This window comes from Marinobacter aromaticivorans (assembly GCF_002806975.1).
In the GTDB taxonomy this organism is placed as follows: Bacteria; Pseudomonadota; Gammaproteobacteria; order Pseudomonadales; family Oleiphilaceae; genus Marinobacter; species Marinobacter aromaticivorans.
Window position 1 is genome coordinate 56901 of sequence record NZ_NIHD01000007.1, and the last position, 57671, is coordinate 114571.

At 55.5% G+C, this 57671-nt stretch carries 54 protein-coding genes (1 of these 54 only partly in view); 32 read left to right on the plus strand and 22 right to left on the minus strand.

Going from position 1 to position 57671, the window contains the following annotated elements; translation table 11 throughout:
* The 5 genes from CDH48_RS11515 to CDH48_RS11535 form a co-directional block, all read right to left on the minus strand.
* Nucleotides 1–207, minus strand: the start of a protein-coding gene (locus tag CDH48_RS11515; RefSeq protein WP_100688893.1) for a helicase-related protein. The gene continues 3144 nt to the left of window position 1, outside the view; the window shows 207 of its 3351 coding nt (coding positions 1–207); its start codon is at nucleotides 205–207; its stop codon lies beyond the left edge, outside the window.
* Nucleotides 135–1730: a nuclease-related domain-containing DEAD/DEAH box helicase gene (locus CDH48_RS11520; protein ID WP_100688894.1), complete on the minus strand. Its 1596-nt coding sequence runs from the start codon at nucleotides 1728–1730 to the stop codon at nucleotides 135–137. The genes CDH48_RS11515 and CDH48_RS11520 overlap by 73 nt, the downstream gene beginning before the upstream one ends.
* Nucleotides 1731–2139: 409 nt before the next feature.
* Complete coding sequence (locus CDH48_RS11525; RefSeq protein WP_157807823.1) at nucleotides 2140–2691, minus strand: hypothetical protein; 552 nt, start codon at nucleotides 2689–2691, stop codon at nucleotides 2140–2142.
* A gap of 48 nt (nucleotides 2692–2739) precedes the next feature.
* Nucleotides 2740–3057, minus strand: coding sequence for a hypothetical protein (locus CDH48_RS11530; protein WP_100688896.1), 318 nt, complete (start codon nucleotides 3055–3057; stop codon nucleotides 2740–2742).
* Nucleotides 3058–3067: 10 nt separating this feature from the next.
* The gene (locus CDH48_RS11535) at nucleotides 3068–3832 is read right to left on the minus strand and encodes a TIGR04255 family protein (protein ID WP_100688897.1); all 765 of its coding nucleotides are present in this window, start codon (nucleotides 3830–3832) and stop codon (nucleotides 3068–3070) included.
* Nucleotides 3833–4169: 337 nt separating this feature from the next.
* Here CDH48_RS11535 and CDH48_RS11540 point away from each other — a divergent pair, with 337 nt between their 5' ends.
* On the plus strand, nucleotides 4170–4826 hold the full coding sequence (locus CDH48_RS11540) for a 5-formyltetrahydrofolate cyclo-ligase (RefSeq protein ID WP_227521060.1): 657 nt from the start codon (nucleotides 4170–4172) through the stop codon (nucleotides 4824–4826).
* On the opposite strand, the gene CDH48_RS19215 is transcribed toward CDH48_RS11540, so the two are convergent.
* On the minus strand, nucleotides 4823–4984 hold the full coding sequence (locus CDH48_RS19215; protein WP_188437584.1) for a hypothetical protein: 162 nt from the start codon (nucleotides 4982–4984) through the stop codon (nucleotides 4823–4825). The genes CDH48_RS11540 and CDH48_RS19215 overlap by 4 nt on opposite strands.
* 178 nt (nucleotides 4985–5162) lie before the next feature.
* Nucleotides 5163–6698 (minus strand): threonine ammonia-lyase, biosynthetic, encoded by a 1536-nt coding sequence (gene ilvA / locus CDH48_RS11545; RefSeq protein ID WP_100688899.1) that lies wholly within the window; start codon nucleotides 6696–6698, stop codon nucleotides 5163–5165.
* Between the two features lie 135 nt (nucleotides 6699–6833).
* Between ilvA and rpiA the strand changes: the two genes are divergently transcribed.
* The 3 genes from rpiA to ppa all read left to right on the plus strand — a co-directional run bounded on the left by rpiA (nucleotide 6834) and on the right by ppa (nucleotide 9472).
* Nucleotides 6834–7514 (plus strand): ribose-5-phosphate isomerase RpiA, encoded by a 681-nt coding sequence (rpiA, locus tag CDH48_RS11550; RefSeq protein ID WP_100688900.1) that lies wholly within the window; start codon nucleotides 6834–6836, stop codon nucleotides 7512–7514.
* Nucleotides 7515–7653: 139 nt separating this feature from the next.
* Complete coding sequence (locus CDH48_RS11555; protein ID WP_100688901.1) at nucleotides 7654–8793, plus strand: acyl-CoA dehydrogenase family protein; 1140 nt, start codon at nucleotides 7654–7656, stop codon at nucleotides 8791–8793.
* A gap of 151 nt (nucleotides 8794–8944) precedes the next feature.
* The gene (gene ppa, locus CDH48_RS11560; protein WP_100688902.1) at nucleotides 8945–9472 is read left to right on the plus strand and encodes an inorganic diphosphatase; all 528 of its coding nucleotides are present in this window, start codon (nucleotides 8945–8947) and stop codon (nucleotides 9470–9472) included.
* A 69-nt stretch (nucleotides 9473–9541) separates the two neighbouring features.
* Here ppa and CDH48_RS11565 read toward each other — a convergent pair whose 3' ends face one another.
* The gene (locus CDH48_RS11565; protein WP_100688903.1) at nucleotides 9542–10594 is read right to left on the minus strand and encodes a DUF2333 family protein; all 1053 of its coding nucleotides are present in this window, start codon (nucleotides 10592–10594) and stop codon (nucleotides 9542–9544) included.
* Between the two features lie 223 nt (nucleotides 10595–10817).
* On the opposite strand from CDH48_RS11565, the gene CDH48_RS11570 reads away from it, so the two are divergent.
* The 12 genes from CDH48_RS11570 (at nucleotide 10818) to CDH48_RS11625 (ending at nucleotide 24489) form a co-directional block, all read left to right on the plus strand.
* On the plus strand, nucleotides 10818–12431 hold the full coding sequence (locus CDH48_RS11570; RefSeq protein ID WP_100688904.1) for a diguanylate cyclase: 1614 nt from the start codon (nucleotides 10818–10820) through the stop codon (nucleotides 12429–12431).
* 263 nt (nucleotides 12432–12694) lie between these two features.
* Nucleotides 12695–13132, plus strand: coding sequence for a type II 3-dehydroquinate dehydratase (gene aroQ / locus CDH48_RS11575; protein ID WP_100688905.1), 438 nt, complete (start codon nucleotides 12695–12697; stop codon nucleotides 13130–13132).
* Nucleotides 13133–13162: 30 nt separating this feature from the next.
* Nucleotides 13163–13624: an acetyl-CoA carboxylase biotin carboxyl carrier protein gene (gene accB, locus CDH48_RS11580; protein WP_100688906.1), complete on the plus strand. Its 462-nt coding sequence runs from the start codon at nucleotides 13163–13165 to the stop codon at nucleotides 13622–13624.
* An 18-nt stretch (nucleotides 13625–13642) separates the two neighbouring features.
* Nucleotides 13643–14989, plus strand: a complete 1347-nt coding sequence (gene accC, locus CDH48_RS11585; RefSeq protein WP_100688907.1) for an acetyl-CoA carboxylase biotin carboxylase subunit — start codon at nucleotides 13643–13645, stop codon at nucleotides 14987–14989.
* Between the two features lie 28 nt (nucleotides 14990–15017).
* Nucleotides 15018–15914, plus strand: coding sequence for a 50S ribosomal protein L11 methyltransferase (gene prmA / locus CDH48_RS11590; RefSeq protein WP_100688908.1), 897 nt, complete (start codon nucleotides 15018–15020; stop codon nucleotides 15912–15914).
* Nucleotides 15915–15977: 63 nt separating this feature from the next.
* A complete protein-coding gene (locus CDH48_RS11595) occupies nucleotides 15978–17231 on the plus strand; it encodes a DUF3426 domain-containing protein (protein WP_100688909.1) in 1254 nt (417 codons plus the stop codon).
* 227 nt (nucleotides 17232–17458) lie between these two features.
* The gene (dusB, locus tag CDH48_RS11600; RefSeq protein ID WP_227521073.1) at nucleotides 17459–18454 is read left to right on the plus strand and encodes a tRNA dihydrouridine synthase DusB; all 996 of its coding nucleotides are present in this window, start codon (nucleotides 17459–17461) and stop codon (nucleotides 18452–18454) included.
* Complete coding sequence (gene fis / locus CDH48_RS11605) at nucleotides 18451–18768, plus strand: DNA-binding transcriptional regulator Fis (RefSeq protein ID WP_100688911.1); 318 nt, start codon at nucleotides 18451–18453, stop codon at nucleotides 18766–18768. Before dusB ends, fis begins: the two co-directional genes overlap by 4 nt.
* 85 nt (nucleotides 18769–18853) lie before the next feature.
* Nucleotides 18854–20434 carry a bifunctional phosphoribosylaminoimidazolecarboxamide formyltransferase/IMP cyclohydrolase gene (gene purH, locus CDH48_RS11610; protein ID WP_100688912.1) on the plus strand — a complete coding sequence of 527 codons (1581 nt, stop codon included), beginning with the start codon at nucleotides 18854–18856 and terminating at the stop codon, nucleotides 20432–20434.
* A gap of 34 nt (nucleotides 20435–20468) precedes the next feature.
* Nucleotides 20469–21755: a phosphoribosylamine--glycine ligase gene (gene purD, locus CDH48_RS11615; RefSeq protein ID WP_100688913.1), complete on the plus strand. Its 1287-nt coding sequence runs from the start codon at nucleotides 20469–20471 to the stop codon at nucleotides 21753–21755.
* 104 nt (nucleotides 21756–21859) lie between these two features.
* A complete protein-coding gene (locus CDH48_RS11620) occupies nucleotides 21860–22807 on the plus strand; it encodes an alpha/beta fold hydrolase (protein ID WP_100688914.1) in 948 nt (315 codons plus the stop codon).
* Between the two features lie 101 nt (nucleotides 22808–22908).
* A complete protein-coding gene (locus tag CDH48_RS11625) occupies nucleotides 22909–24489 on the plus strand; it encodes a cation:proton antiporter family protein (protein WP_100688915.1) in 1581 nt (526 codons plus the stop codon).
* A gap of 2 nt (nucleotides 24490–24491) precedes the next feature.
* Here the strand turns inward: CDH48_RS11625 and senA are convergent, their stop codons facing one another.
* Together senA and CDH48_RS11635 are read right to left on the minus strand one after the other, a co-directional pair.
* Nucleotides 24492–25847 carry a selenoneine synthase SenA gene (senA, locus tag CDH48_RS11630; protein ID WP_100689057.1) on the minus strand — a complete coding sequence of 452 codons (1356 nt, stop codon included), beginning with the start codon at nucleotides 25845–25847 and terminating at the stop codon, nucleotides 24492–24494.
* 49 nt (nucleotides 25848–25896) lie between these two features.
* On the minus strand, nucleotides 25897–27756 hold the full coding sequence (locus CDH48_RS11635) for an SLC13 family permease (RefSeq protein WP_100688916.1): 1860 nt from the start codon (nucleotides 27754–27756) through the stop codon (nucleotides 25897–25899).
* Between the two features lie 404 nt (nucleotides 27757–28160).
* Here CDH48_RS11635 and CDH48_RS11640 point away from each other — a divergent pair, with 404 nt between their 5' ends.
* Both CDH48_RS11640 and CDH48_RS11645 read left to right on the plus strand, forming a co-directional pair.
* Nucleotides 28161–29492 (plus strand): sigma-54-dependent transcriptional regulator, encoded by a 1332-nt coding sequence (locus tag CDH48_RS11640; RefSeq protein WP_198515499.1) that lies wholly within the window; start codon nucleotides 28161–28163, stop codon nucleotides 29490–29492.
* A 2-nt stretch (nucleotides 29493–29494) separates the two neighbouring features.
* Nucleotides 29495–30556, plus strand: a complete 1062-nt coding sequence (locus CDH48_RS11645; RefSeq protein ID WP_157807824.1) for a transporter — start codon at nucleotides 29495–29497, stop codon at nucleotides 30554–30556.
* On the opposite strand, the gene CDH48_RS11650 is transcribed toward CDH48_RS11645, so the two are convergent.
* The 5 genes from CDH48_RS11650 to CDH48_RS11670 form a co-directional block, all read right to left on the minus strand.
* Nucleotides 30553–30975: a hypothetical protein gene (locus tag CDH48_RS11650; RefSeq protein WP_157807825.1), complete on the minus strand. Its 423-nt coding sequence runs from the start codon at nucleotides 30973–30975 to the stop codon at nucleotides 30553–30555. The genes CDH48_RS11645 and CDH48_RS11650 overlap by 4 nt on opposite strands.
* Nucleotides 30976–31048: 73 nt before the next feature.
* Nucleotides 31049–31741 (minus strand): C39 family peptidase, encoded by a 693-nt coding sequence (locus tag CDH48_RS11655; protein WP_227521061.1) that lies wholly within the window; start codon nucleotides 31739–31741, stop codon nucleotides 31049–31051.
* A 13-nt stretch (nucleotides 31742–31754) separates the two neighbouring features.
* Complete coding sequence (locus CDH48_RS11660; RefSeq protein ID WP_100688919.1) at nucleotides 31755–32105, minus strand: hypothetical protein; 351 nt, start codon at nucleotides 32103–32105, stop codon at nucleotides 31755–31757.
* Nucleotides 32106–32158: 53 nt separating this feature from the next.
* Nucleotides 32159–33175 carry a hypothetical protein gene (locus CDH48_RS11665; RefSeq protein WP_100688920.1) on the minus strand — a complete coding sequence of 339 codons (1017 nt, stop codon included), beginning with the start codon at nucleotides 33173–33175 and terminating at the stop codon, nucleotides 32159–32161.
* A 379-nt stretch (nucleotides 33176–33554) separates the two neighbouring features.
* Nucleotides 33555–35147: an isocitrate lyase gene (locus CDH48_RS11670; RefSeq protein WP_100688921.1), complete on the minus strand. Its 1593-nt coding sequence runs from the start codon at nucleotides 35145–35147 to the stop codon at nucleotides 33555–33557.
* A gap of 281 nt (nucleotides 35148–35428) precedes the next feature.
* Here CDH48_RS11670 and CDH48_RS11675 point away from each other — a divergent pair, with 281 nt between their 5' ends.
* The 3 genes from CDH48_RS11675 to CDH48_RS11685 are packed head-to-tail and all read left to right on the plus strand — an operon-like array spanning nucleotide 35429 to nucleotide 37665.
* Nucleotides 35429–36916: a DUF1538 domain-containing protein gene (locus tag CDH48_RS11675; RefSeq protein WP_100688922.1), complete on the plus strand. Its 1488-nt coding sequence runs from the start codon at nucleotides 35429–35431 to the stop codon at nucleotides 36914–36916.
* Complete coding sequence (locus tag CDH48_RS11680; RefSeq protein ID WP_100688923.1) at nucleotides 36913–37263, plus strand: transcriptional regulator; 351 nt, start codon at nucleotides 36913–36915, stop codon at nucleotides 37261–37263. The genes CDH48_RS11675 and CDH48_RS11680 overlap by 4 nt, the downstream gene beginning before the upstream one ends.
* Nucleotides 37264–37275: 12 nt before the next feature.
* Nucleotides 37276–37665, plus strand: coding sequence for a CBS domain-containing protein (locus tag CDH48_RS11685; protein ID WP_100688924.1), 390 nt, complete (start codon nucleotides 37276–37278; stop codon nucleotides 37663–37665).
* Nucleotides 37666–37756: 91 nt separating this feature from the next.
* On the opposite strand, the gene CDH48_RS11690 is transcribed toward CDH48_RS11685, so the two are convergent.
* Nucleotides 37757–39703: a CASTOR/POLLUX-related putative ion channel gene (locus tag CDH48_RS11690; RefSeq protein WP_100689059.1), complete on the minus strand. Its 1947-nt coding sequence runs from the start codon at nucleotides 39701–39703 to the stop codon at nucleotides 37757–37759.
* A 14-nt stretch (nucleotides 39704–39717) separates the two neighbouring features.
* Nucleotides 39718–41487, minus strand: a complete 1770-nt coding sequence (dauA, locus tag CDH48_RS11695; protein WP_100688925.1) for a C4-dicarboxylic acid transporter DauA — start codon at nucleotides 41485–41487, stop codon at nucleotides 39718–39720.
* A 125-nt stretch (nucleotides 41488–41612) separates the two neighbouring features.
* Here dauA and CDH48_RS11700 point away from each other — a divergent pair, with 125 nt between their 5' ends.
* Both CDH48_RS11700 and CDH48_RS11705 read left to right on the plus strand, forming a co-directional pair.
* A complete protein-coding gene (locus tag CDH48_RS11700) occupies nucleotides 41613–42569 on the plus strand; it encodes a ChaN family lipoprotein (RefSeq protein WP_100689060.1) in 957 nt (318 codons plus the stop codon).
* Nucleotides 42566–43276 (plus strand): SIMPL domain-containing protein, encoded by a 711-nt coding sequence (locus tag CDH48_RS11705; protein ID WP_100688926.1) that lies wholly within the window; start codon nucleotides 42566–42568, stop codon nucleotides 43274–43276. The genes CDH48_RS11700 and CDH48_RS11705 overlap by 4 nt, the downstream gene beginning before the upstream one ends.
* Before the next feature lie 45 nt (nucleotides 43277–43321).
* Here CDH48_RS11705 and CDH48_RS11710 read toward each other — a convergent pair whose 3' ends face one another.
* A complete protein-coding gene (locus CDH48_RS11710) occupies nucleotides 43322–44389 on the minus strand; it encodes a beta-N-acetylglucosaminidase domain-containing protein (RefSeq protein WP_100688927.1) in 1068 nt (355 codons plus the stop codon).
* 118 nt (nucleotides 44390–44507) lie between these two features.
* On the opposite strand from CDH48_RS11710, the gene CDH48_RS11715 reads away from it, so the two are divergent.
* The 7 genes from CDH48_RS11715 (at nucleotide 44508) to CDH48_RS11745 (ending at nucleotide 51942) form a co-directional block, all read left to right on the plus strand.
* Entirely contained in the window at nucleotides 44508–45587 is a 1080-nt protein-coding gene (locus CDH48_RS11715) for an acyltransferase family protein (RefSeq protein ID WP_227521063.1), read from the plus strand.
* Nucleotides 45588–45639: 52 nt separating this feature from the next.
* Nucleotides 45640–46098, plus strand: a complete 459-nt coding sequence (locus tag CDH48_RS11720; protein ID WP_100688928.1) for an ATPase — start codon at nucleotides 45640–45642, stop codon at nucleotides 46096–46098.
* A gap of 141 nt (nucleotides 46099–46239) precedes the next feature.
* On the plus strand, nucleotides 46240–47316 hold the full coding sequence (locus tag CDH48_RS11725) for a TRAP transporter substrate-binding protein (RefSeq protein ID WP_100688929.1): 1077 nt from the start codon (nucleotides 46240–46242) through the stop codon (nucleotides 47314–47316).
* A 100-nt stretch (nucleotides 47317–47416) separates the two neighbouring features.
* A complete protein-coding gene (locus CDH48_RS11730; protein WP_100688930.1) occupies nucleotides 47417–47962 on the plus strand; it encodes a TRAP transporter small permease subunit in 546 nt (181 codons plus the stop codon).
* Nucleotides 47959–49254: a TRAP transporter large permease gene (locus CDH48_RS11735; protein ID WP_100688931.1), complete on the plus strand. Its 1296-nt coding sequence runs from the start codon at nucleotides 47959–47961 to the stop codon at nucleotides 49252–49254. The genes CDH48_RS11730 and CDH48_RS11735 overlap by 4 nt, the downstream gene beginning before the upstream one ends.
* A 214-nt stretch (nucleotides 49255–49468) precedes the next feature.
* Nucleotides 49469–50806, plus strand: a complete 1338-nt coding sequence (locus CDH48_RS11740; RefSeq protein ID WP_100688932.1) for an SAM-dependent methyltransferase — start codon at nucleotides 49469–49471, stop codon at nucleotides 50804–50806.
* Between the two features lie 11 nt (nucleotides 50807–50817).
* On the plus strand, nucleotides 50818–51942 hold the full coding sequence (locus CDH48_RS11745; protein ID WP_100688933.1) for an NAD(P)/FAD-dependent oxidoreductase: 1125 nt from the start codon (nucleotides 50818–50820) through the stop codon (nucleotides 51940–51942).
* Nucleotides 51943–52039: 97 nt separating this feature from the next.
* Here CDH48_RS11745 and CDH48_RS11750 read toward each other — a convergent pair whose 3' ends face one another.
* Complete coding sequence (locus CDH48_RS11750; RefSeq protein WP_100688934.1) at nucleotides 52040–52513, minus strand: Dps family protein; 474 nt, start codon at nucleotides 52511–52513, stop codon at nucleotides 52040–52042.
* 120 nt (nucleotides 52514–52633) lie between these two features.
* Nucleotides 52634–54076, minus strand: coding sequence for a dihydrolipoyl dehydrogenase (locus CDH48_RS11755; RefSeq protein ID WP_100688935.1), 1443 nt, complete (start codon nucleotides 54074–54076; stop codon nucleotides 52634–52636).
* 235 nt (nucleotides 54077–54311) lie between these two features.
* Here CDH48_RS11755 and CDH48_RS11760 point away from each other — a divergent pair, with 235 nt between their 5' ends.
* Nucleotides 54312–54983 carry a LysE family translocator gene (locus CDH48_RS11760; protein ID WP_100688936.1) on the plus strand — a complete coding sequence of 224 codons (672 nt, stop codon included), beginning with the start codon at nucleotides 54312–54314 and terminating at the stop codon, nucleotides 54981–54983.
* On the opposite strand, the gene CDH48_RS11765 is transcribed toward CDH48_RS11760, so the two are convergent.
* Complete coding sequence (locus CDH48_RS11765) at nucleotides 54928–55980, minus strand: 3-deoxy-7-phosphoheptulonate synthase (protein ID WP_100688937.1); 1053 nt, start codon at nucleotides 55978–55980, stop codon at nucleotides 54928–54930. The genes CDH48_RS11760 and CDH48_RS11765 overlap by 56 nt on opposite strands.
* A gap of 364 nt (nucleotides 55981–56344) precedes the next feature.
* Here CDH48_RS11765 and CDH48_RS11775 point away from each other — a divergent pair, with 364 nt between their 5' ends.
* A complete protein-coding gene (locus CDH48_RS11775) occupies nucleotides 56345–57133 on the plus strand; it encodes a secretin N-terminal domain-containing protein (protein ID WP_100688939.1) in 789 nt (262 codons plus the stop codon).
* 3 nt (nucleotides 57134–57136) lie between these two features.
* On the opposite strand, the gene CDH48_RS11780 is transcribed toward CDH48_RS11775, so the two are convergent.
* Nucleotides 57137–57637 carry a J domain-containing protein gene (locus tag CDH48_RS11780; RefSeq protein ID WP_100688940.1) on the minus strand — a complete coding sequence of 167 codons (501 nt, stop codon included), beginning with the start codon at nucleotides 57635–57637 and terminating at the stop codon, nucleotides 57137–57139.
* Between the last annotated feature and the right edge of the window lie 34 nt (nucleotides 57638–57671).

A 57671-nucleotide genomic window follows, 5' to 3' on the forward strand; every position in this document is an offset into this window, starting at 1 on the left:
GCCGACCGGATAAAGAATTCCAGCCAGATAACGGAGGGAGAGACGACCAGATACCTTTTCATCGGGACCATCATAAGGTCCAATCAGCAGGCTCTTGATCTCTTCAGAGACACGATCTCGTATATCAGCTCGGTTCATTGATTCGATTCCTGCAACCGCATGGCTTGCTTCATTAATGAATCTTTGTTTTTGGTCATGACGAAACATATTGCTCGTGCTCGTGACACGCTTTTGTAGAGATAGTCTTTTAGATCAGAGTCTTCTATCTGCTGAGGAACCCAGGCATACACAACTTCTGACTCAAGCCCTTTAAAACTCTCCGAATCGCTTACCAGAAGGTTTGCATTCAGGGCTTCCTTACCGAAAGTGCTTGAATTGAACTCGCCAGCAAAACCTTCTGGGTAGATAATTACCGTAGACTCTGTCGGTGAATCACCAAGAACTGGGTTCGAAGCTACTTGCTCAAGCAAGCTAGAGAACCTGTGCTCGTTTTCGATGAGGACCTCAGGCCCGGCTCCGGCCATTACGGTCTCACCCATTCGGGCGTGACAGATGGCTTCCAGCCACCGAACGACATTCGGGGTATTCCTGACATTGCGCTTCAGCGGAAAGATCGAATTGTTTCCCGTCAGGCCCTTGATGAACTCGAAGACCTCTTCAGACATGTGAAGCTTCGCGCCGAGTTGATTTTGGAAGTCGCCAAACCAACGCCAGCGCGAGCTTTCCATCCCACCTCGTAGTTTCTTGTCGAGCTCATGAAGGGTTTGCTCGTCACATAAATCTTGTCCTTCGTCCACATAGAGAATGTCGAATCGATTATCTTCGACGTTTGCTAAATCCTCGGGTCCCAGTATGCAAACATCTACATCTTTGAGGAGCTGTTGGAGCTTTGAACGCAGCTTCTCCGGGCGTGTGAGAATCAGAACCGCCTTCCCGGCAAGAACGTCTTTTCTAACTAGGTGAATGAGCACGAAAGTCTTTCCTGTACCCGCGCCACCATCGATTAGCAGACGGTCAAAGCTTTCCAGAGTATCGAGGAGTCTGTATTGCTCTTCCGTCAGCTCATGTTGAGACTTTAAGAGGAAGTTCCTTGCCCCGGCGGGATAGGATTGCTCCAGACTTGGTCTTAATTTGTTAGCAATGAACTCAACCTCTTGCTTGGAAAGTCCTGGGCTTTGGGCTCGTCGTTTTGTTGGCGTGAGGTGGTAGTCCTTTGTCTCTTCGAGCCGTTTCATAAGCCCATCGGCCGTGAACTCTTGGTCTCCTAAAACGACTTCTCGAGGTAGTTCAGGGCAGTTTAGCGTTTGCAGGCTCGACTCGTCATTTTGGAACAGCGCCACCATAAAGGCGCAGTCGACGCGTCCTCTAAGCTCCGGAAAATATTTGAAAAGCCAATTGTCGCGCCAGTAAAGAGTAGCGTCTTTCGCTTGGACATATGGCGACTTCTTTTTCGTATAGGCAATATTCATGTTGGATTTATGGACTCGCCAATCGCCCTCTCGGCTCGACAAAAAGCCGGTTTTGACCTCAACTCCGTAAATACAGGTTTGCGTTAAGATTAGAAAGTCTATCTCGTACCAGCTTTGTTTCTTATCTCCCCTTAGATTCTGGCTATGCAGCGCAATACTCTTTTCGGGGAAGTGCACTTTTTGCAGAATCTCAAAGAAACGATGCTCTGCCTGATTCCCAGGCTTCTGACCGTCCCAAATGTAAGAAGGAATGATCTTCATAAAAGTAGTTGCCTATCCATCTTCAGGGGAGCACATCTGCTCTGACGTGCGTGGAGTTTGGTATCAATTACAATCTAATGTTGGCGATAGGAGGACTGCTCGCCTTTACGGGAAATCCTTTGAAGCTTGAGAAGGCGATTGCCAGGGGGCGCCAGGATGGGGTAACCCTGTGGGCACATCGATTTGAGAGGATGTGATACGTTGAGAGCGAATACTGCTTTTCCATGCGAAGTGCTCTATTCAAGAGATACCAGTTATTGCATTTAATACAATAGGCTACATCAATTTGATAGTGTAGAGCTTAGAGTAGTTTGCTTATAAGATTTTTGCAATATTCCAAGTATTGGGCAGTCTTGAGGTAAGTTCTGCTCAATGTATGAAGGGAGCGGAGCAAAGAATAGGCAAGCAACTAGCCTCTTTCAAGCCCCTCATGCAAACGACAGAAATGAAATGATAACTTAAATAAAAATAAGTAGTGACCGATCTGGCTTAAGCTAAAAGAACGCTTTTCTTCGGCTGGCGGCAGCAGGTCCACTGGGATCGAGTGCAAATCGTCTAACAAAGCAATTGAGTCCTGAGCTAGCCCAGCACCCATTGGCAAAAATACAATGTTTGTCACCCGCTGAGCTCGAATCTCTTGAAATTTTGATTCGATTTTCGCGGCACCAACTCCGGCCGACTGCAAGAAGCTTTCAAACACTGACAAAGCGATGATAGGAGCGAAAGTTACTTTCGATGGGAGGTCTCTGCGATTTTCGGGTGCAATATCACATGTGTTGGACAGGATGATTCCTGAAACCGATGCTTGCTCCATACTTCGAATCTCGACTATCGGGAGAGAATCAGCTCCATCACCCTGAATCCACTGACTTTCATCAGTTTCAGAGAACAATGCTACATTCCTGCCTTCGAGAAAGCTTTTTAACTCTTTGAGGAAACCCTCCGCACGATCATCGATCAAGTACGGAGGAACCTGCCTAGCTAAATCTTCCGCTGAAAAAGCCATAAGTTAAGAACGGGTATACATGTCCCAAAGGTTCTTATGAAGAACCTCCTCAAACTCGGCTCCCAGAGTTGTCTGTTCTGAAGCAAACCTATCAAATAACTTCTTTACCTCACCCTCAAACTGCCGACCAGCATCTACGGATGATAGGTAATCAGTATTTGCGGCATAGGTACCATCTGAAATATCGACATACGGAACCTGAGGCAAAGCGTCATAAAACTCCTGCTCAGTTTCCATGGCAGCCGCTCCAGAAGCCCCTCCCATCAATGCACCTGCGATTATCACCGGGGCAAAGCTAGGCGTCCGACTGGTCAATTCCATAGAGTATCCATTACTCATAAGAGGGCTCCAAATATTCAATGGTTTCGCTTTTCAAACACTCAAAAAACATCGCCTTGTTTTCGGCGTGAAGATTATCGAGCATATCCGGGAGCGATTCACTTAACCGTTCCCAATTTTCGAACCGTACCGGCGAAAGAGAATCAACATCTACGATTGCTCCCTTACGCTCACTCGAAGAATCGCGGGCGCGCACACCTGCTGGAGCTCCAATCGCTACAACGTGAAGAGCATGGTCACCAGGAATTTCCATGCGAAGATTGAAGCTTTCGTTCTTCAACTTATGCTTGCCAATTTCAACACTTACGTTCAGCCGATTAAGCTGCTCACCCACAGAACTGCCCGGGATTAAATCAACGTATTTAAGAGCGATTCTTTCAACCGATACTGCAACCTCTGATTCCTTTATTACAGCCACAACGTCCATGATTTTCTGCCTAAACTCTGACCATCCACGGTACGGAATCTTGCATGCCACCCCAACGCTGTGATCACTAATTATCAGGACGTAGTTATCCCAATGGATTCTTAGCAAAGGCTGGTAACGCATTCCGTGTTCGCGTCGTCTCACTTCCGCTGGCATATCGTAAAGCGGCAAACGCTCGATCGCCTTTTCTCCGCCCTTAAGACCAAGTTGCTTCATGAACATCCCGGGAAGCACCACTGACGCCATGGTTGAGGGAAGAAACCTCATTTCGAAAACCACGTCTACCAGCGGCTCCTTGCCAAGCTTAGAAGGCAGCTTCGATACAGACATAATACGTTGGGGCTTCCTTAGGCGATGAGATTCGAATTTGGTTCCATTAAACGTCAATCTAGTACTTCCGATACGCTTATACCAGTTTTACCGTTGGAACCCATCAAAAGGGCTTCGTAGTATACGGGTCCTTGCATAATTAGGCCAATTGCCCCGCATGGCATTTCAGTTCGAACATATAACCATTGCGCGAATTGGCATCGAATGGGACACTGGAGTGGTACAATCACAATCTCATAAAATCCGTAAGTATTTGTTTTTTTGCGCCACTAATCGGTCGTTCTGAACTCTGGGTTCAAGGGCTACATCCGATAACGGCAGCCCGGGAAGCTTTATTTTGAGCCAGTACACCGACTCACTCTCTTCTGAACCCGTTTTGACCTCCTTGTCCCGTAATGAACTGCGCAAAGAATTGCGTCAGCGCAGGCGCAGGCTCACGCCCCGGGAGCAGGAACAGGCCTCTGCTTCACTTGCCCTGAATCTGGCCAGGAATCCGGATTTACACCGGGCCAGACACATCGCCATCTACCTGCCCAACGACGGAGAGATTGATCCGCACCCCTACATGGCCATGGCCCGTCCCAGGGGCGTTCAGTTTTATCTTCCCGTGCTGCATCCGGTTTACCCGGGCAAGCTGGTTTTCAGCCCCTACTACGACGGTGTGGAGCTGACCGCCAATCGCTTTGGCATTCCCGAACCCGCGTTCAGCAAGGGGCTCAGGCGACCCGCCTGGGCGCTGGATGCCGTGTTGTTTCCACTGGTGGGCTTTGACAAATACGGTGGGCGACTTGGCATGGGAGGGGGATTCTACGATCGCACGTTCGCATTCAGCCGGCTGCGCCCTGGACTGGCGCCGAAGCTGATTGGCCTGGCCCATGATTTCCAGAAAGTAGGGAGGCTAGCTGTCGAACCCTGGGATGTGCCACTTCATAGCGTGGTGACGGACAGACAGGTTTACCGGGTAAAACAGGGCGCAGGGCCGCCGGAGGGTTAGCGGGTCCTGCTCGCGTAGGCGGAATCTGCCGCAAACGAGCTGCTCGTCAGGGCTGATGGCCTGTCTTCCGAAGCCTGAAGCGAAGTAAATCCGGTAACCACCAGGCCAACCGCGAAAATCAATACTATTGCGCGGATAATATCAGGCTTGCCACCCATGTCGCGTATTCCTGTTCCCAATTACCAAGTGAATTCTTACCAAGTGAAATCTGCGAGAAATCAGCCAAATAGTCCTGACTTCAAGAATTTGAGAAAAGACTAACACGCATTCCGAGTTTTACAATTTTTGACAGATTAAAATTCAGTAAGAAAACCAGCGGACGAGCGGCCCGGATCATCAGCAAACCTTGCCGTTACCTGCCCCCAGGAACAGCTGGTAGGCCTCATTATCGGTCATGTTTTCATAACGGAAGCCTACCTTCTCCAGCATCGCCTCAAAGTCTTTTACTTCATCGTCCTCTACCTGGGCCCCCAGCAGTACACGGCTGTATGCCGCACCGTGATTGCGGTAGTGGAACATGGAAATATTCCAGCGTGTCCCAAGAGACATCAAGAACTTTAACAAGGCTCCCGGGCGCTCGGGGAACTCGAACTGGAACACCTTCTCGTTGGTTATGGTAGGTGCGTGGCCGCCAACCATGTGACGAATGTGCTGCTTGGCCAGATCACTGTCAGTAAGATCGACAACCGCGTAGCCATTTTCGCGCAGGTCCTGTACCAGTTCATCCCGGCCAAGGCCGCCGGCCTGGATCTGGATGCCCACGAAGATGGTGGCCGAGATGGCATCTGCGTAACGGTAATTGAATTCGGTGATACTGCGCTTGTGCAGAGCGTTGATAAACGTCTTGAACGCCCCCGGCTTCTCGGGAATAGTGACCGCGAGGATGGCCTCGCGCTTTTCACCGATTTCCGTACGCTCGGAAATGTAGCGCAGGCGATCGAAGTTCATATTGGCGCCGCTCAGGGTGGCGATCAGGTTTTCATTCTCTATCTTTTCCCGCTCCACGTATTTCTTGATACCGGCCACACCCAGTGCACCTGCGGGCTCGGAAATCGAGCGCGTATCTTCGAAGATGTCCTTGATAGCCGCACAGATCTCGTCCGTAGAGACGGTGATCACCTCGTCCACGTGGTCCTTGCAGATCTCCCAGGGGTGTTTGCCGATCTGTTTTACCGCTACGCCGTCGGCAAAAATACCCACTTCGTCCAGAACCACCCGCTTGCCAGCCTTCATGGCAGCCTGAAGACAGTTGGAATCTTCCGGCTCCACACCAATCACTTTGATTTCAGGCCGTAAATACTTTATGTACGCGGCCATACCGGCAATCAGACCGCCGCCACCCACACAGATAAATACCGCATGAATGGGCCTGCTGAACTGCCACAGCATCTCCATGGCAACCGTACCCTGCCCGGCTATGACATCCGGGTCATCATAAGGCGGTATGTAGGTGTAACCATGCTTTTTGATCAGTTCGTGGGCATGAGCAGCAGCCTCATCGAAAGCATCGCCTTTGAGCACTACTCGCGCGCCATGATCCCGCACCGAACGCACTTTGATTTCCGGCGTTGTTTGCGGCATCACGATGACGGCTTTGATCCCCAGATTTTTAGCCGCAAGCGCCACACCCTGTGCGTGGTTGCCGGCGGAGGCGCAGATAACACCCTTGGCTTTCTGCTCTTCTGACAACTGCGCAATCCGGTTGTAAGCGCCGCGAATCTTGAAGGAAAACACCGGCTGAAGGTCTTCCCGCTTGAGCATAATGTTGTTGCCAAAGCGCTTGGACAGGCTGCGGGCTTCAGTGAGCGGTGTTTCGATGGCCACGTCATAGACGCGCGCATCGAGAATCTTCTTGATGTAGCGTTGCGGCATGTTGGTTCCGGTTGCTGATGGATGGTTGAGGAAAACCTACAGTGTAGAAAGTTTGCACGGCAGTCGTCTATAAGCGGGCGCCTCTTAAGCGTTATAATGGCCCTGAACTCATACGATTTTCATCCGGAGCGCCCAATGACCCAGGACGAACTCAAGAAAGCCGTTGCCAAAGCCGCAGTGGACTACATCGCACCGCATCTGGAGCGCGACAGCGTGATCGGTGTTGGTACAGGAAGCACCGCCAACTTCTTTATCGATATGCTCGCTGATCTCAAAAACGAGTTCGATGGCGCCGTGGCCAGCTCGGAAGCAACCGCCAAGCGCCTGAAAAGCCATGGTATTCCCGTTTACGATCTCAACAGTGCCGGCGAACTGGAATTCTATGTGGACGGTGCCGATGAAACCAACGAACGCCTTGAACTGATCAAAGGCGGTGGCGGTGCGCTGACCCGTGAGAAGATTGTTGCGGAGGTTGCCAAAACTTTTATCTGCATTGCGGACGAATCAAAACACGTCGGCATACTGGGTAACTATCCCCTGCCAGTTGAAGTAATCCCCATGGCAAGGAGCCATGTTGGCCGAGAGATCGTCAAGCTGGGTGGCGACCCCGTTTACCGGGATGGCTTCACAACCGATAACGGCAACATCATTCTGGATATACACAACATGGACATTTCCCGACCTATCCAGGTTGAGGAGCGGCTGAACAACATTGTAGGCGCAGTCACCAATGGACTGTTTGCCCGACGCCCGGCGGATCTGCTGTTGCTGGGCACCAGCGAAGGCGTTAAAAGCATTCCCCGCAAGGGCGCCTGACGCCTTTAGCCTGAGGGATTTCTGAGCTGGCTCCATGCCAGCTTTTTTATCGCCCGAATAAACATAAACCAAGCGCTTGCTTGGTATCGGGATTTGCGCGACACTGGCCTTTTAGTCCAGGAATAAAGGTAACACCGCCGTGTCCAGCTACTTCACCGAAACCCATGAACAAGTTCGACTGACCGCCCGCAAATTCATTGAAACTCATGTCACCCCGCATATCGATGACTGGGAAGAGGCCGGGGAGTTTCCAAGGGAGATCTACCGAAAAGCCGGGGATGCGGGCCTTCTCGGTATTGGTTTTCCTGAAGCTTTGGGAGGGATAGGTGAAGGAGATATCTTCCTGAAGGTAGCGGTTTCCGAAGAACTGATGCGCTCCACCTCTGGCGGATTTGTCGCCAGCATAGGCTCCCTGGATATTGGTCTGCCCCCGGTTGCCAAATGGGCCAGAAAAGAAATCCGCGAACAGATCGTGCCCCCGGTGCTGCGCGGTGAAAAAATTGCGGCCCTTGCAGTTACCGAGCCCGGCGGAGGCTCCGATGTAGCCAGCCTGAAAACCCGCGCCGTTCGCGATGGCGATCACTACATCGTGAATGGCAGCAAAACCTTTATTACCAGCGGCACCCGGGCCGACCACTTCACTGTAGCGGTGCGCACCGGTGGCGCGGGCCACGCCGGCATCAGTCTGTTGTTGATCGACCGCGGCATGCCCGGATTCTCCAATGGCAACAAACTCAAAAAAATGGGCTGGTGGGCCAGCGACACCGCCGAGTTGTTCTTTGAAGACTGCCGGGTGCCTGCAGATCGCCTGATCGGCGCCGAAAACGCCGGCTTTATCGCCATCATGAGCAACTTCCTGGCCGAACGCCTCAGCCTGTCCATCATGGCCTACATGACAGCCCAGCTGGCTTATGAAGCCGCTATGGAATACGTCAAGCAACGCCAGGCCTTCGGTCGCCCGGTTGCGGGCTTCCAGGTTACCCGCCACAAACTGGTCGACATGGCCACCGGGATCGACGTGGCCCGTGAATATACCTACCGCTGCGCGGCACTGATGCAAGCCGGCAAAAACCCTATCAAACAAGTTGCCATGGCCAAGAACTTCTCTGTAGATGTGTGCGAAAAAGTCACCCGGGAAGCCGTGCAACTGTTCGGCGGCATGGGTTTCATGCGGGAATCCGTAGTAGAGAGACTGTATCGGGACACCAAAATCCTGTCGATTGGTGGCGGCACCACGGAAATCATGAAAGAGCTGATTGCCAAGCAGATCCGGCTATAGACTCCGAAATCGGATTTACCCGGATGCTCGGGCGGCCCTAAGCCAAACCCGCCTACCAAGGTTTAGTTTCGAATGGCTGAAGAGTCCCGTATAATCACGCTCACTTCTAAAACACAGCCAAACGACTCTAAGCTATCAGGAAGGACCTCACATGCAATTCGATAACATCCCAGTCGGCAAAAACCCGCCTGACGACATTTACGTTGCCATCGAAATTCCCGCCAACAGCTCTCCGGTAAAGTACGAGCTCGACAAAGACATGGGCGCCCTGCTGGTAGACCGGTTTATGGCTACTCCCATGTTCTACCCGGCCAACTACGGATTCATCCCCCACACTCTGGGTGAAGACGGCGACCCGCTGGACGTTCTGGTTATTACCCCTTACGCGCTTCAGGCCGGCTCCGTAATCCGCTGCCGCCCGGTAGGCGTCCTGAACATGGACGACGAGGCTGGCGGCGACGCCAAGCTGGTAGCCGTGCCCCACAGAAACCTTACCAACTCCTATCTGGATGTGGAGGAAATCGACGATTTGCCGATCCTGTTACGCGACCAGATCCGGCACTTCTTTGAGAACTACAAAACGCTCGAGCCCGGCAAGTGGGTCAAGGTAAAAGGCTGGGACAACGCCGCCGCTGCAAAGAAAGCCATTGTCGACGCGATCAACGCCTACAAGGGTTAATCCGGCCAGACTGAATACAAAAAAACCGGGCCGCCAGGACCCGGTTTTTTTATGGCCGAACAAACGTTTTCAGCCTCTGGACAGGAGATCCCGCATATCACTGATTGCCGCGTTGGCACGGGACAGATACGCGGCCATGGTGAGGGAATGGTTCGCCAGAACACCAAACCCGCTGCCGTTCAGGATAACCGGGCTCCACATTTCACCCTGCGCCCCTTCTAGTTCGATAATCACCTGCTTGACACTGGAGATGGCATTCTTGTCCTGCAGCACCTTGCGAAAATCCACTTCAATTGCACGGAAAATGTGCAGCAATGCCCAGGAGCTGCCCCGTGCCTCATAGAACACATCGTCGATCTTGGTCCAGTCGGTTTTTATATCACCGCCACCGGTTTCTTCATTCAACGGGTTGTCTGCATCCACATTGGCCACTGCTTCGGATACCGATGCCTTACCAACACTTTCACCGAGGGTGCGCGAAAGGCTGCCCAGACGGGTCTCCAGATCCGCCAGCCAGTTGCCAAGGTTATCGGCCCTGGCAAAAAACTGGGCATTGGCCTGTTCGGGGCTGGAAAGGCGATTGAGGTAGCGCTTCAGCGCCGTTATACCGCGACGATACTCCGCTTCGGTAGAAGGAATTGCCCAGCTTGCGCTGTCAAAGTGGAATTGCGGCTCCGCTATGATCAGATCAGGGTCTTCCGCAGACTGGCTCTGGGACCGGCTTATATCTTTGCGCATGGCCCGGGATAGATCACGCAGCTGCACCAGAACGCCATATTCCCAGTTAGGCATATTGTCCAGCCATAAGCCCGGCGGGAAAATATCATTGGATATGTAGCCTCCCGGCTTGTCCAGAAGTGTCTCGGCGATTCGGATCATGGTTACGGTTGTGGCAAAGCCGGTAATAGGTTCCCTTTGCATTTCATTGGCGACCGCCCGGGTATGCTCGCGCACGGAGAAGGCTTCCGGTTCGCTGCTCCAGTAGATCCCCAGCACCACCGCTACCAACAGGTATACCAGCAGGACTACAGCTACGAATTTGCCAATTACGCCCTTGCTACCAGCATAATCCTGCGCGTCTTCTTTCCTGTCTCTGAAATACTGTCTGATTTTGCCCGGCATATTACGTTAAGCCCCTTGTCTGTAGATTGACTGTGCAAACGATCTGTACGGATCCTAACCTATGGAGCGCCCCTTATACACACCGCACACTTCACAAACAATTACACAGTGCAACCTACGCCCACAACTCTAAACACTATAGACTCCGTAAACAGACTAGAGTTGGGAAAACGTCCACACTGCAAGGGACGGCCCATAACGACAAGATACAGGCCGGAGCAAAATGAGCGACGCAAGCCAGAAAGAAAAACTCAGGCAGCACTTTGCACGCCGCGTAACAACCCAGGCACGGGTAGTGCTGGATACCTGGCAGAAAATCCACACCAGCAATGATTCCCTGAGCTCGCACCGAAAAGACCTTCTGTCCGCTGCCGACAAGCTTGTCCGGTACGCACAGAGATTCGAGATGACCGGCCATGCAGAAGCCGGCAGTAAAATTCTCCGGATTATAGGCGACTGGCCAGCCGACACGTGTCCGGACGATGCCACCCGGCGACAACTTCAGGATGCTTTTGATGCCCTTGCCCGCAGCACCCTCCGGCGAACAGACCACAGCAACACGGATGCACCCCACCAGTACCGCCGCACACCGGTTTATATAGCGCTCGCCAATTCGGAGATGGCAAACAGGCTGATCCGCCAGCTGGAATTTTTTGGCTTCCGCGCATCCGCCTTTGATTCCGCCAGGGAACTCACCGAAGCCTGCGCCCTGCACAAGCCTGAAACTATTCTGATGGATGTGAATTTCGGCGGCAGCCAGAACGCAGGCATCACCACAATCGAACGTTTGCAGGAACGGCACGATACACCGATCCCGATCATTTTCATGAGTGATGAAGATGGCACCATACAAACCCGCCTGCGCGCCTCCCGATGCGGTGGTGAAGAGTTCTTCTACCCGGCAGTGGACCCGGGCCAGTTAATTGAAAAAATTGAGACCTACACTCACGGCAACACAGTTGAGCCCTACCGGGTGCTTGTTCTGGACGATTCCAGGGCACAGGCAAAGTTCATGGAAACGGTGTTGAAAAAAGCGGGCATGAGAGCCCACATCATTACCGACCCCATGGAGATCATCCATGCGCTCGACACCTTCTCCCCGGAAATCATCATTCTCGACATGTATATGCCCGGCTGCACCGGCATGGAGATTGCGCGGGTGATCCGCCAGCAGGACCGGTTCCACAGCGTACCGATCATATACCTTTCAGCAGAAGATGATGTCAGCAAGCAGTTGCACGCCATGAGCCTGGGCGGTGACGACTTTCTCACCAAGCCCATTGACCCCAAGCACCTGATTGCAACACTTCATAACCGGGGCCGGCGCGCCCGCTCCCTGCTGGCGCTGATGATTCATGACAGCCTCACCGGGCTGTATAACCACACCCATACACTGTATCTGCTTGATCAGGAAATTGTCCGGGCGCGGCAGAAGGGTCGGCCCTTATGCTTTGCCATGATTGATATTGATTATTTCAAGAAGGTAAACGATACCTTTGGACACCCCATCGGCGATCGTGTTCTTCGCAGCCTTTCCATGTTCCTGAAACAGCGCCTGCGCAAAACTGACCATATTGGCCGCTACGGTGGTGAAGAGTTTGCCATTATTCTTCCCGACACCCGCCCCAGCGACGCCCGCAACGTTCTCAACGAAATCCGCGAACGTTTCTCAGAGCTTCAACAGCCCGCCGGCGACAGGGAATTCAACGTAACCTTCAGTTGCGGCGTGGCCGGCTGGAATAACGAACCTTCCCAAACCCTGTGCGAGCGGGCCGACCGGTCCCTTTACGCCTCCAAAGCACATGGCAGGAATTGCGTAACGCTCGCAGATAGCTGACCAGCACCGCGCGAACAGGGCAGCCTGCCCGGGCTGCCCGTATGAAACCATCGTCGTATAGAAGTCCCTCTCACCGTTAACGACAATGATTAGCGTAAACAGGTGGGCCTGATTTTGGCCTTGCCGGTCTTTTATTGCAGCCATCGGGCAACAGGAAAGATTGTCAAAAAGTGTTGATATGAAGAAAAAAAGCTCACACCATTGGTGGAAAATACCGGTATTTTCGGCGATCCTGTTTTAACGCAATAAAGGCAGACGTACCCATGTCGACGATTCTTGTGCTCCATGGCCCCAACCTCAACATGCTCGGTACCCGCGAGCCGGAGGTCTATGGCCGCGAGACACTGGCCGATATTGATGACCGGCTGCGCGCCATGGCCGCTGAGGTTGGGCACCACCTGCTGCATTTGCAGTCTAACGCCGAGTATGAACTGATCGAACGGATTCACGAGGCCCGCACAGAAGGCGTGGATTTCATCATCATCAACCCGGCGGCATTCACGCACACCAGTGTTGCCCTGCGGGATGCCTTACTGGCATCGGGCATTCCGTTTATAGAAGTACATCTTTCCAATGTGCATGCGCGGGAGGCTTTCCGCCATCATTCGTATTTTTCCGATATCGCCGAAGGCGTTATCTGCGGATTGGGCAGCCAGGGGTACGAACTTGCACTCCAGGCGGCATTACAACGAATTCACTGATTGACCTGACAACACGGGACCGGACTGATTATGGATATTCGCAAAATCAAGAAACTGATTGAACTGCTCGAGGAGTCTGACGTCGAAGAGCTTGAAATTCACGAGGGCGATGATTCGGTACGCATTTCACGCCGCGGTGAACAGCCTGCGGGCGCACAGTACATCAGCGCCTACGCGCCGCCACCGCCACACTATGCTCCGGCCCCGGAAACACCGGGCCCCGTGCAGGAAGAAAGCTCTGCACAACCCACATTCAGTGGCCACGCCCTGCGTTCGCCCATGGTGGGAACCTTTTACCGGGCGCCTTCTCCGACAGCGGATGCGTTTGTCGAGGTGGGCCAGCAGGTTAAAGCTGGCGATGTTGTCTGCATCGTGGAAGCCATGAAAATGATGAACCAGATTGAAGCTGACAAGAGCGGAACGGTTACTGAAATCCTGGTTGAAAACGGGCAGCCCGTGGAATTCGACCAGCCGCTGTTAACCATTTCCTGAACCGGGCGATAGCTAATCATGGCCATGTTAGAAAAAGTTCTGATCGCAAACCGGGGTGAAATTGCACTCCGGATTCTGCGTGCCTGCAAGGAGCTCGGCATCAAAACCGTGGCGGTTCACTCACAGGTAGACCGCGACCTCATGCACGTGCGCCTGGCCGATGAATCTGTCTGTATCGGCCCCAACAGTCCTCTGGAGAGTTATCTCAATATCCCGGCTATTATCAGTGCCGCTGAAGTAACAGACTCGGTGGGTATACACCCGGGCTACGGTTTCATGGCGGAGAACGCCGATTTTGCCGAGCAGGTAGAGAAAAGCGGCTTCCGCTTTATCGGCCCGAAAGCCGAAACGATCCGCCTGATGGGCAACAAGGTTTCAGCCATCAATGCGATGATTCGTGCCGGCGTTCCCACGGTGCCCGGTTCCGACGGCCCGCTGACCGACGATGACGAGCGCACCCTGCAAGTAGCCCGCAAAATCGGCTACCCGGTGATGATCAAGGCAGCCTCTGGCGGCGGCGGTCGCGGTATGCAGGTGGTGCATTCCGAGGCGGCACTGCTCAAGGCCGTTCAGATAACCCAGACCGAAGCCAGGAACGCCTTCGGTGACGCCACGGTTTACCTGGAAAAATTCCTGGAAGCGCCGCGTCACGTGGAAGTACAGGTGCTGGCCGACATGCACGGCAACTGCATCCACCTGGGCGACCGCGACTGCTCCATGCAGCGCCGCAACCAGAAGGTCATCGAAGAAGCACCGGCCCCCAACATCAACCCGGAATCCCGAGAGCGCACTCTCAAAGCCTGCGTGGATGCCTGCAAGGAAATCGGCTATGTTGGCGCCGGCACCTTTGAGTTCCTGTATCAGGATGGCGAGTTCTTTTTCATTGAAATGAACACGCGCGTTCAGGTGGAGCACCCGGTCTCGGAAATGGTGACCGGTGTCGATATAGTCCGTGAGCAGCTGCGTATTGCCAGTGGCCTGCCGCTCCAGTACAAGCAGGAAGACATTCAGATCAGGGGGCACGCGATGGAATGCCGCATCAACGCGGAAGACCCGGCAACCTTCGTACCCAGCCCCGGTAAAGTGAAACACTTCCACGCCCCCGGCGGTTACGGTGTGCGAGTGGATTCGCATCTTTACAGTGGTTATACGGTGCCGCCCTTTTATGACTCACTGATTGCAAAACTGATCACCTGGGGCGACGATCGGCAGATAGCCCGGAGGCGAATGAAAAACGCCCTGGACGAGCTTCTGGTGGATGGTATTAAAACCAACCAGTCCCTGCACCGCAGACTGGTGCGCGACGGCGGCTTTAAAACCGTAGATTTCACAATCCACTATCTCGAGAAACTGATGCGGGACTAACATCCTGCGTCTTGCTGCAGGATGACTTATGCCCTGGATACAACTTCAGATCCCGGCTGATCCCGATACTGCGGATCAGCTTGAAGATCTGCTCATGGAGATGGGCGCAGACGCCGTTTCCATGGAAGACGCTGCCGACCAGCCACTTTACGAACCCGACCCTGGCACCACACCTTTGTGGAGCCAGACTACGGTTACCGGGCTCTTTCGCTCTGACCGTGATATCGACCAACTGTGTGCCGACGTGCGCAACGCCTGGCACCAGCAAACCCAGCAATCGCTCACAGAAATCGATGTTACCCTGGTGGAAGACAAGGACTGGGAACGCGCCTGGATGGACGACTTTCATCCTTTGCAGTTTGGAGAGCGGTTATGGATAGTGCCAAGCTGGCACCAGGCGCCTGATCCGGATGCCGCCAACCTGTTGCTCGACCCGGGCCTGGCTTTCGGTACGGGTACACATCCTACCACCGCACTGTGTCTGGAATGGCTGGATGGAAAAGATGTAAGCGGCAAACAGATTACCGACTACGGCTGTGGTTCCGGCATTCTCGGCCTGGCGGCCCTGCTTCTGGGCGCAAACCACGTTATTGGTGTCGATACGGATCCGCAGGCACTGGAAGCCAGCCGTGAAAACGCTCGTCGCAACGGCATAGACGAAGCCAGGCTGGATCTTTACCTGCCCGAAGATGAGCCGGATACCAGAGCCGACATAATGCTGGCAAACATTCTTGCGCAACCCCTGATCCGCCTGGCACCGCATCTGGCCAGGCTGACAAAGCCCGGTGGCGACCTGGTGCTCTCGGGCATTCTGTCTTACCAGGCCCGCGAAGTGATGGCTGCCTATGAGCCCTGGTTCATTATGAACGAGCCGGCACAGCGTGAAGAATGGGTCCGCCTCACAGGGCGGCGCAACGACAGATGACGAAGGCTGTCTTAACGACTAAACTCCGAGACTGGTAGTTCAGACGCTTTCAGGACCCCAAGCATGACCCAGAGTAGCCTGCAGACCCAGTGCCCGAAATGTCGCACCCGCTTTCGGGTGACCGACGAACAGCTTGGTATTGCCAAGGGAAAGGTGCGCTGTGGTCACTGCATGGAGGTTTTCAATGCGATTGAAAACAAGGTAGCCCCTGGCTCCCAGCTTGCATCGAAAACATCGTCTGACACCGACAGCAAAACACGGGGCGGGGGCGCTCTCCCGGATAGCTCCGCCAGCGGTTTTACCACTGACACCACGGAAGACGACTTCATCTTCGCGGATAATCCCGAAGAAGACGCGCAAGAGGGCCGTTATGCAGGCTCCAGGCTGACCTTCTCCGAGGATGAACTGAGCGACAGCTTTCGCAACTTCGACGACCGGGATGCCTCTGCGCAGGATGAACAGGACGACGAGCTCACAGAAGATGTTGACGAAAGCTGGGCCGAAGCCATGCTTCGGGAAGACGCCGGACCCGCGAAAACGGCGCCCGAGCCAGAGCCAGAGCCAGCGCCAGAGCCCAAGGCACAGCCTGACCCTGCACCCAAACCGGATACTGTAACAAAGCCGGAACCTGAACCCGATCAGGAGCCCCGGCCTGGGGACCATACCGGGTTTTACATTGATGACCAGCCGGACCCTTCGTTTGAATCCTTTGCCAACGAGCATGAGCCACGGCAGGCGAACGAGAACCTGCAAAGGGAAGAGCCACTCCAGGCAACGACACCATTTGGCGATCTCAGGCACGATCCCGTTTCTGTTGGCGGCAATAACAGAAGCTGGCTACGCTCTCTGGCCTGGTCGGTTATTGTGCTTGGCCTTTTGGGTTTTCTGGTTGCACAGATAATCTGGTTCCAGTTTGACCGGCTGTCTGCAATACCGGAACTGCGGCCGTTTTATGAAAAAGGCTGCGAACTGGTGGGCTGCGAACTGAAGCCCCTGATCAACGTCGATGCCATCCAGAGCCGCAAGCTGGTGGTTCGCACCGATCCGGAGAATCGCCAGCAGCTGGTGGTTGATGCGGTGATCATTAACCGCGCGGACTTCCAGCAACCGTTTCCGGCCATTGCCCTGACCTTCTCCAATCTCAACGGGGATGTGGTTGCCCAGAGCATTTTTACACCCGCTGAATACCTGGCCGGTGAAGCCGAAGAGCTCGACATAATGCCTGTGGAAACCCCCGTGCGCATTGCCATAAACATTCGCGACCCGGGACGGGATGCCGTTAATTACAACATCACATTCCAGCCTTACACGCCCTGAAAGCACCGGTCGGTGATCGGGCGGCGGGTAAGGCAGCCCACACCTCGCAGCACAAAAGTCAACCAGAAAGAGCGAAAAATAATCAGTTTTTTCGCTCTCCGGCCCCTTCAATCACAGCCCCCCCGGCGGTATCATTAGCGCCCTTCGGAACCGGTATCGGTCATTTATTAAGCAGCCGACCCACTCCGACTTTGGCTTACTCTGCTGTGATACGGATTCAGACCATGTTGCCAACGGCAAAAATCGGGCCGTACACCCTGCCCAATCCGCTGGTTGTTGCACCCATGGCCGGTGTAACCGATCGCCCGTTCCGGCTGCTTTGCCGCAAAATGGGCGCAGGCCTGGCGGTCTCGGAAATGGTCATCGCAGACAGCAAGCTCTGGCATACCCGTAAATCCAGAACCCGCATGGACCATGCCGGGGAACCCGAGCCGAGATCGGTTCAGATCGCCGGTGGCGACCCGGAAATGCTGGCCAATGCAGCTCGGCTCAATGCGCAATCCGGCGCCCAGATTATTGACATCAACATGGGCTGCCCCGCCAAAAAAGTATGCAACAAGGCGTCCGGCTCGGCACTGATGAAAGATGAAAACCTGGTACGCGAAATCCTGAATGCGGTGGTCAAGGCCGTCGATATTCCCGTTACCCTGAAAATGCGTACCGGTTGGGATGAAAACTATCGCAACGCACCGGCGATTGCCCGCATGGCCGAAGATGCCGGCATTCAGGCACTGGCCGTTCATGGCCGCACCCGGGCCGACAAATACAACGGCGAAGCAGAGTACGACACCATTGCCGAAGTGAAAGCCAGCGTTGGCATTCCAGTATTTGCCAATGGCGATATCACGTCACCGGAGAAAGCCCGCCGGGTTCTGGAACATACCGGCGCCGACGGCCTGCTTATTGGCCGCGCAGCACAGGGCAGCCCATGGATTTTCCGGGAAATCCTGCATTTCCTTGAAACCGGACATCATCTGCCCGCACCCCCGCTGCGCGAAGTGGAACAGATTCTGAGTGAACATCTGGACGCCCTGCACAGCTTTTACGGAGAGCTTATGGGCGTGCGTATTGCCAGAAAACACGTGGGCTGGTACCTGCAGGCCCACGACCCCGGCAAACAGTTCCGTAATCGCTTCAATACATTTAATGATGCGTCGGAGCAGAAAGACAGCATCCGACAGTATTTTTCAGGCTTACGAAATGGAGAGGAATTCGCAGCATGAGCGCTGAGACTTTGGCAAACAACCCCCTGAACACCCCGGCCAACGACGACAGTCACCAACTGCAAACGGTGAACAGCAGCGGTAACACCGTTACCCTGCGCGACCATGTTGAAGTGGCGCTGAAGAACTACTTCGCCCAGCTTGACGGAGCGCCCGTTACCGAAGTGTACCAGCTGGTACTTTCAGAGGTAGAAGCGCCCCTGCTTGAGCAGGTAATGAAATACACCCGCAACAACCAGACCAAGGCATCCACCATGCTCGGCCTGAACCGCGGAACCCTGCGCAAGAAACTCAAGCAGTACGGCCTGCTATAATCCAGACACCCTGACTTGATGAGGGCCTCCGGAATCCGCTTCGCGAGGCCCCTGTTCGTTCACCCCAAGTGAAGAATGAGACCCCATGGCAAACCAGGCTAACACCCCCGTTCGTCGCGCACTGATCAGCGTCAGTGACAAATCCGGCATTGTCGAGTTCGCCCGCGCCCTCACCGGCCGCGGTATCGAACTGCTATCCACCGGAGGCACCTTCCGTCTCCTGCAAGAAAACAGCGTTCCTGTTACCGAGGTATCGGACTACACCGGGTTTCCGGAGATGATGGACGGCCGGGTGAAAACCCTGCACCCGAAAATCCACGGCGGCATTCTGGGCCGCCGGGGCACCGACGACGCCATTATGGGCGAGCACGGCATCGACCCCATTGATATGGTGGTGGTAAACCTGTACCCGTTCGAATCCACCGTTGCCAACCCCGACTGCGACCTGGCCACCGCCATCGAAAACATCGATATCGGCGGCCCTACCATGGTGCGTGCCGCCGCCAAGAACCACAACGATGTGGCCATTGTGGTCAACACCTCGGATTACAACAGGGTTCTGAAAGAGCTGGATGAAAACGATGGCCTGTTGAGTCACAGCACCCGCTTTGACCTGGCGGTAAAAGCCTTCGAGCATACCGCAGGCTACGACGGTGCCATTGCCAACTACCTGGGTGGCCGCACAGCGGACAACAACAACGCCGACTTCCCCCGCACCTTTAACGCCCAGTTCGTCAAGGTGCAGGACATGCGCTACGGCGAAAACCCGCACCAGCGGGCGGCTTTCTACGCCGAGCGCAACCCGAAAGAAGCCAGCGTTGCCACGGCCAAGCAACTGCAGGGTAAAGAGCTCTCCTACAACAATGTGGCAGACACTGACGCGGCTCTGGAGTGCGTCAAGCCCTTCGCGGACCCGGCCTGTGTCATCGTCAAACACGCCAACCCATGCGGTGTGGCGATTGGTGCGGATATCCACCAGGCCTATGACCTGGCCTTTGCCACCGATCCCACCTCGGCCTTTGGCGGCATCATTGCCTTCAACCGGGAGCTGGACGCAGAAACCGCCAGGGCGATCATCGACCGGCAGTTTGTGGAAGTCATTATTGCACCCACCATCGCACCTGAAGCGGTAGAGCTGGTGGCGGCCAAAAAGAACGTAAGGCTACTGGCCTGCGGCGAGCTCAATGGTGAGCGCACCCCGTCCATGGACTACAAGCGCGTAACCGGCGGCCTTCTGGTTCAGGATCGTGACCTGGGCATGGTGGCCATGGCCGATGTGAAAGTTGTGACCACCCGCCAGCCCACCGAGCACGAACTGAACGACCTGCTGTTTGCCTGGGAAGTGGCGAAATACGTCAAATCCAACGCCATTGTTTACGCCCGCTCCGGTCGCACCATTGGTGTTGGCGCGGGCCAGATGAGCCGCGTTTACAGCGCCCGCATTGCCGGTATCAAAGCCGCTGACGAGAATCTGGAAGTGAAAGGCTCCGTCATGGCCTCGGATGCCTTTTTCCCGTTCCGGGATGGGATTGATGCAGCCGCCGAAGCCGGCATTACAGCGGTGATCCAGCCCGGAGGTTCCATGCGGGATCAGGAAGTGATCGACGCAGCCAACGAACACGGCATTGCCATGGTATTTACCGGTATGCGCCATTTCCGGCACTGATACGACACTTCGTAAACGTCTAGGGTAGCGAAATATGAACATTCTGGTAATCGGCAGTGGCGGGCGTGAACACGCTCTGGCCTGGAAGGCAGCCCAGTCTCCGGATGCGGATACGGTTTTTGTGGCGCCGGGTAACGCGGGCACAGCCCGCGAGCCGGGTATTGAAAACGTCGACCTGGACGTTATGGACCTTGAAGGGCTGGCCAAATTCGCCGCTGATAACAGCGTTGGCCTCACCATCGTTGGTCCGGAAGCACCGCTGGTGGCCGGCATTGTCGATCTCTTTGAAGAGCGCGGCCTGCGCGTATTCGGCCCCAGTGCCGGCGCAGCGCAACTGGAAGGTTCCAAAGCCTTCACCAAGGACTTTCTGGCCCGCCAGAAGATCCCCACGGCCGGTTACGGCAACTTTACCGACGTAGACCAAGCTCTGGCTTATGTGCGTGAACAGGGTGCCCCCATTGTGGTCAAGGCAGATGGCCTTGCCGCCGGCAAGGGTGTCATCGTAGCCATGACCCTTGAGGAAGCCGAAAATGCCATCCGTGACATGCTGGCAGGCAACGCCTTTGGCGAGGCAGGCAGCCGGGTTGTCATTGAGGAATTCCTCAACGGCGAAGAAGCCAGCTTTATTGTGATGGTGGATGGCGAGCATGTGCTGCCCATGGCCACCTCACAGGACCACAAGCGCGTAGGCGACGGCGACACCGGCCCCAACACCGGTGGCATGGGAGCCTACTCCCCTGCTCCGGTGGTGACCGCTGAGGTGCACAAGCGCATCATGGACGAGGTTATCTACCCAACGGTGCGCGGCATGGCTGCCGAGGGTCATCCCTACAAGGGGTTCCTGTACGCCGGCCTGATGATAGACGCAGCCGGAACCCCCAAGGTCATCGAATTCAACTGTCGCTTTGGTGATCCGGAAACCCAGCCGATTCTGCTGCGGATGAAGTCCGATATTGTCGAACTCTGCCAGGCGGCCATTGATGGCAAACTGGATCAGTGCAGTTCGGAATGGGACGAGCGTGCCGCCGTGGGCGTTGTGCTGGCCGCAGGCGGGTATCCCGGCAGTTACAACAAAGGCGATGTTATTTCCGGCCTGCCGGAAACCGAAACAGAGGGCGAGAAAGTATTCCACGCAGGAACCACTCTCAAGGACGGCCAGGTAGTGACCAGTGGCGGTCGGGTGCTGTGCGCAACGGCACTGGGCAACACCGTGACAGAGGCCCGGCAACGGGCCTATCAACTGGCTGAAAAGATCCGCTGGGATGGCGCATTTTATCGCAAGGACATTGCATATCGGGCCATTGCCCGCGAGCAGGTCTAATCGCTTGACCGGAACCCGGGCCCGGCCATTGACCGGGCCTTTTTTTGGAGTAGTGTAAATCCGCCCCGGGAAAGAACGATACACAGACTCCAGGAACCATTCAGATGCTGCAACGATCGCCTTTTACTGCCGTTTTTCTACTTTTGTCCGTCCTGCTCGTAAGTGCTTGCTCCCGTCACGACCTTTATGAAACGGCCATTAACTTTGAACGCTCCGCAGCCGGACTTGAAGCAGACGAGATTACGGTGGGTGATCTGAACATCGCTTACCTGCGGAACACCAAAGCCAACAACGGCGATACCATTGTTCTGGTGCACGGGTTTGGCGCCAACAAGGATAACTGGACGCGCCTTGCCCGGGAGCTCACCGATGATTTCAACGTTTACGCTGTAGACCTTCCGGGCCACGGTGAAAGCAGCAAACCCCTGGACCTGGGCTATCGCCTGGAAGACCAGGTTGGCCACCTTGCCCGTATTCTTGACGCTCTGGGTATCCGGGACATGCACATGATGGGTAATTCGATGGGCGGCGGCATCACCGCCCTCTATGCCGCAACCTACCCGGAACAGATAAAAACCGCTGTCCTGTTCGACCCGGCAGGCATTCTTGAGTATGAAAACGAAATGGTTAGCATAGTGCTCGCCGGCGACAACCCCCTCATTCCCAGCAAGCCGGGTGATTTTGAACGCCTGATGGATTTTGCGATGGAAGAAAAACCCTTTGTACCCTGGCCGATTCTCGGTGTTATGGAAGAAAAAGCCATCGCCAACCTGGAGGTGAACAAGGTGATCTTTGCCGCCATACGTGATGCCGGCTTTGAATCAGACTTCCGTAATGCCATACAACGTATTGAAGACCCGGTACTTATCATCTGGGGCAAGGAAGACCGCGTAATTGACTACCGCAATGGTGAGGTTTTTCGGGAAGCCATTTCCGGTGCCAGGCTGGAAATACTGGAAGGTATTGGCCACGCACCGATGATTGAGGCTCCGGAGGCATCTGCACGCCTGTTCCTGGAATTTGCCAAACCCCGCATTGCAAAGGCCGGCTAAGGCAATCGTGCAGGAGGTTCTGTTGTTGTCGGCTTCAACGTCCCGAGAAAACAGGGTAGCCTTACACGAAAGTTAATCCGTTCCCCCTGAAAGAACCTCTCATGCCTGAAGCTATCTGGATTTCTTTTGCATTTGGCCTTGGCCTGCTGATCAAGGCCGTAGGCCTGCCACCACTGGTTGGCTATCTGGCGGCCGGTTTTGTGCTCAGCGGTCTTGCCGCCAGCCCCTCTATCGGCATCTCTGCCGAGCCCACCGCTGTGCTTGCACATATCGCCCACCTGGGCGTACTGCTGATGTTGTTTACGGTGGGCCTCAAGCTCAAGCTTAAATCGGTTATCAGCCCGGAAGTGATCGGCGGCAGCCTGCTGCACTTTGCGATTACCTGCCTGGTGTTTACGCCGGGGCTCTACCTGCTGATGGATATAAGCTGGTATGTGGCGTTCATGCTGGCCGTTGCCCTCTCCTTCTCGTCCACCGTACTGGCCGCAAAGGTACTGGAAAACAAGCGTGAGCTCAGAGCCTTCCACGGGCGGGTGTCCATCGGCATTCTGATCATGCAGGACCTGATTGCCCTGCTTGTTATGAGCCTGGCAGCCGGCCAGACGCCTTCGCAGTGGGCACTGATTGTTTTCGGCCTGCCATTGCTGCGGCCACTGCTGTACAAGTTACTGGATGCCAGCGGGCACGACGAACTGTTGGTTCTTCTGGGCATGTTGCTGGCACTGGTTATCGGCGGTATGGGTTTTGAAGCGATCGGGCTCAGTTCGGAACTGGGCGCCCTGGTCTTCGGTGCCATTCTGGCGAACCACCCCCGCAGCCAGGAATTGGCGAAATCCCTCTGGAGCGTGAAAGAGATCTTTCTGGTCGGTTTTTTCCTGCAAATCGGTATAGGCGGCCTGCCCGACACCAACGCTGTTATTTTTGCCATTGTGGCGGCGCTGGTGCTGCCCCTCAAGGGCATCCTGTTTTTCTTCCTGATGCTGCTGTTCCGCCTGCGTGCCCGCAGTGGCTTTCTTACCGCACTGGCACTTACCAACTACAGTGAGTTCGGGCTGATCGTTGCCAGCATCGCGCTGCCGGAGTGGCTGATCCCTCTGGCAATAACGGTAGCGCTTTCTTTTTTGATTTCCGCCCCCCTGAACCGGCTCGCTCACCCACTGTACGAACGCTTTAGCCATCGCCTTGTGCGCCTCGAGAGCCACCAGCGGCACCCTGATGAACTACCCATCTCCCTGGGCGACACCCGTGTTCTGGTCATGGGTATGGGGCGCACAGGCACAGCCGCCTATGACTGGCTGCAAACTACGGAAGCAAGGCTTATGGCGCTGGATTCTGACCTCCCAAAGGTGGCACGACACCAGGCTAAAGGGAGGAACGTTGTCTATGCCGATGCCGAAGACAACACCTTCTGGGAAGCGCTTCATATGCCATCCGTGGAAGCGGTTATTCTTGCGATGAGCGATATAGAGGCCAAACTGATTGCAGCACGAATGCTGAGAAAGCTGGGCTTTACCGGCTACATTGTCGCCCACACCATGTACGCCGACGAAGCGGAACGCATCTGCGAAGCCGGCGCAGACGATGCTTATCTGACCATGAGCGAAACCGGCGTGGCGCTGGCCAGTCACCTGTTGGACAGGATTCCACCCGTACCGGCGCTGGTCTCAGACAAGGCGGGCTAAGCTCAGCCTGCGGACAGGGCACAGGTCCGGAAGCCGGTGTAAACATCGTTTCTCTGGGGCAGGTACGCCTGGCGGTAGGTACCACGAATCAGGCTGGATGATGTGGCACAGCTGCCACCACGGGTAACCTTGTGATCGCCGAACTGGAGCGTGGACATGAACGGATACATGTCCATGCAAAAGCCGTCGTAAGGAAAGAACTGGCTACTGGTCCACTCCCATACCGTGCCGATCATCTGCCGGCAGCCAAAGGGGCTGTCACCTTGCGGGTACTCCGTTACCGGGTTCCGGGCCATGGCGCTGGCGTTCATATCGGCGTGCGTGGCAGCCGGCGCCTCGTTGCCCCAGGGATACCTGCGGAAGGGCTCATCGTTGCGGTTAGCAAGCGCTGCCACTTCCCATTCGTATTCCGTGGGCAGGCGTCGCCCGGCCCAGCGGCAGTAGGCTTCGGCTTCCCAATAGCTGACATGGGTCACCGGAGCATCGGGGTTCAACGGCTGCCATTGATCGAATAACCGCTCTTGCCACTGGCCATCATGCCAGCGCCAGTACAGCGGGTGCCGGGGTGTTTGCAGCATCGGCCGGGGCGCGCATTGCGCCAATGCCACGTCGGTTGCTGTTCGCAACCATTTCTGACCACCAAACGACCACAGTTCCGGTTTCTGGTAACCATCGTCCTCGACAAAAGCCATAAACTCCTGATTACTCACCAGGCACCGGGAAATCGCGAACCCCTCCAGCCGCACCTCATGGCGGGGCTTTTCGGCGTCGAACGCGAAATCCTCATCCGCATAGCGCATGGAATTGCCGGGCATACCGATCAACCAGCGGCCAGCGGGAATAACCACATCCCCTCGCAAAGGCATGTCTGCCGCTGCTGCGGGGGCAAGACGCTGGACATTTGCACCCGCAGGCGCCGGATAAGCAACGGTCTGGCGGCACCACACCAGCGACTCTATGTGCATGTTCTGGTGAAAGATCGCATACCGATACAGGTAGAGGTCGCGGTCTGCCAGGGGCTTGCGCTCGATACGCTCCGCCATTTTGTTGTAGACATGATCGAAATAGGCCAGCGTCTTTTCAAGGCCGGGAAACAGATCCCGGCGCCAGCGATCCTGATGATCAATGTGGAACGAGTCCCAAAGGTCGTCCATGGAAGGATCAAAGCTGACATCGCCATCCAGAAGATTGAACACGAACACTTCGTAGAAAAAGGCGGCATGCCCCATTTCCCAGAGCGGCGGATTCACGCCCGGGTGATAGGGAACATCCAGCTGCTTTTCATCCAGGGTGATGATGAGTTCCCGGGTTCGTTTCCGCGCCAGCTCAAGCTCCGCCAGCAATTCAGCTTTTCGCATCTGTTCGGTTTCCATCATGGTTCGTCAAACGTGCCTCTTGCTTATACTATCAGGTCCAGACCAGCATAATGACCGGCACCGCAACGGCTGTGACAACGGCACTCAGGGGTAAACCGAGGCGCCAGTAATCACCAAACTCATAGCCTCCTGGCTCCATAACCAGGGCGTTGGATTGGTGACCAATTGGCGTCATGAACGCGCAGGAGGCGCCAACGGCAACCGCCATCAACACTGCATCCGAAGGTATCTGCAGTTCACTGGCCAGGCTCAGGGCAATAGGTGCGACCACAATCGCCGCCGCCGCATTATTGACTACGTTGGATAACAGTAATGTGCCCACCAGTATCATGACCAGCACGGAAGCTACCGACAGGTTCTCACCAAGCACCAGCATCTGAGCGGCTATAAGCCCGGCACCCCCCGTGGTTTCCAGAGCCTGGCCTACTGGTATCATGGCAGCCAGCAGCACAATCACCGACCAGTCGATTGACTTGTATGCTTCCGCTGCGGACAGGAGCTTGGCCAGCACCATGGTAACGGCACCGGCTACCAGGGCAACAGGTGCCGAGAGCAGCCCGGTAACAATGGCGGCAATACTCGCCGCAAAGATGCCGGACGCCTTCGCGGTATTGCGGGGAGAGCCCAGCCTCAGACCCCGTTCGGCCAATGGCAGACAACCCAGCTCAGCCAGAGTACCACTCAGCGAGTCCTCAAAGCCCTGCACAAGCAATATATCACCCGCGTTGAACCTGATGTCGCCAAGACGCCGTTTAAGCCGGTAACCCAGCCGCGCCACAGCAACAATATTCAGCTGGTAACGCTCCCGCAACTGCAGCCGGTTGGCGGTCTGCCCTACCAGCGAGGAGTCGTGAGCTATAACCGCCTCCACCAGGTGAAGTTCGCCTTTTGCTATCCGCATCGGCGCCGCCTTGTCGGTTTCGGCATTGTCGCTGCCGGCGGTCTTGGTTTCAGCGCTATCGCTGGTCTTGTCGCTACCATTTTCCACTTCCTCGTCATCAATGGCCTGTTGCGCAAGTTTCAGCCCCGTTTTATCAAGAAACGTCTGCAAACTGGTGGTATCCGCTTCAACCAACAGAACATCGCCCTCGCGTAAAATCTTGTATGTAGAGGGCACTGTAAGACGTTTCTCACCCCGGATCAGCGCGAGAACAACGATATCGGGCTCGTCTCCGGCGGCCGTTAACAGACTGTGCAAGGTCCCGCCCGCGTGCGGAGAGTCTGTTGGGATACGAAGCTCGGTAACGTACTCACCAATACTGAACAACTTGCTGTTAGCCGGGCTCTCTTCCCGACGGGGTGCAAGGCGCCAGCCGACCAGGGTAATGAAGGCGATCCCCGCCAGGGTAATTGCCACACCCACAGGGGCAAAATCAAACAGCCTGAAGGTGCCGCCCTCGCGGTAGGAGGCAATGATGATATTGGGCGGCGTACCGATAAGGGTCATGGTACCGCCCAACAACGACCCGAAGGCCAGCGGCATGAGCAACAATGAGGGGGAGCGCCCGGCTTCCCGTGACATCCAGATGGCGACCGGCATCAGTAACGCCAGCGCACCCACATTATTGATAAAACCGGAGCAAAGCGCGACCACGCTGGTCAGGGTAAGAACCTGAAGCGTCGGGCGATGGCCGATCCGGCCCAGCAGCCGTGCAATATTATCCACGACCCCGCCATTCACCAGCCCCTGGCTTATCACCAACACCGCCGCCACGGTAATCACAGCAGGATGTCCAAAACCGGCAAAGAGCTCTTCTGTTGGCACCAACCCGGTTATGGCGACCGCCAGCAGAGCGAGCATGGCTACCACATCAAAACGCAGGCGGTTCCACACAAACATGGCGAGGGTGGTTCCGAGTACCGCAAACACAATGCCTTGCTCGATACTCAAGGGTGACCTCCTGAGATTGGTTGAGTTACAGAATATATCAAAGCAAAGACAAAGTAGCGCAGACACGCGTTCACAGGTGAACACCGGCCCTCTGAATATGTCAGCGTTTTTTACAGTTCTTCGTTTGCGCCAAGTGCACGTCCTTCGCAAGCACTTGTATAACAATGCCTATGGGCGGCCTGGTACGTAGTCTGCGTGCAAGCAGAGAAGCAAAAAAACCTGTCTGTATCAGACAGTCATAGCTGGTCACACAGGACAGTGACCGGATTTTTCGTGGTTCCGGTTGACCAACGCAATCCTGGACGGCTGGCAGTCCCATTTCCGAGGCACTACTCCCCTGGAGGTTTGCCATGGTGGAAAAGAGACCGCTTGTTTGGTTATCAGCGGCAAACAGTAATAACTGCGTGCGAAAGGAACTGGAAGCAAACTGGAATCTGATTGATTTCAATCTTGACGAGCCGGTGCCCCTGTTCACCTGTGTTCCGGAAGGGGCCAGGGTGGGCGTGCTGGAATTCCCCAGTGTGCGTGGCGGGCGTATGCCCTGGCCGGAAAGCTGGCTCGAAATGCTGGACCTGAAATACTGGGTTGCCATAGCGCCCGAGCTGCCTGCCAACGGTACGCGGGCTGCACAGCTTATCAGCCGTTACTGTTCCGACTTCCATACACTGCCTGTGGACAGTCAACGCATCAGCATGGCGCTGGGACACCTCTGGGGTATGGCAGCAATTATAGAGCCTGCCAGCAGTTTTGTTCATGATGATTATCAGAATCTTGCACTGCTGGGCGACTCTCAAGCCATTCGGCATGTCCGCAGCCTGCTTCAGCGCTTTTCAACGACCCTGGAGCCGGTATTGATTTCCGGCGAAAGCAGCACCGGAAAAGAGGCTGCAGCCCGGTTTCTCCATTCACACTCCGCCCGTGCGGCGGGTCCGCTGGTTACGATTAACTGTGCGGCCCTGCCCACCAGTCTCACCCAGAGTGAGTTGTTCGGCTATGAAAAAGGTGCCTTTACCAGTGCGCTTAGTTGCCGACAGGGACGACTTGAGCAGGCAGATGGCGGCTCTCTGGTATTTTCCGGTATTAACGAGCTGAAACCCGAGCAACAATCGATAATCCTGCGTTTTCTCGAGGAAAGCCAGATTGAGCGTGTGGGCGGTAGCGCCCAGATAACGGTTGACTGCCGAATTATAACAACCACCAGCGAGCCCCTGCCTGATCTGGTTGCACTCGGTCGCTTCCGAAGTGATGTTTACTTCCGGCTTGGCAGCCTTGAAGTAAAGCTGCCTCCACTGAGAGACCGGCGAGAGGACATACTGACACTCGCCCGCTCACTGTTAGAAGCATTACCCCAGGGAGCTAATCCAAAACGGCTGAGCAAGGAAGCCAAAAAGTGCCTGCTTAGCCACTCATGGCCGGGCAACCTCCAGGAATTACAAAACCGGCTGCGACAAGGATGGTTGCTGAGCGAACGGTCTGTTATCCAAGCTTCGGATCTCGGGTTCAGCCCTCCGGGGTCAGGCGCCGATGCACTCTCCAGCCTCAGTCTAAAAGAGTTCCGCGACAGAGCCGACCGGCAGGCACTGCTGTGCAGCCTGCAACTTGCAAACCACAACATGTCTGAGGCCGCAAGACTGCTGAAAGTATCGCGGGCTTCCCTGTACCGCCTCCTCGACAGGCACAACTCGAATCCGCTTAACCACCCCGCCGACAAAAAGCCGGACCCGAAGGGAGATTGAACATGAAAGTCTATACCCCTGTGCTATTTGCTGTGAGTGCATGCCTGGTTTCTGCATCAACCATGGCAAAGCCGGAGCATGACGACGCTTCCGCTGCCCCAGGCCAGGCCGAACAGGATAGCGAACAGGCTACAGACATTGCCTCAATCACCGCTGATCGTGGCATTGTCACCCGGCCTGGTCGTTTCACCATCGAGCCTTCTTTCTCCCACGCCCACAGTAATGCTACCCAGGTTGCCGTAGAGGGCTATACCGTCATTCCTGCCCTGCTGATCGGCCTCATCAATATCTCGGAAGTACAGCGGGATATTTTTGTTGGGGCAATGTCACTCAAATATGGCTTCACCAGCCGGTTTGAAGCAGCGCTGAGAGTGCCCTACCTGAGCATCCAGGAAGATCTTCGGGAACGGGAAGCGTTTGAGGGCACCCCGGTAGATACCTTGCGGGAGTCTTCGGGCGAAGGCCTGGGAGACATCGAGCTGTCAGCCCGTTACCAGCTGAACGATGGCCTTGACGGCTGGCCCTACATCATAGGGTCGTTCCGGGTAAAAGCGCCTACAGGCGATAGCCCCTACGACGTTGACCGGCAGATTATTAACGATAGCCAGGGCAACCCCATAGGCGTTGAACTTGCAGAGCGGCCAACGGGCTCCGGCTTCTGGTCTTTCGAGCCGGGAGTATCATTCATCTATCCGTCAGATCCTGCCGTTCTTTATGGCAATCTCAGTTACGTTTACACCCTGAAGGACGAAAAAGGCTACGAGAATGGCAATACGGTTAACCCGGGGGATGTGGTGCGGTACGGGTTCGGCATGGGGTTTGCATTCAATGAACGGACGTCGTTCAGTCTGGGCTACGATCACTCGATTATCAGAAAGACCACCTACGAACGCGACATAGATCTGTTCAGCGCTAACTTTGACAGTATCCAGATCGGTTCATTGGCATTCGGGCTGTCTCAGCGGCTAACATCCAGCACAACCCTGAGCCTTACCGTCAATGTCGGAGTAACAGAGAATGCTCCGAACACTGAGATCACCCTGAAACTGCCAATCAGCCTCTAGTGTCCAAGAAACTGGAGGATGGGGGCCCGCAGGTTATCGGGGATTCGATAGCCTGCCCCCAGATTATTCAGTTCGATGTTCAGTTGCCGTGCATTCTGGATAACGGCGCTATTCAGGTCATTCTGGATCAGCGTCATCCACCCGCCATCGTTTGAGCTGGCTGAGACAAGCGCCTGCCCGTTCTGCCCGGAGTTGATAATACCAAGCACGGTCTCAACCCTGTGCGGCATAGCCTTACCACTGACCAACTGATTCAGATTCGGGATCGTCAGGCGATTGATCGCCAGGGTTTCGCCGTTCACAGAAACCACTTGCTCCAGCCCGATCGAGATCTCCAGATTGTCCAGACTGAAGCCACCCCTCTGTGCGGCCAGCTCATTGTCGCTCAGAGCCGGAGCTGAAAAAATTCCATCTGCCACTGCGGGCATTCCCGCAATTCCGAGAACAACGACCAGTCCTGTAATTGCACACCGCGGTAGGCTGACCATGGCGTTACCACTCCCTTGTTGATGGCCAATATGGCAGCGTATGACCGAGTGACGGCCCTTCCTGTGCTTTGAAAAGCGGTGCCCGGACAATCTGCGGCCAGTTTCCATCGGTGAGGAACCTGCTTCTTCCCTGCTGTATATTGCTGCGAATAACAAAGGCTGCGCCGTTCCAATACTCTTCAAACTCTGCTCTGGAATAGGCTTTAAGCCCCCGGGCCGGGTCGCCGACAAACACTTCGTCCTCACTGATCCCCTTGATCACAACAAAGTGCCGGAAACCGTTCAGATTCAAAAGAACAATAACCGGCAAGCGAACCTTGTCCCGCAGCCCCGTCAGTGGCATGCGAAAACCGTCAGCCTGATAACCTTCAGACTCCAGAAACCGTTTCATATCCAGCATGGAAAAGCCTTCCTTGCGAACCTTTTCCGGATCTGCCAACGAGAACATTCCGGAGAAGACTTCCTGCTCCGTGACTTCGTTATCGTAATGGTAGGTAAGTAGCGACGCGATCGCGGCAGAACCACAGCTGAAGTCGTACTGCTGCTGCATAACCGAGCTGAAACGCTGTTCCTTGAAACTGCGAACCTCCAACTGGAGTCCGCCATTCAGCCCCGGCAACATGACGGTGCCCGCAAAAGCAGTGGACCAGAGCATCGCAGCACCCGCTATGAATACAACAAGCCCCTGCTTCACCATGGCCCACCTCCTGTCAGCGATTGATAAGAATATTCACCTGAGTACTGTCCTGAATCACCACCTGGTTACCCGTGTTCTGGATGACCGTGGCAATACCACTCATATTCCCGAATGCGTGGTCTGAAATCATGTTGTTGCCGGTCATTGAAGGGCCCGACAAGGTATTTCCGGTGACCACCGCACTCTGTTGGTTGTCATTAAGCTGCACCTGGACAGGAATCCCCTGGCGACCACTAAACTGCTCCAGTTGATCTGCACTCATCGGGGCCTCGCTCATCCATTCTTCGGCTGCCATTCCGGCAACTGGCCCCATGACCATAATTAAACAGGCAATCCTCAGCATCCTTCTGATGACGTTAGTCATGACACGCCTCCCGGCAGAAGCCGGGCCACACCCTGAGGTGCGGCCCGCTTTGCTCACTGGGTGCCGCCGCCACCTGCGGACAGGTTGGACATGACACTCACGTTAGCCTGGGTAACACTGCCCACGCCGGCGTTCTGGGCAAAGGCACCAACACCGGTGAAGTTAGCCGAGCCTCCGGAGATCTCATTGGAAGCACTGACATTGGTGTAGGAATACCCACCGTTGGAATCACCATAGGTCACACTGGTGCCACTAACGCTGCCATTGAGGTCAGCATCATTCATGAACACCTCCAGCGAGAGATTCAGCTCGGTAACGCTGTTGTCAGAGCTGTCACTGCTGTCGCTGTTGTAGGAATCCGTGGCATTGGTGGAGTTGTCTGAACTGTCACTGTTACCACTGTCAGCGATCTTGAATGAATCATTGACATTGGTGCTGTTGTCGGAGCTATCCGAATTATCGGAGTTGTCCGAATTGTCGGAGTTATCCGAATTGTCGGAGTTATCCGAATTATCCGAGTTGTCGGAATTGTCGGAATTATCCGACGCATTGGTATTGCCACTGTCGGCAATTTTGAATGCGTCATTCACGCTTGTGCTGTTATCCGAGTTGTCCGAATTGTCTGAATTGTCGCTGTTATCGGAATTATCTGAGTTGTCAGACATATCATTTCCGCTGTCAGCAATCTTGAACGAGTCGGCAACATCGGTGCTGTTGTCTGAGTTATTCGAGTTGTCGGAGTTATCAGAGTTGTCGGAAGCATCGGAATTATCCGAGTTGTCCGAGGCATTGGTATTACCACTGTTGGCAATCTTGAACGCATCGGCAACATCCGTGCTGTTGTCTGAATTGTTCGAGTTATCAGAGCCGTCCGAGTTATCGGAGTTATTGGTGTTTGTGGAGTTGTTATTACCAGAGTCGGTATTGCCTGACTGATCGTTGTTGGCAGTGGAAGTATTATCCGCATTGGTGTTCGGATCCCCGTCTCCACCTTGCGCCGCAAAGGCGAAACCGGTAACACCCAGGCTCATTGCGATAGCAGCAGCCAGCAGTCCTTTTTTGGTATTCATGATGTCGTTTCCTTCTAGGTTATTGGCTTTTCCAGGAATCCGACCCAACCCGCTAACCTCCGAGCAAGCCAAGGTCCAGACCCATAACACGTAGAAAGCGATTCCCGTGCCAGAATAAGGCGACTGCAACCAAGCCTATATTTTTAAAGGGTTTTCAGGCTGGCGCTGCGGGAAGACCCGCCCTTGCGAAAACAGGAACTGTTCCAGGGATGACACAGCGTGAATGAGGGAAAAGCAGTAATAAGGCAGTTTTTCCACAATTTCAGCTACATACAAAGAACCTGCAGTGTAAAAAACAAAAAACCCCGCAAACTGTTTCCAGCTGCAGGGTTTTTGGGCCCCGGAATAAACCCGGGAGCGGGCACTACAAACCGTTCAATTAACCAAACTGGTTCATGGTGTTGTCAGCGCCACCGGCTTTCAGCGCAGCGTCACCTGCGAAGAACTCCTTGTGGTCGTCACCGATGTTGGAACCAGCCATATCCTGGTGCTTGACGGTGGCAATACCCTCGCGGATTTCCTTGCGCTGAACACCGGCAACGTATGCCAACATGCCTTCGTCGCCGAAGTAGCCTTTCGCCAGGTTGTCGGTAGACAGGGCTGCAGTGTGGTACGTCGGCAGAGTGATCAGGTGGTGGAATACACCCGCTTCACGGGAAGCGTCACGCTGGAAGTTACGGCACCACTCGTCAGCCAGCTTGCCCAGTTCGGTGTTGTCGTACTCTTCGCTCATCAGGTTGGCGCGGTCGTAGGCAGATACGTCCTTGCCTTCTTCCTGCATGGCGTCGAATACCTGCTGACGGAAGTTCAGTGTCCAGTTGAAGGACGGGCTGTTGTTGTAAACCAGCTTGGCATCGGGAACCACTTCCTTGATGCGGTTTACCATACCCGCGATCTGACCCACGTGCGGCTTCTCGGTTTCGATCCACAGCATGTCTGCGCCGTTCTGCAGGCTGGTGATGCAGTCCAGAACAACACGGTCTTCACCGGAACCTTCCTTGAACTGGAACAGGCCGGAAGCCAGACGCTTGGGCTTGACCAGCTTGCCGTTCTGCTTGATGACAACGTCGCCGTTGTTGATGTCTTCAGCCTTTTCGATAACATCGCCGTCAATAAAGCTGTTGTACTGGTCACCCAGGTCGCCGGGCTCGTCGGTCACGGCAATTTGCTTGGTCAGGCCAGCACCCAGGGAGTCTGTACGGGCAACGATAACGCCGTCGTCAACACCCAGTTCCAGGAACGCCATACGTACAGCGTTGATCTTGGACAGGAAGTCAGCGTGGGGAACGGTTACTTTACCGTCCTGGTGGCCACACTGCTTCTCGTCGGAAACCTGGTTCTCGATCTGGATGCAGCAGGCACCCGCTTCGATCATCTTCTTGGCCAGCAGGTAGGTGGCTTCGTCGTTACCGAAACCGGCGTCGATGTCCGCGATGATGGGCACAACGTGAGTTTCGTGGTTGTCGATCTTCTTGATCAGCTCCTCAGCCCTGGCAGTATCGCCCGCCTTCTCGGCAGCTTCCAGATCACGGAACAGGTGGTTCAGTTCCCAGGCATCTGCCTGGCGCAGGAAGGTGTACAGCTCTTCGATCAGGCCGGGAACTGCGGTTTTCTCGTGCATGGACTGGTCAGGCAGAGGACCGAACTCGGAACGCAGAGCGGCAACCATCCAGCCCGACAGGTACAGGTAACGGCGCTTGGTGGAACCGAAGTGCTTCTTGATGGAGATCATTTTCTGCTGGCCAATAAATCCGTGCCAGCAACCCAGGGACTGGGTGTACTTGGAAGAATCGGCATCGTAGGCAGCCATGTCTTCACGCATGATTTTTGCGGTGTATTTGGCAATGTCCAGGCCAGTCTTGAATTTGTTCTGGGCGCGCATGCGTGCAACGTGCTTGGGGTTGATGGCGTGCCAGGTCGGGTTCTGCTTCACGATGGAGGCAATGGTATCGACGTCTTTTGCGTAAGGCATGATCTCGATCCTTAGAGTGTTAATGAAAAGCGGTTAATAACGACAGCCTGGACAAAATACCAGACTGACGGGTTGTGTTGTCGAGTACTTTAGTAGCTTCGGATTTATAATTGAAATTTATATAATCTATTTCCAGCATTTTTCCTGTGAATACCAAAACAGAGCCTTACCACTCGACTTCCTCACTGGGTCCGGTCATTTTATCCATCCTGCAACGTGCTATGATTCAGCCGTCTGACCAGAATCATGGGCCCCAAACCCACGGACTACAGGGGTAGTCAGTGTACTATATCCGCGCTTTCGGCCAATCACTGCTGCACGCACTGAAAAATCTGTTCCCGATTGTGGTCGTTGTGGTGTTCTTCCAGCTTGTTGTCCTGCAACAAATGCCGGACAACACCCTGAGTATGGCCATTGGCCTGCTGATTGTCGCCGTCGGTGTAGCCCTGTTTCTCCAAGGCCTCGAGTTGTCCATTTTCCCGGTAGGAAAAAGCCTTTCCAACCAATTTGCCAGGAAAGGGTCAGTCCCCGTCCTGCTCTCGTTCGGCTTCGCCATGGGGTTTTCCGCTGTTATCGCCGAACCTGCTTTAATTGCTGTGGCCGAGCAGGCCCAGGGCATCAGTGAGGGCAAAATCAACGCATTCACCCTCAGGCTTCTGGTTGCCACCTCCGTTGGCCTGGTCATTGCGCTTGGTGTATTCCGGACCATCTTTGGTTACCCGCTGCACTGGTTCATGATTACTGGCTACATCACGGTGGTGGTGGTGACCTGGTTTGCCCCGCAGGAGATTGTCGGCCTGGCTTATGATTCCGGCGGGGTCACCACAAATGTTGTCACGGTACCGCTGATTACCGCATTGGGCATTGGTCTGGCGGCCTCTATCCGTGGCAGGAATCCGCTTACCGATGGCTTTGGCCTGGTTGCACTGGCCGTCATGGTGCCGATGATTACGGTTCAGCTTTACGGGATTGCGGTCTACAACGGTGACGGTTCAGACGGCGCGTTGTTAATGGTGCCCCAGTATGAGAGCGAAACCATTTCCGGCTTTCTGAAAATGCTTGTGGAGCTGGCGGGAATGCTCAAGGATGTAGCGCCCATCATTCTGACCATCCTGTTCTTCCAGTACATTGTGTTACGTCGCGGGCTGGCCAACCCGCCCAAGATCCTGTTCGGCTTTGTCCTTGTTATTCTCGGCCTCTACGCTTTTGTCGTGGGCCTGAGGCTGGGTCTTTTCCCGATTGGCACCAGTATGGCGGAACAGCTGATCGAGCAGGAGCGTTTCGGCTTTATCTATTTGTTTGCTTTCATGATCGGGTTTGCCACCACCCTGGCGGAACCGGCTCTGCTTGCGGTCGGCAAGCAGGCGGAAGAAGCTGCCTCCGGACGAATTAACGGCAACGCAATCCGGCTACTGGTTGCGCTCGGCGTGGCCACCGGCATCACCATTGGCGTACACCGGATCATTGCTGGCGACCTCATGCACTACTACATTATGAGTGGCTATACACTGGTGATCATCCTTACTGTTCTGGCGCCGAAATACATTGTGGCTCTGGCCTATGACCTGGGCGGAGTCACCACATCGGAGGTCACTGTGCCACTGGTGACCGCGCTGGGCATCGGGCTCGCATCCAACATCGAGGGCCGCAGTGTTCTGATTGATGGTTTCGGGCTGATTGCCTTTGCTTCCATGTTTCCCATTATCAGTGTGATGCTATACGCCATTACCATGCAATGGCTGGTAGATCGAAGAGGGCTGAGCTCATGAAATTTTCCGTATTAGTAGCGATTGTTCCGGAAGACCAGGAACAGGAATGTATCGATACTGCCCGTGAAACGGGCGCTGGCGGCATCACCGTGATGTCTGGCCGGGGTATAAGCAACACTGCCAAAAAGACCTTCTTCGGCTTTACCTATGACGGCAGCCAAAGCGTTCTTTTGATGGTGCTTGAAAAAAGCTTGTCACTGCAGGTTCTGAAAGCAATCCAGCGCTTGCTGATGCCGGCGGAACATGATTCCCAGGGCCTGGTCTTCACCCTTCCGCTGGAGCATCTTGGCGGCATTGACGTGTCCCAGTTCCAGAAATTCGAACAGCACTTGAAAGACAATCTCTGAGGAGCTTCAGGCATGAAACTGGTTAAAGAGGTGATGGTAAGCAACGTAATTTGTGTGTCCCCTTTCGCCACGCTGCGCGAAGCCCTGCGGCTGATGAAGAAACACGGCGTAAAATCCCTGGTGGTCGAGAAGCAGCATCCCAGCGATGCCTACGGGCTGATCACTTACACCAATGTTCTGAAAACCGTGGTGGCCGAACAGGGCGACATCGACCTGCTGAACGTGTACGACGCCTGTGCCAAACCCGCTCTGGCTGTAGGCAAAAGCCTGGAGGTACGACAGGTTGCAGCCTTGATGACCGAGCATCGGGTGAAGCGCGTTCTGGTGCTGGAGGATAATGACCTGCTGGGTTTCGTTGCTATGGATGACATTATGACGGTGCTGCTGGAGCAGGTTGACTAGTGCAACACTGCATCACCTCACAGGCGCGGAAAATCAGGGATTGCTGAAGCAATACCGGGCCTTGATGCACCGAGCCCGATAGCGATGCCCCTCAACTTAGTGATAAAACCACAATCCGGTCTTCGGCCTTCAGATCCAGCAGTTGTGTTCTCCGCGGGTTCATCTGCAGATGCCGCCCGTGTTCATCGGCCGCCACCCTGAACACACCCAGCGCGATCTCTCCCCGGTTGGCGACGACCTTCTCCAGCAACTGGAAATCAAAACTGGCTGGCAGCGGGTAATTCCGGGGGTCACGAAACTGGATTTTGGCTCCGCCCACCGTAAACAACTCATCCAGCACCACCCGGAGTTCCCGGCGCAGGGCCACCTGTGCCAACACGTGGCTCAGAATCATCGGGCTGATCAGCATTTCGCTCTTGTGGCCAAAAAGCAGATTTCGGTTATCAGGATCACTCAGTTCCATGATTACCTGCGGCCTTTGCAACGACTCAGCCAGGATATCTTCCAGTTGCAGGTAACCCACCATGGCACGGGCATCTGCCTCTTCCCCGGAACCAATGCGGTCGCTGCTCAACAGCATGACGGTATCATAGCCGGCAGGATCCAGTTTTCTGAGGTCTTCCTCCACCATGTAATCGGCTTCCAGCAAGCGACCGTTGACCTTGTCCAGATCAACGCCATAACGGGCAATCTCCCGCTGTCGCTCTTCCAGTGGTGTGGCCGACACCATGTCCAGCTCAAAATGCCAGTCGCCATAACTGCCAAACTCCGCCGCCAGGCTGGGTACTTTGCGATTCCAGCCCAGCACCAGTACTCGATGGGTGCCTTGTGTCCTGTGCTTTAAAACCCGGGCATTGCCACGCTCAACCCGCGCCAGCGGTTCGGCTTTAGGATCTGCGCCGGTGTGCCGGTAATCGCGGGCGAGCAAAACCACGCGATCTTCATGGCGAACGACAGTGTCAGACGGGGCCAGCAAATTTACTTGCCAGCCACCGCCGGCGGCGGGATGAAGCAAGCCAAGAACAATCGCATAGGGTCTTTGTGTCGCAAGTTCCGCCAAAGTCAGGCCCTCTGCCGTTTCTCCACCACGCACAAAAATCTCGTTACCGTCTCCAGCGGTGAGCAGCTCGTTGTAGACTTCCGACAGATCGGGATGTAATGCGTTCTGCACCATCAACCTGCTGATGGTGACATCGCCCGCCACCACTTCCACGGCACCCGGGTAGGCACGCTCGATCACCCGTAATTTACGCATGTCCTGAATCTCGGCCACCACAAACGGCAAAGGAGCGTTCAGATGCCGGGCCTGCGCCGCAATGGAGAGGAGTGCCTTGACGGTTTCCACATCGGAGGTCACCAGGCTGCCAGCACTGTGCACCTGGCTGGGCACAATCACTGCCGCGGCATCCAGGCAGGCCACCCGGTGCAAAGCATCGGGCTGGATGGCCGAGCCACTTCGCAAAATAACCTCACGCGCCCGGCGGCCCACACCCGGCTCGATTCGCAACTCGTGCAACTGTGCTGCACTGACTTCTTCTGCCAGAACCACCAGGCGGAGTTTCTGGGTGTCATGCCTCTCCAGAAACCGGCGCATACGGCCCGAGGAGCCCAGTAACTCCGAAAGCAGTGGCAGGGTCTGGCTGGTCCAGCCCAGGACTACCACATGGTTTTTCAGGGGAACCGGGGTTAGCCCGCGTTCGAGGTCTGCCATTTTGGCAATCAGCCAGCGGGTCAGAATGGCCACCAGAGTGCCCATGAACACCACATACCCGCTGATGGTCAGCAGGGTTGAGACAAGGCGCTGCCAGGTGCCTACATCGTCACCCAGATAACCCGGGTCGGTGAGACGCAGAAAAGCCCACCAGACAGCGGATCCCGGATCATCAAACTCACCTCCCTGGGGCACCACCAGCAGGCCGCCAATGAGGGAAATCAGGCCGATTAGCACACCCACCACCAACAGCTGGAAACCGGCGCCTTTTACCAGCTGTCGCTCAACAATAAACTTCACCCGGTCGACTACACGAAAAGGCAGCATGGCGGTCTTTTTCATCAGTTTGATCCGTTAGGCCGTAAAGGCGTTGAACTGGCCCGGGCTATGGATGACAAAGGTAAGGCCAGTGCCTCCCGCAGCGACGAAGTAAACTGTAAAACCCCTTCCACAGGCCCAAGGCCGCCGCGGGCGAGCGTGCGCTGAGGCTGGGTCTGCAGGTCGGCAATGACGATGCGGGTGCCGTCATTCTGGCAGGTGGCAACCAGCTTATTGAGGGCTGACAGGCCACCCGCATCCAGAACCGTAACGCCATCCATGTACAGGATGAACCCCTCTACGTCCCGGGAAAGCTCTGCGAGTTCGCCGAAAATCCGGTCTGCCGCCGCAAAAAACAACGGGCCGTTAATTTTGAAGACCCGCCAGCCCGCAGGCAGATTCTGGTCACTGACCCGCTTGCCCGTGGTGATATCGGTTACCTTGGTCATCTCGGCCATTTCGCGCATGAATAACACCGCGGCCAACAAAACGCCGGTGGTAATGGCGATCACCATATCCAGCGCAACTGTAAGGGAGAAGCAGGTGAGAAATACCAGTACATCACTGCGTGGCGCGGTTTTCAGCAGACGCACAGCCTTGGGCGCTTCACTCATGTTCCAGGCCACCATAATCAGCAAAGCTGCCATGGCGGGCATCGGCAGGTAGGCCAACAAGCCCGCCAGTGATACCAGGGCCAGCAGAACCACTACCGCATGAACCATGGCGGCAACCGGCGATTCCGCGCCGGCACGGTAGTTTGCAGCAGACCGGGCTATGGCAGCCGTGGCGGTAATGCCTCCGAAAAACGGCACAATAATGTTGCCCAGGCCCTGCCCCATCAGCTCACTGTTGGCGCTGTGGCGCTTACCCGTCATACCATCGAGCACTACGGCACAGAGCAGGGACTCAATCGCGCCAAGCATGGCAATGGCAAACGCCGCCGGCAATAGCTCCCGCACCATGTTCCAGGACAAGCCGATTGCCTCACCACTGGCATCCGCCTGCTGCCAGGGCCAGGCAAACTCCGGCAGAAACGGCGGGATTCCGGCACCTGTGCCGCCATCCGGCAGTAAATAGCTGAATCTTGAACCTATGGTGTCCACGCCGGCGCCATTGGCATTGAGCCAAAATGCCAGCAAGCTGCCAATAATTACCGCCGGCAAATGAGGCGGCACCGGAGTTTTCAGGCGCGGCCAGAGCAGCATGACCGCCAGCGTAACCACGGCAACCAGCGCGCTCATGGTATCCAGTGCGGGAAAACTCTGCGCCAGCACTGCCAGCTTGTCCCAATAGTGCTCAGGCATACTCTCTACCGACAGGCCAAAAAAGTCTTTTACCTGCAGGGTTGCAATGACTACCGCTATACCGCCGGTAAATCCGAGGGTGACGGATTCGGGTATGTACTCAATAAAACGGCCCAGCCGCATGACCGCCATGATCACCAACAGAACACCGGACATCAGGGTTGCCAGCAAAAGGCCACCAAGGCCGTAGCTCTGGGCGATGGGATAGAGAATAACAACAAAAGCCGCGGTGGGGCCGGAGACACTGAACCGGCTGCCACCCGTAAGGGCGATAATAAAACCGGCAATAAAGGCTGTATAAAGACCATACTGGGGCGCAACGCCACTTGCGATAGCCAGCGCCATGGCAAGGGGGATGGCGATAATGCCCACTGTAACGCCAGCCATGAGGTCCCGCAGAAAGCGGCGGCTGTTGTATGGCTGGTCAATGCAGGCTTCCCGGAAGGCGTGGGCAAGCCGAAGTGAAAAAAGATGAGCTCGATGGGGCATACTGGCCTCGTGTCTGGGAATTCATACAAGTAGCGAGGCCCTACATCATATATAATTTTGCCATGAAAAGATCATACGTCGCCGTGCTGGCTATACTGATCAGCGGCCTGACCGGGTGCGCAGCCATGACACATTCCAGCGAGAGCCATACCCTGGCAAGACCACAAACCCTTTACGAGACGCGCCTGATTGATGCCGCTGACGGCACCAGGCTAAGCGTGGATTTGCTGGGCCAGAGGCTTGCCCTTGCCGATGTGGTGGTGATTGGCGAATACCACGGCCACCAGGCTGCACATTTGTTGCAGTCGCAGATACAGGCAGCGCTCTATCGCCGGCAACCGCGGCAGGTGTTGTCCATGGAACAGTTCAACCTGGACAACCAGCCCGCTGTGAATGCCTACCTGAGCGGTAAGACCGGCGAAACCGAATTCATTGAGGACAGCAACGCCTGGGATAATTACCGCGCTTCCTATCGCCCGCTGATCGAATTTGCACGCCAGCAAAACCTGCCTGTGGTTGCCGCCAACGCCCCCGCCGCCATTGTACGCTGCGTTGGTCGCACAGGGCCGGGTTACCTGGATAAGCTGTCTGCAAGCGAACGGGCACAATTGCCCGACAACCCGTTCATGGACACGCCCGCCTACCGCAAAAAATTCGATGCCGCAATTGCCGGCTCCCACGGCGCAGCGGATGAAGCCATGGGCAAGCGCATAAACAACACCTATAAAGCCCAGCTACTGCGGGACAACACCATGGCAAGCCGCATACTCGCTGCCCTGGATGCGCACCCTGGCGCCCAGATTGTTCACACCACCGGCACATTCCACAGTGAAGAGCACCTCGGAACCGTTGCCCTGCTCAAACAGCGGGCCCCGGACGTTTCGGTGGCCGTGATTTCACCGGTAATATGGCCGGCGAATGCCGAAAAGCCGCCCTTGCATGAGAACCGCAACAAAGGCGATTTTCTCTACTTCATCCAGCCTTTGCCGGAGGAGTTCCTGGATGAAGACCGCGAACATAAAGCGATGTCTGCAAGATTCCGACGACCGCCTGAAGACAACTGCCCGGGAGATTCTCGATGAAAGTGATTGTTGCCCTCATTCTGGGTTTCAGCGCCATTATTTCAGCCTCACTTATCAGTGAAGGCCTAACCGATCTGCGCACCGGTGATCGTTACGTAACCGTGAAAGGTGTAGCGGAGCGTGAAGTCACTGCCGACCTGGCCCTATGGCCGATCCGTTTTGTGGCCACCGGCGCCAGCCTGAGCGATGCTCAGGAAAAAGCCCGCAGCAGCCGCAACGCCATCATGGCGTTCCTGAAACTGCAGGCCATCAGTGACAGCGCAGTGGAACTGCAGCGGCTGGACGTGACCGACACCAGGGCCAATCCTTATCAGGACAACAATAACGAGCAGAAATTCATCATCAGCCAGACCCTGATGGTGCGCAGCGAAAATATTGAGAAAATCCGCCAGGCCGCTCAGGGTGTAAGCGATCTGGTGGATTCCGGCGTGGTGCTGTCATCCGACTACGGCCCGAGCGGGCCGGTCTATCTGTTTAACGGACTGAACGATATAAAACCCGCCATGATTGCAGAAGCAACCGCTGCCGCCCGTGAAGCTGCCAGCCAGTTTGCGAAGGACGCCAAAACCGAACTGGGTGATCTGCGCCGGGCCAATCAGGGCGTATTCCAGATACTGGCCCGGGACCAGGCTCCGGGAGAGTCCCAGCAACAGCAACCGGTAAAAACGGTGCGAGTGGTTTCAACCGTTGAGTATTACCTCCAGTAATGCCCTCAGGGATCATACCCGGGAACCCAGTAACCTTGAGCGCTCCTACTGGGTCCGCACCATCTCGTCAGTAACCTGATATTCACCCACCAGCCAGCGCAGTATTTCGCTGGCGGCCGGGTGATCATAGGCATCGTAGGTGCGCATCAGGCTTTGCCGCTTTTCCTCGCTGATACGCCCAAGGCCTGCATCCTGCAACACCGGCAGGTCGGCATGGAGCTGTTCTGCCATCTCCCGCCCAAGCACTTCCTTTGCAGCCTGGCGAAATGCCTGCCCGTACTGGTAATCGGAACCCTGGCGATAGGACTCGGCCAGGGTTATTGCAGGAATAGTGGTTAACGCCGGCTGCAGCGCCGGGTTAATGCCATGGCCAGACAGATAGGCGCCGTTCGCCGCCGGGCGACCGGTAAATGCCCGCAGGTGCAGGTGCTGTGACATGCGATCACCGTCATTCACCGGGTAGTTGTCCCAGAGCACAGGCTTGCGCCCGAGCCGCTCGCTTACACGTTTGAGGTGGCCGGGAGAAATCTCTCTGGAGCACACTTCCTCTCCGGTCCAGAACACCTGAATTTCATGGTTCAGCAGTCGACCAAGGGTCTCCAGATAAGCTGACGGACGCTCACCAAATGCCCGGTCCAGCACAGGGTCGTCAGAATAATAACTGGGACATATGGAAAGCAGGGGTGCCTGGGTACGTTCGCGAATCCAGTGCATGATCTCCACCTGGGTTTCCACTAGCGCAGGCGTATCGGCACGCATGTCGTCGAACAGAATGGCCAGTTCATCCAGGCCGATGCGATCAAGCAGTTCAAGCTTTTTCGCGAGTGCCTGCCGGGCAGCATCGTTAAATCGGTTGAAGATCTTGTATGGACTCAGCCCGACGCCAAAACGCAGCCCATGCTTGCGGCAAAAGCGACCGAACTCCGCCAGCTCCGATGCCATTTCCGGCGGGTGGGGTTCCTGCCAGCGCCGGCGCAGAAAAGCGTCGGCTTTGGGTGCATAAAGATAAAAGCCGTAACCGTGCGGCGCCAGCGCACGCACCAGCTGTTGTCTTTCCTGCCAGTTCCATACTGGCCCATAGAAGCCTTCGATAATGCCCAGTGTTGTGCTCATAACCCTCTCCCTGATGTATTACCACATGGTATACCTACGGCAAGCGAATGGTATATCGCATCCGTATTCCCCACGGCAATAGCCGGCTACTATATACAAAACCATCACGGAAACTGCCATGATCGCCACCCAGACCATGATCGCTTCCCAGACAAGGCTGGGCAGTCTTGACGCATTGCGCGGCCTCGCAGCTCTGGGCGTGGTGCTTTTTCATTACCTGCCCTATTACAACGAGCTATTTGGCCATTCATTCAGGTTGCCACAGCTGCTGACAGACACATTGCTGTTTGGCCGTTACGGCGTGCATCTTTTTTTCATCCTCAGTGGCTTTGTCATCTTCATGACCCTTGAGCGTACCCGCAATGCCGCCTGGTTTGGCCTCGCCAGAGGTGCACGGCTGCTGCCTGCCCTGTGGACCGGCATTGTTCTCACCTTCGTATCGGTACACCTTCTGGGCCCGGAAAGCCGTGCTGTAAGCCTTGAAACTGCGCTGCTTAACGCAACCCTGCTGCACGAGTACCTGGGCGCCGAGCACGTGGATGGCGCTTACTGGAGCCTGGTAATAGAAGCCACGTTCTACAGCTGGATGGCGCTGTTTTTCTACTCTCTTCGCGACTGGACCAAGCTGCGCCTGGTTTTCCGGGTCTGGATGCTGATCAGCTACGCCGGCGTAATCTGGTGGAAGCAGATACCCGAGAGCATGGAATTTCTGATCAAGGATCTGATGTTTGTGAAATACGCTCCGTTGTTTATCGGCGGCATCCTGATATACCGCATCTACCGATACGGGCGACCGGCAACCGGAGATGCCATATTGCTGGCACTGGCTGTGTGCCATGGTCTGCTGGCGTACAAAATGCCCTACAGCCTTTTTGTACTGGGTTGCTTCACGGTGTTTGCCCTGGCCGTCGCCGGGCGCTTGAATTGGCTGGCAAACCGTCCCATGCTCTGGCTCGGCAGCCTTTCATACAGCCTGTACCTGGTGCATCAGAACATTGGCTATGGCGTGATTACCTGGAGCTACCAGGCGGGCCTGCCCGGCTGGCTCGGTGTCTGTCTCGCCCTTGCCACTGCATTGCTTCTGGCTTCTGCTATTCACTACAGTATTGAAAAACCCGCGTTGCGACAGTTCCGGGCCTGGCGAAGCCGTGCAGAAACAACCCAGACCCAGGCAGCAACTGCCAGGGCAATCGACTAGACTGTTGTTCAGTCACTGTTCTGAACACATACCTGACCGATGGAGCTAGGCCATGGAGATAAAAACCTTTGAGGACCTGATTGACTGGACCCGCCAACTGCACTCGCATCTGGCAAAATGCCTGCACGAATCTGCCGGAAAGCACAATAATGAACGCGCCAGTGCCCTGCTGGACTACATTGCACGCCATGAGTCATTGCTCGCGGAAGCTGTGGCGGAGTTTGAAAAACAGGCCGACCCCAAAGTTCTGCACACCCGCCTTTATGATTATCTGAATCACAAGCCTTTCACGCCGGGCCAGGCCTGTGATGCAAGATTCACAACCCTCGGGTTTGAAGACATAGCGCGGGAAATTTTCGAGTTCCATGATCAGGTGATGGATCTTTACGATTCGCTCATTGGCAAGGCAGAGATCGAAGGCGCCAAGACCCTCCTGGAAGATTTGCTGGCACTGGAGAAACACGAAGCCATGCAGCTGTCCAGCCAGATTGGCAGAATGAGAGACATCTGACGCCAACTACGACCTAAGTCTTAGGCGGGGCGATTTTTCATTTCGTCGGTTTGCAATACTTGCTAATGTGAACCAGTTGTGAGGCTTCCGTCAGAGAAGCCCATGCTCTACCCACAAAAATGACAAAAGGATACAAGAGCAATGAAAATCCGTTCCGTTTTCTCTGCGGCGGTGCTCGCCGTGGCAGCAACTTTTGCTTCTACCCAGGCCCTGGCTCAGGAAACATTTACCCTCAAACTGGCCGAAACCTGGGGGCCGAATTTCCCGATTTTCGGAGACACCACGAAGAATTTCGCCAAATCCGTTGAGGCCATGTCGGATGGGCGCCTGAAGATCCGGATAGATTCGGCCAACAAGCACAAGGCTCCACTTGGCGTTTTCGATATGGTCAAGGCGGGGCAATACGACATGGGGCACTCGGCTTCATACTACTGGAAGGGCAAGGTTCCAGAGACCCTGTTTTTCACCAGCATGCCATTCGGCATGAACGCCATAGAACAGTACGCCTGGTTCTACCATGGCGGCGGCATGGAACTGATGCAGGAAGTGTATGAACCTCATAACATGCTGTCCTTCCCCGGTGGTAACACTGGCGTTCAGATGGGCGGATGGTTCCGCAAGGAAATCAAATCGCTGGATGACCTGGATGGGCTGAAAATGCGTATCCCGGGCTTCGCCGGTGAAGTCTTTGCAGAAGTAGGCGTTAACCCCACCAATATCGCTCCGGGCGAGCTGTACACCGCGCTTGAGCGTAACACCATTGATGCGGTTGAGTGGGTAGGCCCGGCCCTGGATCTTCGCCTCGGCTTCCAGCAGATTGCCGATTACTACTACACTGGCTGGCACGAGCCCGCGACCGAGCTTCAGTTCCTGGTGAACAAGCAGGTATGGGAAAAACTGCCTGCCGATTTACAGGAGATTATGCGGGTTGCCATGCGTACCGCCTCCTTCAACATGCTGGTACACTCCCAGCACGCCAATGCGGAAGCCTGGGCCAGCATCACGAAGGACTATCCGAACGTACAGATCAAGCAGTTCCCCCAGGATATCTTCCAGGCCATGTATAACGCCAACAAAAAACTCCTGAAAGAAGCCGCTGAAAACAACGAACAGGCGGCGCGGATCATAAAATCCCAACAGGACTACCTCGCCCAAAGCCGTGCCTACTCGAACATCTCGGAGCGCGCATACCTGAACACCATGGGCACAGTAGAGTAAGATACACGCTGTAATGGAGCCGGGATCGCTCTGGGGGTGATCCCGGTTTTGTTGTTTATAGCAATAGCATAATCGCCAGTCCCCTGGCGGAGGATTGTGAATGCAGTGGATTATAAAACTGGATGAGGGCCTTGCCCGCTTGTCCATTCTCTGCGGCTGGGTTGCCTGTGTCGCAATGTTATTGATGGCCGGCAATGTGTTTTATGACGTTATTGCCCGTTACGCATTCAATGAAGTGTCTATTGGCATGCAGGAGATGGAATGGCACCTTTATTCGGTGGTTTTTCTGCTCGGCATTCCCTACGCGCTGCGCACAGACGGCCATGTGCGTGTTGACGTGTTCTATTCCCGCTGGAGCAACAGGGCCAAGGCATGGGTAAACCTGGTCGGTGCCCTGATTTTTGTGATCCCCTTTGCCTGGCTGATCGGCATCTACGGTTACGACTTTGCGGTGGATTCCTACAACATGGGCGAAGGCAGTGGCGACCCCGGGGGCCTGCCCCACCGCTGGCTGATCAAATCGGTTATTCCACTCACGGCCTTTTTTATCGCCACCGCCGGCCTCAATATGGCCACTTTCGCCATCCGCGTGCTGTCTGGTGAAAAAGAGTACGAAGAAGAACACAGCGGGGGTGGCCTCGCATGATTGGCATGATTATGTTCCTTGCGGCCCTCTTCATGCTGATGCTGGGCTTCCCTGTTGCTTTCACCTTTGGTGGTGTAGCCCTGTTTTTCGGCGTATTTGCCGAAGGCATGGATCTGTTTGCCTTCATGCCGTATCGCATCATGAGCGTTATGCAGAATACCGTTTTGATGGCGGTACCGCTGTTTATTTTCATGGGCGTTGTCCTTCAGCGCACCAAACTGGCCGAACAGTTACTGACTTCCATGGGCCGCCTCTTTGGTGGCCTGCCCGGCGGCCTGGCCATTTCCACCATTCTGGTAGGTGCCCTGCTCGCAGCATCCACCGGTGTTGTAGGCGCAAGCGTGGTGGCCATGGGGCTGATCTCGCTTCCGGTCATGCTGGCCCACAAGTACGACAAGCGCCTGGCAACGGGCACCATCTGTGCAGCAGGCACACTCGGCCAGATTGTTCCGCCGTCGATCATTCTGATTATTCTGGGTGACGTACTGGGCCTTCCGGTTGGCGACCTGTTCAAGGCGGCTGTGGGGCCCGGTGTGGTTCTGATCGGCCTTTACATTGCCTACATCCTGATCATGACCCGCTTCAGGCCCGAGACAGCCCCGGCCATGCCGGAAGACGACAGCATTTCCCGCAAAAAGGAAATCATGAACGCGCTGCTGGCGATCATTCCACCGCTGGCGCTGATCGTGATTGTACTGGGCTCAATCTTCACCGGCATTGCAACACCGACCGAATCCTCAGCACTGGGAGGCGTCGGTGCCATTATTCTGGCCATGGTTTATCGCCAGTTTTCCTTCCAGATGGTATGGGATGCATCGAAAGACACGGTCAAGGTAACGGCCATGGTGTTCGCCATCCTGATCGGCGCAACGGCCTTCTCCATGGTTTTCAGTTACACTGGTGGCGACTACCTGCTGGAAGATTGGATGCTGCAGCTGCCCGGCGAGAAATGGGGCTTTATCATCCTCGCCATGCTGGTGATCCTGGTGTTGGGATTTTTCATCGATTTTGTGGAAATTTCCTTCATTATTGTGCCTATTCTGGCACCGGTGGCCGAAGCCATGGGCATCAACATGCTCTGGTTTGCTATTCTGATTGCCATGAACCTGCAAACCAGCTTTCTCACACCTCCTTTCGGATTCTCCCTGTTTTATCTGAAAGGGGTCGCACCACCACAGGTGCGAACGGTGGACATCTATAAAGGCGTGTTACCGTTTATTCTCCTGCAAATTCTGGTGCTGGCCCTGATTGTAATCTTCCCCGAATGGTTCGGTATGAGCTCGTCATACTGAGGTCTCCTGCACAGCCGGGCCGCCTGGCCCGGCTGTTAATATTGCCCCACCCTGCATCGCAACTGAGCTACCCGCTTCACGCTGATCACCGGCATACCTGACAAAAACGGAACTTTTCCTATACTGAAGGGCAACCGGCGGTTCCCGGGTGAGTATTCGGGGCATCATGCCAGCCTTAGCAGTAATGTTCAGGTAATAGGGGAGGATAGATTCCGTGAATCAGAACAGTGCCCAGTCAGGTACAGAGGAGAGCGATAAGAACACAAGGGATAATCAACAGCGCAGTAAATCCCACATCCTGAATCTTCCTCTGCAGGACACTCACGTAGACCGAGCGCCTCACACCCATGAGCGATGGCTGGTGGCCAAGCTTATGCGTATGGCGGGGTCTCCGCCGGTTCGCTTCCGGCTCTGGAATGACGATGTGATTGAGCCCGTGGAAAAACACGCGCGCTTTACCCTGCACCTGTCCGACCCGAAAGCGCTCTACGCGCTGGTTACCAACCCCAACCTGGCGTTTGGTGATCTCTACAGTGCCGGGCGCCTGGATATTGAGGGCGACCTGCCTGAACTGATGGAAACGCTGTACCGCGCTATTCACCGGGCACGCCAGAAGTGGCCGCGCTGGCTTGAAGCCCTTTGGCGCAATCACGCCCCGCGATCAACAGGGCTGTCGGAAGCACGGGAGAATATTCATCATCACTATGACCTGGGCAACGAATTCTATCAGCTCTGGCTTGACCAGGCCGAGATGCAGTACACCTGTGCCTACTACGAACGGCCTGAATTGACTCTGGAGCAGGCACAGCTGGCCAAACTGGAGCACGTGTGCAGAAAGCTCAGGCTCAAGCCCGGCATGACGGTGGTTGAAGCCGGTTGTGGCTGGGGCGGGCTGGCGCGTTACATGGCACGCAACTACAGGGTTAAAGTTCACGCTTACAACATTTCCCGGGAACAGATCGCCTACGCCCGTGAGCAGGCTCGCAAACAGGGCCTGGATAACCTTGTCGATTACGTCGAGGATGACTATCGCAACATTCAGGGCCAGTACGATGCATTCGTGTCTGTTGGCATGCTGGAGCACGTGGGCAAGGATAACTATCCTGCCCTGTCAGAACTGATCAAACGTTCGCTGAAGCCGAACGGTATCGCCTTGCTCCATAGCATTGGCCGCAACCGGCCCATGCTGATGAACGCCTGGATTGAAAAACGGATTTTCCCCGGAGCCTATCCGCCCAGCATCGGTGAGTTCATGGCTCTTTGTGAGCATGGCGATTTCTCGGTGCTCGATGTGGAAAACCTGCGTCTCCATTATGCCCGCACCCTGACTGACTGGATGCAGCGCTTCAATGCTGCAGAAGCGAAAGTTACCGACATGTACGATGAGCACTTTACCCGGGCCTGGCGCATGTACCTGGCCGGCTCTATCGCTGCCTTCCGGGCGGGGTCGCTTCAGCTTTTCCAGGTTGTGTTCACCCATGGCGACAACAATGAGGTGCCGGCAACACGGCAGGATCTGTACAACTTCCCCGCTGCACCTGAAAACACCTGAGGTGACTGGAGATGGAACCCTACGACCTGATTATTGTTGGCGCCGGCCCGGCAGGATCTACCCTGGCGAAAGCTCTGGAAGACAGCGGCAAACGCACCCTGTTGATCGATAAACAGGATTTCCCCAGGGATAAAACCTGTGCGGGCTGGGTAACACCCGCGGTGATAGAAACCCTTGGTATTGACCTGGCCGAGTACGGAAAGGGCCGCACGCTCCAGCCGATACGCCGGTTCCGGATCGGCATGATGGGGCAGCAGGCAGTTGAGAACGATCACGGCAGCGTAGTGAGCTATGGTATCCGGCGTTGTGAATTTGATGATTACCTGCTGGCACGAACCAACACACCCAAACAGCTTGGCACACCGGTCAAAAACATTATCCGCAAAGACGGTAACTGGTTGATTAACGATACCTGGTGCGCTCCCTTGCTGGTGGGCGCCGGAGGGCATTTCTGCCCGGTTGCCAGGCTGATCGGCGATGGCCCGGGGAGCCATGAAACCGTTGTGGCGGCCAAGGAAATAGAGTTCGAAATGACTCACGACCAGGCCAATGCCTGCGAAGCCCGGGGGGACACACCGGAGCTATGGTTCTGCAAGGATCTTAAAGGTTACGCCTGGGTCTTCCGCAAGGGCAACTACCTGAACATTGGCCTGGGGCGGGAAGACAACCACAAGCTGACTGAGCACCTGCAGGACTTCGTGGAAACCATGAAAGCCTCAGGCCGGATTCCTGCAGAACTACCGGGTCGTTTCAAGGGCCACGCCTATTTGCTTTATGACCATGCGGGGCGGGCGCTGGTGGATGACGGCTTGATACTGATCGGTGATGCAGCGGGGCTTGCCTACACCCAAAGCGGCGAAGGTATTCGCCCGGCAATTGAGTCCGCATTACTGGCGGCTGACGTGATCAAACAGGCTCCGGGCTTCTCCGCCAGCTCTTTGCAGGCATACGGCGATGCCATAACGGAGCGTTTTGGCCATCGTGGCTCCGTCAACAAGGAGGGTTTTCAGGTGCCTGACTGGATCCGAATGCCACTGGCCAGCACCCTGATGCGGTCCCACTGGTTCACGCGCAAGGTGGTAACGGAAAGATGGTTCCTGCATCAGGAGGTGCCGGCACTTGTGGCAAACTCATAGTGCCCGGACCTGAAAGGCCGGATACAGAGACTGTGAATACGAAGGGTATGGAAGCGATAGAGCGGCCATCTTGCCGCTCTATCAGTACACCCCGGGCTTAATGGCCCAGGTAACTGCGATACATCCAGACCGTTTTTTCCTGCTGGGAGATGTAGTCGCTCATCAGCGCCACTGTGCCTTCATCCTCGGCATCCCCCGCAAGATTCAGCAAGGCCCGCTGCTTGCCAATCAGTTTGGCAAAACTGTCAACGATATTGCTCATGGCGGTTTTGCCATCAGCAACGTCTTTCTGCTCCGGGATTTCCGAGCGCTCGATGTAGGTACTGTACGCGTGGGAAGGGCGGTGCCCCAGTGTAAGAACGCGCTCTGCAATCTCATCAATCTTGAGCAGCAGATCGTCGTACAACTCTTCAAACTTCAGATGAAGCTCAAAGAAGTTATCACCCTTGATGTTCCAGTGATAGCCGCGCACGTTCATATAGAAAATCTGGTAGTTGGAGAGCAAATCGTTCAGGGAATCCGCCAGCTTGACGGTTTTTTCCTTATCCAGACCAATAAAATTCTTACTCATTATATGCCTCCTTCGTGGCTGTAAAACACAAGCTGGAACCAATAGTGCCAAGGCTCCAGATATCCGTGAAGTTGAGATATCCCATGCCGTCCATAGCGCGGTTCAATCCCGGGCAGAAACCTATACGCCAGGGCCGCAATCGGTGCAGTCGCCTTCTGGCGCCGGCCCGATACTGAGGTTTCGGTTGAGATCTCTCAGTGCAGTTCTTACACCCTCTTCAATCACCGGGTGGTAAAACGGCATATCCAGCATTTCACTGACGGTCAACCGGCGCTGTGCCGACCAGGCCAGCAAATGCGCAATGTGCTCCGCCGCAGGGCCAAACATTTCGGCCCCCATGAACAAGCCGCTGCCGTGCTCCCCGTACACTCTGAGCAAACCGCTGTTCTTGCCGATTACCCGGCTACGGCCCTGATTTTCAAACGATACCTCGCCTACGGCAAAGCAACCGCCGCACCGCTTGTCCACTTCATCAATGGTCATTCCTACGGTGGCAATCTGGGGGTCGGTAAACACAACTGCAAGGGGAGTGCTTCTCTTGCCTGCCCTTACTTCCGGATAAGACGCCGCGTTGTTCCCGGCAATGTATCCCTCGTCTGCCGCCTCGTGCAGCAGCGGCAAGTCATTGTTGGCGTCGCCCGCAATAAAGATGTGGCTCTGGGCGCAACGCAAGGTGTATGAATCGAACACCGGCAAGCCTTGCTCGTCCAGCTCAATATCCGCATTCTGTATATCCAGGCCATCAACGTTGGGCCGGCGCCCGGTAGCCGCGAGCAGGTACTCGAATGTTTCGGTTTTTTCACCGGCGCTGCCGTCGGTAAATGTGACAGCCACTCCGCCATCAACCCGCTCAACCCGCTTCACGTCGCTATCCGGATCCAGCGGGAACTCTTCGTTAAAGCGCTTGAGCGCGTATTCGCGAATGTTGTCATCCTGGATCGGGCCCACAGCGCCGCCCACTCCGAACATTCTCACACGAACACCAAGGCGGCTGAGCGCCTGCCCCAGTTCCAGCCCGATCACACCCGGCCCGAAAACTACTACCGACTCGGGCAGATCCTGCCATTCAAAAATATCATCGTTCACCACCAGCCGGTCTTTCGCTTCTTTCAGAAAACCCGGGATGTTCGGGCGGGAACCGGTGGCGATGATAATCCGCTGGGCGTGGATTTCAGTTTCATTGTTGATAATGAGGCGATTGGGGCCGGCGAAACGGGCATGACCCTTGATCTTATGCTCTTCGGGAAATTTCTCCACAGAGCCGAGGACCGAACCAACAAACCGGTCGCGTTCCGAACGCACCCGCTCCATGATCCGTTTGCCATCAACTTTAATATTGCCGGCACTCACTCCGAACAGGTCTGCCTGCGCCATCTGATAAGCACTGTCTGCAGCCGCAATCAGCAGCTTACTGGGCATACAGCCCACCCTGGCGCAGGTGGTACCGTATTGGTCTCCTTCAATCAGCGCTACTTTATCCGTAACCTTTCGCACGCGGCTGTAGGCCACCATTCCTGCTGTCCCGGCACCGATGATGGCTACATCAACTTCTCGCTTATCCATAAAACAGTCTCCTGGCCGATATTCCCGGAACCCGGGAATGTGGGTAAAACGTTCAATCGTGTATACGCCAGTATAGGGGCCGGAATTGTTTTGTGCGGGGCGTGAAAATACCGGCGAATGAATTTATGCTGACAGCCAGGCTAACAGTCTGACAATTTACGGGTGCAACTCCATAGGCTTTTACCCCTAATCGAAGCAACGAAAACCTGGAAACAGTATAGAGAGAAGCTTGCGTATGACCAGCTACTGGCCGGAATTCCTTACCGTGGCACTGGTACACCTACTGGCCGTTGCCAGCCCCGGGCCGGATTTTGCCGTGATGCTTCGGCAGGCTCTGTGTCAGAGCCGGAAAAATGCAGTGCTCACCGCAACGGGTATCGGCGCCGGCATTCTGGTGCATGTGAGTTATTCGCTACTGGGTATTGGCCTGATTATCCAGCAGTCCATCCTGCTGTTTACCGTTCTCAAGATTGCCGGCGCCCTTTACCTCACCTGGATTGCCGTGCAATGCCTGAAAGCCCGGGCTGGGGGGATTTACGTGGAAACCGGAACGGGCACAATACAGTCCGGCTTTGCCGCCTTGCGTCTGGGCTTCCTGACCAATGCCCTGAATCCGAAAGCCACCCTGTTCTTCGTTTCGTTGTTTTCAGTGATCATAAGCCCGGGCACCCCGGTGGCCGTCCAGGCTGGCTATGGTGCTTACATGGCGCTGGCCACAGGGCTCTGGTTCACCCTGGTTGCCATCTTTTTTACCCTGCCCTCGGTGCGCAAGGGCTTCAACCGCTTCGGCCACTGGCTCGACCGGCTAATGGGCGGTGTCCTGCTGTTGCTCGCCGGTCAACTCCTGTTCTCTACAGTGAGCGGAGCAGAGCCTCAGTCTGCTCCCATCCCAGACACGGGTCGGTAATAGAGCAGCCGAAACGCAAATCATCGCCATCGTCCTGCCGGCCAGCCTCAAGGAAGCTTTCCAGCATCAGCCCGCGGATGCTGGTGTTACCGGAGTGTTTCTGGCGCATCACCTCACGGGCTACATCGATCTGTCGCTCGGCCTGTTTGCAGGCATTATCATGGCTGCAATCCACCATAATGGCAGCACTCAGCCCAGCCTCTGAAAGGCTTTGTGCGGCTTGCTGAATGCTCGCTTCATCGTAATTGGTGATGCCGCGCCCACCTCGCAGCACCAGATGGGTATCCGGATTGCCCGGCGTACTGACCATGACCGGCGCACCATGGCTTGATACACCCAGATGATGATGCGGATGCGCTCCGGACTTCATGGCATTGAGCGCCACGCTGATTCCGCCATCGGTACCATTCTTGAATCCTGCAGGCATTGGCAGGCCGCTGACCATTTCCCGATGGATCTGCGATTCCGTGGTGCGGGCGCCGATCGCCGTCCAGCTCACAAGGTCTCCCAGGTAATCCATAGCGAAGGGGCTGAGAGCCTCGGTCGCCAGTGGCAGGCCCATCTCCGCCAGGTTCAGAAGCAAACGCCGTGACCGCAGCAGGCCTGCGTTGAGGTCTCCGGCCCCTGTGCGCTCAGGGTCGTACAACAATCCCTTCCAGCCCACCGCTGTTCGCGGCTTTTCCAGATATGCACGCATGACAATGAGAAACCTGTTACTGACCGCATCCGCCAGTGTTTTAAGTTTTTCGCCATACTCCAGTGCAGCCACCTCATCGTGAATCGAGCAGGGCCCAACCACGATGAGCGTGCGATCGTCCCTGGCGTGCAGAATGTCCCTTACCGCCTGCCTGTGCCTGCCCACCTGTCGGGCAAGATGCTCGTTCACAGGCAGGCGCTGCCGCAACTCCGCCGGCGTTGGCAGAGCAGTTTCCTGCCTGTGTGTTACGGCGGTGCTGAGTATCTGGCACTCCCTGGCGGTGTTCAAAGGCATGTTCATATCAGTGTTCCCGTTTCCCTGCGTCAGAATCGAAAAAGCCCCGGCTGGGCTACCAGTCGGGGCTTTCTGAATCCGACGGCAGCCTGGTTTTTCGCCGGGCTGCCATCCTCTTTGTACGTATTTTGAAGATACTATGGGCGGCCCTGGCGCTGGCTAAAATAAAAGCCATAACCAAACCACCAGAAAAACACAGCAGCGGCTGCCGCCTTCGGCTTTTGGCCAAAAGCTTGCAGAACATTTAATTGACAGACCGCTTGTGTCGTATTCATGCTTATTAATATATACCCCGGGTTTTCAGCTTGGCAACCCGCAAACCGGTTTTTTCGCAGGCAAACCGGACTCTTCAGGAAAACAGGGCCCAGAAATGACACTGCACCTACAAAAATTCGCCGTCCTGCTCCTCTTTGCAGCAATGCTGATACTGGCATCCGGTGCCAGTACGGCACACGCTGAATCCAGAACCTATCAACTCAACAACCGGCCTGGTGCCGATGTTGCCAGCCAGGTTCGGGAGCTTTATCAGGGCGAGCAGGTTTCTGTGACTGCACGAGGGCAGCAGATTGTGGTTCGCAGCAGCCCGCAGGTGCTGGATGAAATCGGCACACTGATTGACACTCTCGACGTGGCCCCGGCCCAGCTCCGGATTTCCGTGAGATCACAGGAGGATATTGGCGGCAAACGCTCCGGCGGCGGTGTTACCGCCACACGGGATCAGGTTGGCGTAACCGTGGAGCGCAAGGTTACCAGCACCGGCGGAACCCGGGAACGAAGCCTGATGGTAATGGATGGGCAGTCTGCCCATATCACGTCAGGCCAGATACGCACACTGCCCTTCGCAGTGCGCGGTGGCAGAAACCCCGCCGCCATTTTTGAGCAAGTAGAAACCCGCAGCGGTTTCATAGTCAGCCCACAGGTGATTTCTGACCGTGCGGTGGAACTGAGCATTGTCTCTTTCGAGGCGGATCCGGCAGAGCTGAAAGGCTATGAAACCCAGGCTGTTGTCACGATCCGCAGGGTGGAGCCAGGTCAATGGGTATCTTTGGGTAGCACTTCAACCGAATCCACCAGCAAACAATCGGGTATTGCCTACAGCGTAAACAGCAGTCGGTCGGATAACCGAAGCTTTGAAGTGAAAGTGGACGTTATGCCATAACGCTTACACCCGGTTGCGCAACAATACGCTTTTGGCTTCGTTGATCTTTGCCGCGAGATAGTCGCTCCCGCCCCGGTCCGGGTGCATTTTTTGCATCAGGCGACGGTGCGCCATAATGACGTCTTCTCTCGAGCAGGCCACCGTAAGGCCCAGTATGTCGCAGGCTTCACGTTCAGACATACCATTACCGGGTGCCTGGTCGTGACGCTGATGCCCTGCTCCTGGCCCCGCCGTATTGCCATCGCCACCTGAAAAGAAACGGTTCAGCGCGGGCACAAAACGGGCGATTTCCGGCAATTTGCGCAACAGAGGAATCAGCGCAGCCACAGCGGCAGTCAGAACATGCACACGGCCAGTCAAAACCATGAACAAAAGCATGGCGCCACCAACCATGAGAACCACCTTCCAGGTTGCAGCTTTCTTCTTTTCCGCCGACAATCTGCCCCACTGTTTCAGAACTACAAAAAGGGCTGCCGCCAGTGCAATTCCCAGTATCCACTGCATGGTTGATCCTTTACTGATATAACACCGTAATTCT

Excerpts from the sequence above, each read along its gene's own strand:
- CDH48_RS11655 (WP_227521061.1), bottom strand. The coding sequence starts at position 31,741 with ATGGTGAAGCAGGGGCTTGTTGTATTCATAGCGGGTGCTGCGATGCTC.
- purH (WP_100688912.1), top strand. The coding sequence starts at position 18,854 with ATGGCAAACCAGGCTAACACCCCCGTTCGTCGCGCACTGATCAGCGTC.
- CDH48_RS11750 (WP_100688934.1), bottom strand. The coding sequence starts at position 52,513 with ATGAGTAAGAATTTTATTGGTCTGGATAAGGAAAAAACCGTCAAGCTG.
- CDH48_RS11720 (WP_100688928.1), top strand. The coding sequence starts at position 45,640 with ATGGAGATAAAAACCTTTGAGGACCTGATTGACTGGACCCGCCAACTG.
- CDH48_RS11745 (WP_100688933.1), top strand. The coding sequence starts at position 50,818 with ATGGAACCCTACGACCTGATTATTGTTGGCGCCGGCCCGGCAGGATCT.
- CDH48_RS11780 (WP_100688940.1), bottom strand. The coding sequence starts at position 57,637 with ATGCAGTGGATACTGGGAATTGCACTGGCGGCAGCCCTTTTTGTAGTT.
- ppa (WP_100688902.1), top strand. The coding sequence starts at position 8,945 with ATGCAATTCGATAACATCCCAGTCGGCAAAAACCCGCCTGACGACATT.
- CDH48_RS11660 (WP_100688919.1), bottom strand. The coding sequence starts at position 32,105 with ATGACTAACGTCATCAGAAGGATGCTGAGGATTGCCTGTTTAATTATG.
- CDH48_RS11625 (WP_100688915.1), top strand. The coding sequence starts at position 22,909 with ATGCCTGAAGCTATCTGGATTTCTTTTGCATTTGGCCTTGGCCTGCTG.
- CDH48_RS19215 (WP_188437584.1), bottom strand. The coding sequence starts at position 4,984 with ATGGGTGGCAAGCCTGATATTATCCGCGCAATAGTATTGATTTTCGCG.
- CDH48_RS11760 (WP_100688936.1), top strand. The coding sequence starts at position 54,312 with ATGACCAGCTACTGGCCGGAATTCCTTACCGTGGCACTGGTACACCTA.
- CDH48_RS11645 (WP_157807824.1), top strand. The coding sequence starts at position 29,495 with ATGAAAGTCTATACCCCTGTGCTATTTGCTGTGAGTGCATGCCTGGTT.
- prmA (WP_100688908.1), top strand. The coding sequence starts at position 15,018 with ATGCCCTGGATACAACTTCAGATCCCGGCTGATCCCGATACTGCGGAT.
- CDH48_RS11670 (WP_100688921.1), bottom strand. The coding sequence starts at position 35,147 with ATGCCTTACGCAAAAGACGTCGATACCATTGCCTCCATCGTGAAGCAG.
- CDH48_RS11710 (WP_100688927.1), bottom strand. The coding sequence starts at position 44,389 with ATGAGCACAACACTGGGCATTATCGAAGGCTTCTATGGGCCAGTATGG.
- CDH48_RS11685 (WP_100688924.1), top strand. The coding sequence starts at position 37,276 with ATGAAACTGGTTAAAGAGGTGATGGTAAGCAACGTAATTTGTGTGTCC.
- CDH48_RS11730 (WP_100688930.1), top strand. The coding sequence starts at position 47,417 with ATGCAGTGGATTATAAAACTGGATGAGGGCCTTGCCCGCTTGTCCATT.
- CDH48_RS11520 (WP_100688894.1), bottom strand. The coding sequence starts at position 1,730 with ATGAAGATCATTCCTTCTTACATTTGGGACGGTCAGAAGCCTGGGAAT.
- CDH48_RS11690 (WP_100689059.1), bottom strand. The coding sequence starts at position 39,703 with ATGCTGCCTTTTCGTGTAGTCGACCGGGTGAAGTTTATTGTTGAGCGA.
- CDH48_RS11595 (WP_100688909.1), top strand. The coding sequence starts at position 15,978 with ATGACCCAGAGTAGCCTGCAGACCCAGTGCCCGAAATGTCGCACCCGC.
- CDH48_RS11765 (WP_100688937.1), bottom strand. The coding sequence starts at position 55,980 with ATGAACATGCCTTTGAACACCGCCAGGGAGTGCCAGATACTCAGCACC.
- accB (WP_100688906.1), top strand. The coding sequence starts at position 13,163 with ATGGATATTCGCAAAATCAAGAAACTGATTGAACTGCTCGAGGAGTCT.
- CDH48_RS11775 (WP_100688939.1), top strand. The coding sequence starts at position 56,345 with ATGACACTGCACCTACAAAAATTCGCCGTCCTGCTCCTCTTTGCAGCA.
- CDH48_RS11725 (WP_100688929.1), top strand. The coding sequence starts at position 46,240 with ATGAAAATCCGTTCCGTTTTCTCTGCGGCGGTGCTCGCCGTGGCAGCA.
- CDH48_RS11530 (WP_100688896.1), bottom strand. The coding sequence starts at position 3,057 with ATGGAATTGACCAGTCGGACGCCTAGCTTTGCCCCGGTGATAATCGCA.
- CDH48_RS11570 (WP_100688904.1), top strand. The coding sequence starts at position 10,818 with ATGAGCGACGCAAGCCAGAAAGAAAAACTCAGGCAGCACTTTGCACGC.
- CDH48_RS11620 (WP_100688914.1), top strand. The coding sequence starts at position 21,860 with ATGCTGCAACGATCGCCTTTTACTGCCGTTTTTCTACTTTTGTCCGTC.
- senA (WP_100689057.1), bottom strand. The coding sequence starts at position 25,847 with ATGCGAAAAGCTGAATTGCTGGCGGAGCTTGAGCTGGCGCGGAAACGA.
- CDH48_RS11680 (WP_100688923.1), top strand. The coding sequence starts at position 36,913 with ATGAAATTTTCCGTATTAGTAGCGATTGTTCCGGAAGACCAGGAACAG.
- fis (WP_100688911.1), top strand. The coding sequence starts at position 18,451 with ATGAGCGCTGAGACTTTGGCAAACAACCCCCTGAACACCCCGGCCAAC.
- purD (WP_100688913.1), top strand. The coding sequence starts at position 20,469 with ATGAACATTCTGGTAATCGGCAGTGGCGGGCGTGAACACGCTCTGGCC.
- CDH48_RS11565 (WP_100688903.1), bottom strand. The coding sequence starts at position 10,594 with ATGCCGGGCAAAATCAGACAGTATTTCAGAGACAGGAAAGAAGACGCG.
- accC (WP_100688907.1), top strand. The coding sequence starts at position 13,643 with ATGGCCATGTTAGAAAAAGTTCTGATCGCAAACCGGGGTGAAATTGCA.
- CDH48_RS11715 (WP_227521063.1), top strand. The coding sequence starts at position 44,508 with ATGATCGCCACCCAGACCATGATCGCTTCCCAGACAAGGCTGGGCAGT.
- ilvA (WP_100688899.1), bottom strand. The coding sequence starts at position 6,698 with ATGCCGCAACGCTACATCAAGAAGATTCTCGATGCGCGCGTCTATGAC.
- CDH48_RS11700 (WP_100689060.1), top strand. The coding sequence starts at position 41,613 with ATGACACATTCCAGCGAGAGCCATACCCTGGCAAGACCACAAACCCTT.
- CDH48_RS11535 (WP_100688897.1), bottom strand. The coding sequence starts at position 3,832 with ATGTCTGTATCGAAGCTGCCTTCTAAGCTTGGCAAGGAGCCGCTGGTA.
- aroQ (WP_100688905.1), top strand. The coding sequence starts at position 12,695 with ATGTCGACGATTCTTGTGCTCCATGGCCCCAACCTCAACATGCTCGGT.
- CDH48_RS11705 (WP_100688926.1), top strand. The coding sequence starts at position 42,566 with ATGAAAGTGATTGTTGCCCTCATTCTGGGTTTCAGCGCCATTATTTCA.
- dauA (WP_100688925.1), bottom strand. The coding sequence starts at position 41,487 with ATGCCCCATCGAGCTCATCTTTTTTCACTTCGGCTTGCCCACGCCTTC.
- CDH48_RS11755 (WP_100688935.1), bottom strand. The coding sequence starts at position 54,076 with ATGGATAAGCGAGAAGTTGATGTAGCCATCATCGGTGCCGGGACAGCA.
- CDH48_RS11735 (WP_100688931.1), top strand. The coding sequence starts at position 47,959 with ATGATTGGCATGATTATGTTCCTTGCGGCCCTCTTCATGCTGATGCTG.
- rpiA (WP_100688900.1), top strand. The coding sequence starts at position 6,834 with ATGACCCAGGACGAACTCAAGAAAGCCGTTGCCAAAGCCGCAGTGGAC.
- CDH48_RS11665 (WP_100688920.1), bottom strand. The coding sequence starts at position 33,175 with ATGAATACCAAAAAAGGACTGCTGGCTGCTGCTATCGCAATGAGCCTG.